The organism is Robertmurraya massiliosenegalensis JC6 (assembly GCF_000311725.1).
Taxonomy (GTDB): Bacteria; Bacillota; Bacilli; order Bacillales; family Cytobacillaceae; genus Robertmurraya; species Robertmurraya massiliosenegalensis.
This window is the reverse complement of sequence record NZ_HE978511.1, coordinates 1123856-1181526: the sequence shown is the minus strand read 5'-3', so window position 1 is coordinate 1181526 and position 57671 is coordinate 1123856. Positions and strand designations below refer to the sequence as shown.

The window sequence follows — 57671 nt, the reverse complement described above, 5'->3', positions numbered from 1 at the left end:
TTTTATTTTTTAATACAACTTGTGAATATTTTCACAAGTTAATATAACGAAGGAGGAGTCTGGTATGTTAAAACATTTATTTTCTTCAGGAAGAATTGGAACGATGGAAACGAGAAATAGGATAGTGATGACTGCGATGGGGAATTATTTAGCAAATCCCGATGGTAGTGTGTCTGATAAGGATATCGCTTTTTATGGGGCGAGGGCTAAAGGTGGAGTTGGCGTAGTGATAACGGAATGTGCATTTGTAGATGGTGAAAGAGGGAGAGGGAATTCTCATCAAATATCTGTTGCAGATGACCGTTTTATTCCAGGACTTAGACAGCTTGCGGACGAAGTCCATCACTATAACGGTAAGATTGTTGTGCAAATCTATCATCCTGGTAGACAAGGAATCAGTGTTTTAAATGGAAATTTGCCCATGATGGCACCTAGTGATATTGAATGCCCAACCGTTCATCAGCCTACTACCGCGATGACAAAAGATGAAATTTCAGAGCTAGTAGAGAAGTTCATTAAAGCGGCTGTAAGATTGAAAAATGCTGGTATTGATGGGGTTGAGGTCCATGGTGCTCATGGCTATTTAATTCATGAATTCTTAAGTCCTCGTGCAAATAAAAGGACAGATGAATACGGTGGAAGCTTAGAAAATAGAATGCGTTTTTTAGAAGAAATCGTGACAGGAATCAGAAATGAATGTGGAAAAGAATTTCCAATGCTCGTTCGTTTATCGGTTGAGGAGTTTGCAGATACTGTTGGATTTCCTGATGATGGCCTGCAACTTCCAGAAGGAGTGAAAATTGCCAAGCGCCTTGAGCAATTAGGAGTCGATGCGATCGATGTGAGTTCAGGAACTTACGAAACGATGAATACAGCGTGGGAACCTACTTCTTTCGAGCAAGGCTGGAAAATTCATTTATCAGAAGCTGTGAAAAAAGAAGTTAGCATTCCAGTTATAGGGGTAGCTGTTATTAGGGACCCTGAGTATGCGGATCAAATTATTGCCGAAGGAAAACTTGATTTCGTTGGGTCCGCAAGACAGCATTTTGCTGATGCTGAATGGTCTAACAAGGCAAAAGAGGGACGGATACATGAAATAAGAAAATGTATTTCATGTCTTCATTGTATGGAAACGTTAATGGGAGCAGATCAAACGCCAATTCCTTGTCAATGTGGAATTAATATTGAAGCTGGAAGGGAGCTTGAGTTTGGCGATTTCCGAGAAGATGGTAAAGGAAGAGTCGTGGCGGTAATAGGAGCAGGTCCAGCAGGGCTAGAGGCAGCAAGAATCTTGGCAGAACGAAAATTTAAACCTATTGTCTTTGAAAAAACTAATCGACTTGGTGGACAGTTAGAGTATGCTAGTAAGCCGCCAAACAAAGAAAAAATCAATTGGCTCATCGATTATTTAAAAGCTCAGGTAGAAAAATTTGATATCGATGTCAGACTTAATACGGCACCCACATTGGAGGAGCTTAAAGCATTGAACCCATATGCGGTATTTATTGCTCAAGGTTCAGCACCCGTCATTCCACATTTCATTCCAGGTTTTGATGGAGAAACAATATTGACACCAATTGATATATTAAGTGGAAAAGTATCGCTGCAGAATAAAAAAGTCGGAGTGATTGGTTCAGGAATGACGGGGATTGAAGTGGCTCACTTATTAGCGGAAGAAGGAAATAAGGTTAGCCTCTTTGAAATGGCCGATCAAATTGGCCCAGGATTATATTTCCAGAGTCTGATTGATGTCATGACCCATCTTGGACCATTGGGTGTTCCGATGTATCCAAAGCATAAATTATTAGCACTTGATCATGGGAAGGCAAGTTTTGAGGAGCTTGATACAGGAGAGACGAAGGAATTTATGTTTGATTATATTATTCTCTCACTTGGAACAAAGCCAAATACTGAATTAGTAGAAGAGATCCAATCGAACTTTGACAATGTTAGAATACTAGGAGATGCAGCAAAGCCAGGTAGAATTAGAGATGCAATGGAAACAGGTTATCTGAATGCATATGCATTATAGGATTAGTGGAAAAGTAGTATAATGTTGCTTAATGTTCATTAGTTAAGTCGCCGTGACAGTTTAAGAGCTTGTATACTATGGGTACAAGTTCTTTTCTTGTTTGAGGTGACGCCTAATGGATATTGCTGAATTAAAGTGTTTTCTAAAAGTATGTGAAACGAAGAATTTAACAAAGGCCGCTAAAGAGCTTTTTATTACACAGCAAGCTCTTAGTCGGACAATAAATAATATCGAAAAGCAGATGGGAATGAAACTATTTTATCGAAATTCGCGCGGGGTGACTCTTACGGATTTTGGAGAATTTCTATATTCAAAGGCGGATGAACTAATTAAGCAATTTGATCAGTTTCATGAAGAGATTCATCGTAAAGTAGAGAGTGAACAGAAAAGGTTAAAAGTAGGCTTTTCTCCCGGAATATTAAGAATCATAAAAGGAAAAGATGTATTAGAGCTTGGGAAGGATGAAATGGGAGTCGATATCGACATATTTGAATACAGCGATAAAGTGTGTGAAGTAAAGGTGTCAGAAGGTACCCTCGATCTAGCTCTGACAGCTAATCCAAGAAATGATATCCATTTTTCTTATTATCCATTAATGAAGCATTCACTTGTCGCAGTCGTTAACAATGAGCACCCTTTATCTAAAAAAGAAAACATTACTTTTTCGGATCTTAATAATGAAAAGCTGATATTGATTGATGATACCTTTCGTTTACCTGAGGTCGTCATGGAACATTTTAAGAAGGAAAACATTATACCTCAAATTTACAGTAAACTAAGCCATGATTTAAATCTAGCCTATGAATTTGTCACTCTCAATAAAGGGATATTCATCTTTATTGGAAGTTTAACAGATATAAATTCATACCGTGAAATTACTTGTATTCCTATAAATGTGCCCACTGCCGTTTGGGAAGTAGGTTTTATCGTTAATAAGAATTCGAAAATGAATCGAATGATGGAATTATTTATAGATTTGATGGTAGAGCGTTTTGGCTAACCATATCGTACAAAAAAGATAGGTCCTCAAAAAACCTGTCTTTTTCTGATCCCCCAAAAACACCCAAACCATCACGATGTAACCGCACACACCTGCGTCCACCTAACTTTTCCCACTCTTATTCCCAATCATATTCCCAACCCAAGCACATACAATGTCATATGCAAACGTACATGATCTCCTAAATGCTGATTTAGACATCAATGCTTTCACATAAAAAGTAGGGGGGATTTTTTGATTCGTCTTCCGATTGATGAGCCTGTGATTATTTTTGCCTTGGCGATGGTGATTTTCTTTTTAACGCCAATTTTGATGAAAAAAATGAAGATTCCAGGAATTATTGGTCCGATTATCGCAGGGGTCATGATTGGTCCTCATGGATTTCATTTGTTAGAAAGGGATCAAACGATTGTCTTGTTAGGGACGATCGGATTGCTGTTCATTATTTTCATTGCTGGCTTGGAATTAGACATTGATGGATTTAAAAAATATCGCAGGAGAAGCATTCTTTTTGGCTCGCTTTCCTTTACAATTCCACTCCTTTTAGGAACAGCTGTAGGTCTTCTATTTGACTATCGTTTAACGGCGTCCATCCTCCTTGGTTCTATTCTTGGTTCTCATACATTGCTGGCTTATCCAATTGCCAGTCGTTTGGGGATTGCGAAAAATAAGGCAGTTACAACAGCGGTAGGAGGGACGCTTCTTACAGATACATTCGCTTTGTTGGTGTTAGCTATCATCACAGGTGTTACCGCAGGTCAACTATCCGTCTATTTTTGGGTGAAAATGATTCTATCGTTAATGGTGTTCGTTGCCATCATTCTATGGGGAACTCCGAAATTATCTAGATGGTTTTTCCGAAATGCAGAAAATGAAGGGGTAGCCAATTTTTCGTATGTGATGGTGATACTTTTTGTTTCAGGATTTTTGGCAATTGTCGCAGGGATGCAACCGATTATCGGAGCTTTTTTGGCAGGGTTAGCCTTAAATCGTTTTGTTCTTGAACATGGAACATTGATGAATCGTATTCGCTTTTTAGGAAATGCCTTATTTATTCCATTCTTTTTATTATCAGTAGGAATGTTAATGGATTTAAGTGTCCTTTTCAACAATCCAAAGGCGTGGATTGTTACAGCTGCGATTGTTTTTTCCGTATTTATTGGGAAAGCTTCTGCACCATTTATGATTAGTAAAATTTATCGATATTCAAGGCAAGAGCGAAATGTCATAGTTGGATTAACGATTCCGCAAGCTGCTGCTACCCTGGCTTCTACATTAGTTGGGTTTGAAGTGGGACTGCTCGATCAAGCAACTGTAAATGCGGTCATCATCATGATTTTACTAACCTGTATGGTTGGACCCTATTTAGTTGAAAAGTTTGGCAGGAAATTAGCACTGCAAGAGGATCAGCAACCGAACGAATATCATGAAGGACCAGAACGAATTTTGATCCCGTTAGCAAATCCACAGACAATGGAGTCATTGATCGATTTAGCGAATTTAATCAAAGGCTCTCATACGGATGACCAGCCCTTATATACGTTAACCGTTGTGCAGAAAGACATTAGAAAAGTCCAAGAAGAGGTCGCACATGCAGAAAAAATGCTTGGTCATTCGGTCATGTATGCCTCCGGTGCTGAGATTCCTGTTCGTCCGATCACTCGTGTAGATCGGAATGTCGCAAATGGAATCATCAGGGCGATTACAGAAGAAAGGATTAGTATGGTTGTGATTAGCTGGGATGCTGAAAGGAAGACGAACAGGTTATTTGGCAGTATTATTGATCGCTTTGTCGATCAAACGAATCAAGCTGTTTTAGTCTCAAAATTAGGGCATCCTGTACAACCAACAAGGAGAATTATTTTAATCATTCCCTACGGATCAGACCATAAACCAGGATTTATTGAAGCATTCCAGAGGATCAAAGTATTGACCAGTCGACTAAGTGCTTCTCTGTTCATTCTCGTACTTAATGATTCTATCGAAACGTATGAAATGCACATAAAGAAAACAACGCCAGATCCACCTTTTGAGTTAAGGCGAGTGAATAGTTGGCTCAACTTACAAACAGAGTATGTGCCTAAGTTTCATGGAGATGATTTGGTGATCATATTGAGTGCGAGAAGAGGAACGATTGCGTGGCATCCAGAGCTTGAGGTGTTGCCAAAACGATTGGCCAAAATCAATCAGCATAATTTCATTGTGTATTATCCAGCCGAAAAAAAGGAAGTCGACATACGGGGATCGAGAGGGTTTCAAATCCCAAAAGAGGTATTATTTAAAAAGGATTATGAGGACTATGATTGATAATTTCACCATTCGCATGAATAATGCATTAAAAAACTGTGTCGAGGATTTTCACTCACACAGTTTTTTGTTTGGAAAAGTTTATTTATCTTTCTTCGAATGAACAATCGGTTTAAATCCACCCAACTCAACCCATTCTGTACTTCCATCTTCTAATGTGACTTTAAAGAAATATTCCTGATCGGTTTCCTCAATGTCTGCGACCTTCACATTTTGGGTTTGATAGAATTCAGTGATTTCTTGGAAGATGTGGTCGGTAATGATTGATTTAACTGACGGTGATTTAGCCAATTTTACTTCATGTTTTTCATCTGTTGGTGGTTTTTCGTTTTGATTGTAGATCCCTTGCAATAGTTTGATAACTTCTGAGAAGCCTAGGAAGACAAGTCCACAAATAATTCCTGAAATAAAAATGGACCAGCCTAACATACTTTGTAGTTGTCCAAGAAAGTAGTAGTCAAGACTTGTGCCATAAAGTAGACCTGATACAGCACTACAAGCAATGATAAAAATCCCTACGAAAAATAGTGCTGTGGCAATCGGATTATTCCTTTCTAGCATATAATTTCCTCCATTATCCATTTAAGGGGATTATATCATATGTATATAATGAAACTTAACGAATTTTACAAATAATATTACTGAAGAACTGACAATATATAAGAACTAAAGCATATGCCAAAGGTCATTTTAATAAAAAATATCTGCCAAGAAGGAATTTAGGACTGGGAGTTTAATCTCATTAAAGAACAAAAAATAAATAGTATAATTAGCAGAAGAATGTTGAAAATTCGATAAAATAAGTAAAAATTTTTAACGTCCTGTTTCTAATTGGTTAAATTTTCGTTAAAAAGAACGAAAAGGCTAGAAGTCGTGGTAAGTTGGTAGTAAAGATCTCAAGCTTCCTACCATAATAGGGAAAGGAGGAATAGGTTTAAAATGGTAGAGGGAAGTGAAGGGGCTATAAAAGAGGTTAGAGGAGGAAAACACTTGAAAAGGCTTAGAAAAAAATTAGTTGCTTTATCGACCATTTTCGTCATGTTGCTAAGTATGGTTCTCCCATATCGAACACAGGCAGCTGAGACAATCACGGTGGCAGAAGCTATCGAGAATAATTCTGGAACAGCAACAGTGGTAGGCTACATAGTAGGTTATACAACTAGTGGAGGTGGTGGCAAAGCTACATATGATTTTGAGGCACCTTTTTCAGCAGATACAAACTTTGCCATTGCCGATAGTCCGACCGAAAGAGATGCAACGAAAATCTTACCCGTTCAGCTTCCTAGTAGTTTTCGATCTACTTTTGGATTAGCAACAAATCCAACGATTATTGGGGAAAAGGTATATATATCTGGTTCTCTTGAAGCTTATTTCTCAGTACCTGGCCTTAAATCGCCAACGGCCATTTCCTTTGATGGAGCGTCTGAACCGCCAGAAGAAGGACCGATTGAGGGTGTGACAGGGCTTAAAATTCATGATATTCAAGGTCAATCCCATACTTCGCCTTATCAAGATCAAAATGTTGTTGATGTACCTGGGATTGTTACCTATGTAGTAGACAGTAGCAATTTCTATATGCAAGATCCAAATCCAGACGACAATCCAAATACAGCAGAAGGTTTACTTGTCTATAAGCCGTCACATGGTGTTGAAGTTGGTGATCGGGTGGATGTTTCAGGTCTCGTTAAAGAATGGGTATTAGACGGCTATGATGAAAAGCTTCAAACCGATTTAGCGATGACAGAGATTAATGCGCAAAATGGACGGATTACGAAAGCATCAAGTGGAAATGAACTTCCTGAACCTATCGTAATTGGGCGTGATGTGATTCCGCCGACTTCTGTAATTGATAATGATCAATTTGCTGAATTTGATCCTTCTGAAGATGGCATTGATTTTTACGAAAGTCTTGAAGGAATGCTTGTTTCCATTGAAAATCCAACTGTTACTGGACCGCAAAAATATGGAGAAGTTCCGATTATTACCGGACAAGTTGAGGGCAAAGCTTATACGAAAGAAGGAATTCCTCTTCTAACAGAAGAAAATCAGAATCCTGAGAAAATGCTTCTTCAACTAGATGACCGTAGCTATGTGACAAAAGCAGGTGATTCCTTTGATGGAACCGTGACTGGCGTTGTGAGCTACACGTTTAGCAACTATAAAATTTTAACAAAAGCAGCTGATTTACCTGAGCTTGTTGAGCGTGAAAGAACGAATGAAGTGACAACAATCGAAAAAGAAGAGGATAAGCTTACAGTCGCTAGTTACAATATTGAAAACTTTGTCGCAACTGATACAGCTAAGCGCGATAAGTTAGCTAAATCGATGGTCGAAAATTTAGGCTCACCAGACATTATTGGGTTAGTGGAAGTGCTAGATGAAAGTGGAGAAACAGATAATGGTGTCGTTAAAGCAGACGCCAACTATAAGGCGTTAAGTGATGCGATTGCAGGTTTTGGTGGAGCGACGTATGCCTGGACCGAAATTGCTCCAGCGGATAAACAAGACGGTGGTGTCCCAGGTGGAAATATCCGCGTCGGGTACTTGTATAATCCTGAGCGTGTAACGTTAAATGAAGCTCCAAAAGGAGATGCAACAACCGCAGTTGCCTATGAAAATGGCTCACTTACATTGAACCCAGGTCGTATTGACCCAACGAATGCAGCATTCAATAACAGCCGTAAGCCATTAGCAGCAGAGTTTACCTTCCAAGGGGAAGAAGTCATTGTCATTAACAATCATTTTAATTCAAAGACAGGGGACCAACCGTTATTCGGAAGAAATCAACCACCTTTCCTTGGAAGTGAAGCGCAACGTATTGAAATAGCGACGATTGTGAACCACTTTGTTTCTGATATAAAAGAACAAAACGCAGATGCCAATGTCGTCGTACTTGGCGATTTAAACGATTTTGAGTTTTCGGCACCACTTCAAGCTTTAAAAGGGGATGTACTAACAAACTTAGTTGAAACTCTACCAGAAACAGAGCGTTACACATATAACTATCAAGGAAATGCGCAAGTGTTGGATCATATTTTAGTATCCAATCGATTAGCTGCAGGGGCAGAACTTGATATCGTTAACTTTAACTCTCCTTATATGGCAGAGCATGGACGTGCGAGTGACCACGATGCACTAGTTGCCCAGCTTGATTTGGCGGTAGAAGAAGGTCCGTTTACATTATCCCTTCTCCATACAAATGATACACATGCTTACGTAGAACAATTCCCAAGACTGTTTACAGCGGTAGATGAATTACGTGCGGAAAAGGAAAATAGTCTCTTGTTGAATGCAGGAGATGTATTCTCAGGAACGTTGTACTTCAGACAGTATTTAGGTTTAGCTGACCTGTATTTTATGAATCAATTAGACTTTGATGCGATGACCCTTGGAAATCACGAGTTCGATAAGGATTCTGCGACATTAGCGAACTTTATTTCTCAAGCTCAATTCCCAATCGTCTCGTCTAATATTGACATGACCAATGACCCTGAGTTAGGACCTTTATTCAATGATAGAATTGGTGGGAATAATGAACAAGGAGAAATCTTCCCAGCGATTATTAAAGAAGTCGACGGAGAAGAGGTAGGGATTTTTGGATTAACGACAGAGGATACAACATTCCTAGCGAACCCTGGAGAACATGTCGTGTTTGAGGATTCATTCGAAAAGGCGAATGAGACTGTTGCCCTTTTAGAAGCACAAGGGATTGATAAAATTATCGCCTTGTCTCACTTAGGTTATCAACCGGATGTCAATTTAGCTGAACAAGTGGATGGGATTGACGTCATTGTTGGTGGCCACTCCCATACGACACTGGAAGAACCGGTTGTCGTGGAAAAGGAAGAGCCTACGTTAATTGTACAGGCAAATGAGTATTTAAATTACCTGGGAGTCCTGGATGTCACTTTTGATGAAAATGGCGTCATTGCCGATTTTGCTGGTGAATTGAAGGCCTTAAGTGAGTATGCAGAAGACCCAGATGCATTAGAAAAAGTTGAGGAATTTAAAGAGCCATTAACAGAACTTCAAAAGCAAGTTGTCGGAAGTACGACAGTTCCATTAAATGGGGAACGTGATGATGTTCGTAGTAAGGAAACGAATTTAGGGAACTTAATTGCCGATGGTATGGCTGCTAAAGCAAATGAGTCGATCCCGACGTATATTGCGATGCAAAATGGTGGTGGAATCCGCGCTTCAATTGATGAAGGTGATATTACCTTAGGTGAAGTCTTAACCGTTTTACCATTTGGGAACAATCTCGTCACACTTGACTTAACAGGGGAAGAAATTCTCGCTGCTCTCGAACATAGTGTAAGTGCTCCAGGTGCTGGTGGCTTTATGCAAGTGTCAGGGTTGAAGTTTAAATATGATCCAGAAAAACCAGTTGGCGAACGCGTTTGGTATGTGGAAGCTTTAACTGAAGATGGTTATGAAAAACTTCAATTGGATAGCATCTATCGTGTGGCAACCAATGCCTTTACAGCTGATGGTGGGGACGGCTACTCGATGTTCAAAACAGCGAAGGATGAAGGACGTATAACTGAGCTTTACATCGTTGATTTTGAAGTGTTCACTTCTTATCTTGAAGCGCATAATCCGGTTTCTCCGACGGTTGAAGATCGAATTGTGACAGAAACGGAAATAGAAGAAAGCCCCGTCCCAGAAGCACCAAACGTAAATGAAGTAACAGACCAATCAACAAAAGTAACAGGAACATCAGTAGCAGGCGCTACGATTAACGTATCTGTTAATGGAAAGGTGATTGGCTCTGGAATTGTATCTGAAAACGGAAGCTTCTCCATTAAGATTGCAAAGCAAGCAGCTGGTACGGAAATAGAAGTGACGGCAACAAATGCTGCTGGTAAAGTCAGCGAACCAACCGTTGTAACAGTGGTTGATGTAACTCCACCTGCTGCGCCAATCGTGAATCCTGTGACTCATAACGATATCTTGATCATGGGAAAAACGGAAGCAGGTGCAACGGTTAAAGTTATGATGGGCAATCTAAAGATTGGCACAGCGGTAGCAGATTATAGAGGTACTTTCAAAGTTCGTGTACCAAAACAAAAACATAAAAACTTCTTAATCTTCACAGCTACAGATGCTGCTGGAAATGAGAGTAAACCAACAATTGTAGATGTATCAAAGAAAAACGGTAAGTAAAACGAAGGGCAGGGTAGCCGCTATGGCTCACCTGCCTTTTCTATGTCTTTTTTTAATCAGAAAATTCATAAATAATTTATATTTCCTGGTCCCTTCTTGTGCTATAGTGAAAATGGAAGATGGATGATTTTGTTCCTTTTTTAGGAAAAAAGGATGGTTTTCGATGAAGAAAATAATTGAAGTTTCTGGTCTTAAGAAATCATATGGAAGTATTGAAGCGGTCAAAGGAATTGATTTTTATGTGGAAGAAGGGTCTCTGTTCGCTTTTTTAGGACCGAATGGAGCTGGGAAATCAACGACAATTGATATTCTTAGTACGTTATTACAACCAGATGGTGGTCGTGTGGCAATTAATGGTTATCAGCTTGGAAAAGATGATAACGGGATCCGTTCTGAATTGGGAATTGTTTTTCAAGCAAGTCTATTAGATGACCTCCTAACTGTTAAAGAAAACCTTATGTGTCGTGGTGGCCTATATGGACTAAAGGGACGCGAGCTGCAGAAAAGAATGGAATATGCGATCGAACATACGGAAGTGTTAAGCTTTTTAGATCAGCCTTATGGAAAATTGTCTGGTGGTCAAAAGAGAAGAGCAGATATTGCAAGAGCACTTATTAATAAGCCCAAAATACTTATTTTAGATGAGCCAACGACCGGACTTGATCCGCAAACAAGACAGCGGGTGTGGGAAACGATTAGGCAGATTCAGCGAGAGACGGGGATGACCGTTTTCCTAACGACTCATTATATGGAGGAGGCAGCAAAAACAGATTATGTTGTCGTCATTGATAATGGTGAAGTTGTCGCAAAGGGAACACCAGCAGACTTGAAAGAAAAATATACTTCAGATTATCTAGAAATCCATGGGGCAAATCTAGAGAAAGTAGAAGACATGTTGATAACAGAAGGTTACGAATATGCACTGAAAGTAGATACGTTAACGATTAAATTAGGTTCAACGATGGAGGCATTACCCATTTTAGAACGATGTAAGGAAGACATCATTGGGTTTCAGGTTGTGAAGGGGACGATGGATGATGCGTTTATTACGATTACAGGAAAAGAGTTAAGAGAATGAGACATTTGGTGAAAAGAAATCTGTTGGTGTTTTTTCGGGATAAGGCTGGAGTATTTTTCTCTCTTCTTAGTGTCCTTATTGTAATCGGTTTATATTTATTGTTTTTGGGAGATGTGATGAAAAGTAATTTTGAGGGAATAGAAGAGGCTGGAACGTTAATTGATTCTTGGCTGATGGCAGGAGTGATCGCGATTGCTCCCATTACAACCGGGATAAGTGCGTTGAGCAGCATGGTAGAAGATCGGAAACTGAAAATCGATAAAGACTTCTATGCCTCACCAATTAAAAGAAGTAGTTTAGCAGGGAGCTATATTTTAAGCTGTTTTGTTATCAGTTTGTTGTTGACCTTGATAACTCTCATTTTTGCGGAAGTATATATCGTCCTTAATGGAGGAGAATTGCTCAGTTGGTCTGCATTAGTAAAAGTATTGGGCATTATCTTTTTATATGATTTTTTCTCTGTCTTTGTTCTATATTATTTTGTCTCATTTTTCAAAAGTTCCAATGCTTTTTCGGCGGCTGCAACAATTATTGGAACCTTGATCGGCTTCTTAACAGGAATTTATATTCCGATTGGGAGTTTGCCTGAAGTTGTCCAAATGATTGTCAAAATTTTTCCACCTTCCCATGCGGCAATGATGCTTCGTGAGATCATGATGGGACCGTCTGAACAAGTCGTATTTGATGGTGCTCCAGCATCAGCGATCGAGGAGTTCCGCTTATCGATGGGCTCTTTGTTTGAAATTGGAGACTTTGTCGTCATGTGGTGGCATAGTTTATTATATTTATTGATGATCGGGATGATTTTCTTTCTATTAACGTTATGGAAAATGTCTAAGAAACGTGGTGGCTGATTGCTTTTTGCATTCAGCCTCATTTCTTTATGAAGCAATTTTTTGATAAAATGATCGCAGATAGGTAAATAAAAGGTTTAGATCCGCTAATTGATTACCTTCGAAAAAGGAGAAAAAGATGACAATCATGGATAAATTGAATCTGCAAAAGTATCAAAATCTAGCAGTATTGAATCAACCGAATGATTATGACTTGTTTGCTGGCTATAAGAATCAATTAACTGGAGAGCATGATGCGATTTTCATTTTTGTGGAAACGCTTGAGGAAATGGTGGAATATACGGGTAAAATCATTCGAGAACAGCAATTGCTTGAAAAAGGGTACTTATTTTTTGCCTATCCGAAAAAGGGCAATAAACGATATGAAACGTATGTCCATCGAGATGATATTTTTCCAGCGATGAAGGTTGGGGACGACGGCTATGTGGACAACAGTGATGTGAAATTTGCTCGGATGGTTAGTATGGATGATGTCTTCACAGTAGTTGGATTGAAGCGAGAGAAAAAGAAGGTTCAAAAATCTGCACCGGCTAGTCAGTGTGTCGCAGATTATGAGGACAATGTTCAAGATATCGAAAAGCTATTATCGGAACATTCAACTGAATTACATTTCTATCAAGCATTAACTCCAGGCTACAAAAAAGATTGGGCAAGGTATGTCTTTTCAGCCAAACAAGCAAAAACGAGAGAAAAGCGTCAAGAGCAAATGGTCGAAGTGTTATCGCAAGGATACAAAACGATGGATTTATATCGTCAGAAGAAGAAATAGAGTGTTTAGTCGAACAATCCTTATTTCTCACCTCTTTATAACGAATATAACTAAATTCTTGTTACGTTAATGAGTATCGAAGAAGTTTTGGAATTAAAAATCTCCTTCAAGTTTGTCATTTTGTTTTACTCCATGTTTATTGGGTTTATCCGATCTGTTTTTTTCCGATACTAAAAGGAGTACAAACATGATTAGGAGAATACATAAGGTATCAATCTATTAGGAGGGAAATGATGGGACGATTAATTCATTTTGAAATTCATGTGAATGACATGGAGAGGGCGAAGAATTTTTATGGAGAAGTATTTAGGTGGACCTTTCAAGACTGGAGCGATTATGCAGGAGTCCCATATTTTGGCGCTGTGACAGGACCAGACAGTGAGCTAGGGATCAATGGAGCCCTCATGAAACGTCAAGGACCTCCACCAGAACCAGGTAAAGCGATGAATGGTTTTGCATGCACAATGGAAGTGGAAGATTATGATTCTACTGAAGCAAAAATTCTTGAACTTGGTGGTAAGGTAGCGTTGCCAAAGCACGCTCTACCAGGAATGGCCTGGCAAGGATATTATGTGGACACAGAAGGAAATACTTTTGGGATTCACCAAACAGATGAAAACGCAAAATAAGAGAGGAGACCTTTTCCATTATGGAGAGGGTCTTTTATTATGACATATGTTAGATTATCCTAAAAATAAAATTGACCACAATGGTCATTCGTGTTAAATTTGACTCAAGTGGTCAATTATTAGAAAGGAGTTAAGAATGAATCATTTAAAATTTCACAGTTTGCCAAGTGAAAAACAAGTTCGAATTATAAATGCAGCGATGAAACAATTTGTCCAAAGTGGATATGAAAAGGCATCTACGAATGAAATCGTTAAGGATGCACAAATTTCAAAAGGTTCACTATTCAATTATTTTAATAACAAAAAAGACTTATATTTGTATTTGATCGAAAACGCTTTAAAAATTGTCGATGTGATTTTTGCAGAAGTAGACATCGGCGAAAGGGATCTGTTTAGACGCCTTAGTCAAATTGGCTTTATTAAGCTGAAAATTCAACAGAAATATCCACTTGTGTTTGATTTTCTTAAATCGACACAACTTGAGGATGCTGCTGAGGTTAAGAATGAAATTTCCCCTATCATGGGGAGTATTCTTGATAGTTCCTTAAATAGGATCTACGAAAATATCGATTTCTCGAAGTTTCGTCCAGATGTGAGTCCGGAAAAAGCCCTGCAAATTCTTAATTGGACGATGATGGGTTTTGCTGAAACTCAAATGGAGAAAATAAAGACTTTCGAAAATATAGGCATGGAGCTAATGGATGAATGGAATGGTTATATGGAAATTCTCAAGCGATCTTTCTACAAAGATGGGGAGGAATAGGTGATGAGCTTATTAAAAGTAAGCAATTTAACAAAGAAGTTTGGAAAGTTTACAGCTTTAGATGGAGTAAATCTTGAAGTCAATAGTGGTGAAATTGTTGGCTTTATCGGTCCGAATGGGGCGGGAAAATCAACGACGATCCGCGTTATACTTGGAATTTTAAAGGCAACAAGTGGAGAGGTGAAAATATTCGATAAGGACGCTTGGAATGATGCGGTTGATATTCATAAGCGAGTGGCCTATGTGCCAGGAGACGTGAATCTATGGCCGAATTTAACTGGTGGAGAGGTCATTGATTTATTTGTGAAATTAAATGGCACTGATCATGGTTCAAAGCGGGAGGAACTTATTCAGAAATTTGATTTGGATCCTACGAAAAAATGTAGAACCTATTCAAAAGGAAATCGGCAAAAGGTTGCTTTAGTCGCAGCTTTTTCATCCGATGCGGACCTTTATATTCTCGATGAACCAACATCAGGACTCGATCCATTAATGGAAAAAGTTTTTCAAGAATGCGTGATGGAAGTAAAAAGACTAGGGAAAAGTGTTCTCCTTTCCAGTCATATTCTATCCGAGGTGGAAAAGCTTTGTGACCGAGTAAGCATTATTCGTCAAGGGAAGATTATTGAGTCTGGTACATTGGCAGAATTGCGCCATTTAACACGCACGCAAATATTAGTAGAAACGAAGGATCCGATTACAGGACTTGCTGATCTTGAAGGGGTTCATGAAGTGGAAGATACCGAACTTGGAGTCTCATTCCAAGTCGATAGTGACAAAATGGACTTAGTCATCAAGCATATTAGCCCATTTGGAATTGTGAAGTTAGAAAGTGCTCCACCTACATTAGAGGATTTATTTATGCGCCATTATGAAGGAGTTGGAGGTAAGAGATAATGTCCAACAATTTACTTGCTAAAACGGCATCACTTTCTCACTTTATTTTTCGGCTAGATCGAGTTCGTATTTTTATTTGGGTGATGGCTCTAACCTTTTTTACCATCATTGTTCCGCCTTCACTTGCTGAATTATATGGTTCTGAACAGGAGAGAGCGGGGATGGCCCAAACGATGGCCAATCCAGCGATGACGGCGATGACAGGTCCAGCGAATTTAGAGAACTATACAGTTGGTGTCATGACCGCTCATCAAATGCTCCTTATGACAGCGGCCGTTGTCGGTTTAATGAGTATTTTGCTTGTCACCCGTCACACAAGGGCGGATGAAGAGGATGGGCGCTTGGAAATCCTTCGTTCTCTTGCGATCGGTCGCCTTTCTTATTTGAATGCGACATTGATTATTATTTCACTTACTTGTATTGCTTTAGCTTTAATCAATGGATTTGGTCTCTATGCGCTCGGAGTGGAGAGTATGGATTTAGAAGGTTCTCTTTTATATGGAACAGCACTTGGAGCAACTGGGTTATTTTTCGCAGGTGTAACGGCGGTTTTTTCCCAGCTATCTGATAGCTCACGCGGTACGATTGGATACTCGATCACTTTCCTTTTACTATCCTACCTTTTCCGAGCGGTTACAGATGTGACAAATGAGACGCTATCTTGGATTTCCCCTTTAGCATGGGTCTCAAAGGCTGCTGTGTATGATGCGAATAATTGGGGACCGATGATTCTAATGGTTGTCGCTTCATTGGTGTTGTTTGCCGTAGCCTATTATTTGAACGCAATTCGTGACCTAGGTCAGGGCTTCTTGCCTTCTAAGCCAGGAAAAAAATATGCTTCTCGCTTTTTGCAAAGTCCTATCGGTTTAGCCTTGAGATTACAGCGTACGGGCATTATATCCTGGGCAATTGGGATGTTTGTATTAGGGGCTTCTTATGGTTCAGTGTTAGGAGACCTCGATTCATTCTTTGGAGAAAATGCAGCGATGGTAGAATTACTACAATTAGAAGAAGGAGAATCGATGCTTGAAAGATTCCTTCCGATGCTTATGATCGTCATTGCATTGTTTGCGACGATTCCTCCAGTAATGGCGATGAATAAACTACGCGGGGAAGAGAAAAAGGAACGAATGGTTCATCTCATTAGTCGTGCTGTTTCACGCACCACTCTTTTAGGAAGTTATTTACTGATTGCGGTCGTCAATGGCTTTGTGATGATTTTTCTTGCGGCACTTGGACTATGGTCAGCAGGAACAGCAGTGGTCGAAGGTGGACTGTCAGCTGAATTAATTTTCGGGAATGCCTTTTCTTATTATCCTGCGATGCTTGTGATGATGGGTCTAGCTGTTTTGCTCACAGGAATTCTCCCGAAGTTCACAAGTCTGATTTGGGCGTATCTCTTCTATTCTTTTGTTGTTTTATATTTAGGAGATATCTTCCAATTTTCAGATTGGGTCGGCGACCTTTCACCATTTGGCCATATCCCTCAAACCCCAATGGAGGAATTTTCAATCTTACCATTGTTCGTATTAACCGTGATTGCAGCAGTGCTTACGGTTATTGGGTTCATTGGATTTAGACGTAGGGATATTGAGGGTTGAAATAATGATTTTTCGTACGATACCTACAATGCAAAATCTTGTCATTGTAGGTATCGTTTACAATTTAGTGTCAGGAGTATGATGCTAGAGGTAGAGGTTTCCCTAAATAATACCCTTGAGCAATAGGAACCCCAATGCTTTTTGCCATCTTTAAATCTTCGTTCGTTTCAATTCCTTCTAATACGATTGTTGCATCCTGATCAATAAATTGAATGAGTAGACTGATCAATTTTTGTTTCTTAATAGAATTTGCTAAATCAATCGAGAAATATTTATCAATTTTTACAATGTCAGGTTCGATTTCAAGGAGAGCCATTACCGTTGAATCTCCTTTGCCAACATCATCGAGTGCAATGATGAATCCGTGCTTTTTATACAGACATATCACTTCTTTTAATGCAGAAATATTGCTTCCATTTGCTGATTCATTAATTTCTAAGACGATGGAACTTGTCTTAATAGTTGTTTTCGAGAGGATGTTTAATAATCCTTGGAGAAAACTATTCTCCATTAATGTTGCAGGGAAAATATTGAGAAACAACAACTTATTTTCAAAAAATGTATAATGAGAATTTATCGTTTCAATCGCTTTAAAAATGGATTTCATATCTAGTTCAAGTAATTGATTTGGATGTGAAACGGTTTGGAATAATAATTCCGGGTTTTTAATCGTTTCTGAACGAAGCAAGAATTCGTATCCGATAACATGATTCGTTGTTAAATTGGTAATCGGTTGGATATAATGATTGATTTTTATACTCTGTAAAGAAAAGTCGCTAGTATGTTTCATTTTTTTCACCTCATCATAATAAATTCCGTGAAAAAAATTACCCTAATAAAACCATCTGTGTCTAAAAGCCTTTATGACAGCGTTTGTTCGATCTTTTACCCCAAGTTTTTTAAAAATAGAATTCACATGGTTTCTAACAGTTTTGATAGATAAGGATAATTTTTGTGCAATTTCTTCATTTTTATACCCTTGAGTTAAAAGCTCAAGGATTTCCCATTCCCGAGAAGTTAGTAGTTTAGCAGGTTTCTTAAATTGAACATTGACTAAGTGATAGTAATCATTCAAAAGAATGAACGCCAATTGAGGATGAACGTATTTTTCATCCTTTAAAACCATTTCGATAGCATCAATTAATTCTTCTTTTTCCATTTTGTGATATAAGTAGGCATCCAAGTTTAATCTAAAAAAATCGATTAATTTATAGTTATAGATATTGCCAGTCCAAATCATAACTTTTCGATTTAGGTTTTTATAGTGTTGGATAAGAAAGGTGATATCCGTTTCGATATCAACATCAATGAGAATGATATCTGTAATATTTTCATTTTTTATTAGTATCTCTAGAAAATGGGGGTCATATATTTTCAAAATAAAGTCTGGAAAGTGATCCTGTATGATGTAGATTAATATATCTGTGATGAGAGAAGGTTTTTTAACTATTGTTACGGTCATGACCACACACTCCTAAATTATCTTTTGGAGATTAAGGAAAAAAATTCATATTTACACTTCCTCTATTATTCATTTATTTTGTATAAATTCCAAGTTCTAGTTATCTATCGTACGAAAGAAAGGGTAGTAAAGAGCACTATTTCTTTACTACCCTTCATTCATTTACGTTCGAAATCTTCTTATTAATGCATTGAGTTCTTCTGATAATTTTGCTAGTTCATTAGAGCTTGAGGCAACTTCTTCCATTGAACTGCTTGTTTGCTGAGCAGAAGCTGAAGTTTGTTCAACACTTGCTGCCGATTCCTGAGAAATAGAAGCAATTTCTTCAATCGAGGTATTCATCTCAGCGCTTGTAGATTTGATCATTGTTAAATTATCACGAACGGTTTGAGCATTTGTAACCATTGCATTAACAGCATCATTAATTTTTTCAAAGGTTTCCCCAGTTGTTGTAATTTGTTTCGTGCCTTTTTCGACTTCCGAATATCCACTTTGTAATGAATGGACCACTTCAGATGTATCATTTTGAATGTTTTCAACAATTTCTGTAATTTCTTTAACAGAATTTGCAGCCTGTTCAGCAAGTTTTCTCACTTCATCTGCTACCACAGCAAATCCTTTTCCATGTTCTCCGGCTCGAGCTGCTTCGATCGCTGCGTTAAGTGCTAACAAATTGGTTTGTTCAGCTACATTGTGAATGACTGTAACTAAGTTTGATATTTCATTCGATTGAGTGGCTAATTTTTTGACTTTTGTAACTGAGTCCTGTACGAGTTGATCAATATTGCTCATTTGTTTAACGGATTGTGTCATCAATTGGGATCCATCTTCGGTCAGTTGCAAAACATCATTCGAAGATTGATAAATTCTATCTCCATTTGTATTCGCCGTATCAATACTTTCTACATAGGTCCCCATTGAATTGGAAAGGGAACTAGCATGATGGGCCTGTGATTCTGTTCCAGCAGCAATTTCCTCCATTGCTTTTGCAATTTGGTCTGTTCCTACTTGAACTTCATTTGCGGATTGCGTTAGTTCTTCACTATGACCTGAGAGCGATTGCGAGGCAATAGAAATATTTTTTATAATATCTTTCAGTTTGCGCTGTAACTCGTTTATGCCATTAGCTAGCAATCCTGTTTCGTCATTTGTTGCGATCTGTAATTGCTCAAGTGTTAAATCCCCATCTCCAATATGTACCATATGGTCAGTTACTTGTTTGATAGGAGCAGTTAATTTATTGGCAAAAAGCCAAATGAGCAAGGTACCAATAATAATGGTTGCAGAAATGGTGATGATATTCAGTGTTAAGATTTCCATTGCCGACTTATTAAAATCAGACATATAAGTGCTTGCGACTACAATCCAATCCCAATCTGCATAAGCTTCTGAATATGTAACCTTTTCATCGATTTCATTTTCATTTTGAGGAAGTGGGTATTCATAATAAGTAAATCCACCGCCATTTAACCCTTGTTCAATGTATTCTTGGGCATATTTTGTTCCATTTGAGTCTTCACTTTCCCAAGAATTCGTTCCTTCTACAGATGGATGGGCTACGATATTGCCTTTGCTATCAGCAATAAATATATAACCATTGTCACCCAAATGGAAATTTTCATTTATAGGTCTTGTACCGTCCTCTTGCATTTCTCCGAGAATCGAAACTTTTGCTCGTTCCTGGGCATCCTCAAGTGAAAGATTTCCACTTTTCACTTGGCTGTTTAGTACATCCATGATTTCAAGGGTATGTTCGACACTATTTTTTAAGTTTGTTTTTCCAAGTTCATCTAAACTACTACTACTTTTTTCATAGCTAAGAAAACCTAATATGATTAAAGGAATAACCAATAAAGGAATGGATACGCTTATTAACTTTCTTTTAATCGTTTTCGTGAAGAAGTCCTTAACAATATTCATTTACATCACTTTCCTTTTTTTCTAGGTATATAGGTCTATTGAGCTTCCGACAATATTCAATCTAGTTCAACATGATATAGGATGTTTCGACAATTTCCAATGCTTTATGGCAATATTAAATATGAATTTTTTGTAGGTTTAGACACCTAGAAATAATGAAGTTTTCGTCCATTTTAGTAGGTGGAAAGACTTAATAGTTAGGCGGATAGCGTACACGTCATATTAATAGATATATGGATATTAGTTCTATATACCTATTAAGTGTGAATAGGGAACAAGTCGATAATGAAGGTTTAAACGAATCATCAAGGAGTGAGATTTAAGGTAAATGCTCAGTACAATAAATGGAGGGGTTTCATGGATAAAGAAAATCCTAGTATTCTATTCTTCACCTGTTTTATACTTAAAGAGAATGATTGAACCAAACGAAGGTGGCGTTAACCATGCAAGATTTTATTGCGTTTGATTTTGAAACAGCTAATCGAAATAGACATAGTATATGCTCAGTAGGAATGATCTTTGTGGAAAATGGTAAAATGACGGACTCCATCTACCAATTGATCGACCCTGAAGAGCATTTTGATCGAATGAATATAGCTATCCACGGTATTCGTCCAGATGAGGTCATGGGGGCTCCAACCTTTGATGATTTCTATGATTCTATAAGAGATAGAATTGAAAATAAAATGATGGTTGCACATAACCTGTCGTTCGATGGATATGCTCTCCGTGACAGCCTTTCGAGGTACAAGGTCAAGCCTAGCTATCATCAATTTCTTTGTACGTATCAACTTTCAAGAAGAATCATGCCAGGCTTACCGACGTATAAACTAAATGCGTTATGTAAGTATTTAGGAATTGATTCTTTCAATCATCACCATGCATTAGATGATGCTAGAGCCTGTGCTTCTATTATGTTAAAGCTGACGAATGATTTCCAATTAACAAATTTAGATGACCTATATATGAAAACGAAAATTAGGCCTGGCGAGATTACGCAGACTAATTATCGGTCTTCGTTGGTAGCAAGATAGGTTATGAATTTCCCTTTCGAAAAAGAGCAGCCCATAAGGAAGATACTCCAAAATGATGATGTGGCTGCTCTATTTCTTTCATTTTACGTATTTCTACCATCTCAAAATCTTTAAATATTTGTCGCAACTTTTCTTCACTAAAACCTAGCCCACCTTGTAAACTACGTAATCGGTACACATCCCAATCAGTTATAGCAGCACCACCAAGTTCACCACCTTCAATAAAACAGGTTAGAGCAAAATAGCCATTAGGTTTTAAAGCCATATGAAGCAGTTGAAGATAATTCATTCTTCGATGTGGAGCAATATGATGAAAGCAGCCTGAATCATAGATTAGATCATAAGATTCCTTAGCATAATTGAAATCAAAAATATTCTTTTGGATAAAGTTGACCTGTACGTTCCTTTCAGAAGCTCTTTCTTGTCCCCAAGAGATTGCCTTTTGTGAAGAATCGATCGCATCGACGGTAAAGCTTTGCTCAGCAAAATAAATTGCGTTTCGACCAGGTCCGCAACCAAGCTCAAGTACGTGACCAGAATCGAAAAATCCCTTTTCCAAATAGCTCACGAGGTTTTCATCAGGAGATGAAACGAAGAAGGGAATTTTCTTTTTGCGATCCGAATAAAAATCATTCCAATGAAATTGTGTATTTTCCTGTAATAAAACATCCAACATTTGTAATAGATCCTCGTAATTTTGAATGGATTCTTTCATGAATGTGCCCACCTTTCTATAAGATAATCGTACTAAAGATGGAAGCCTTTTACGTTACAGATGGATTAAATTAAGATGAACTTTAGTTTGAATGATTTGTTCTAGGTTAGCTTTGTAATCACTTTAGAGATACATATGAGGATGATAATCGATGGAAAGAACAGTTTTAGTAGGATAGGATAAGTAGGAGCTTTAAAAGTCTAGAGAGCGAAGAACGAAGAATGAGCAATGGGGAAAAATTTGAATTCCACTTTTAATGTTACAAAAATTACAAAACTGTTACATTCAAAAGGTGAAGGATTTTAATTCCAGTGCATTAACAGGACAATTCACCATCAATAACGAATACTAATGGCCGAAAAAGAGTGGCTGGAACTACCGCCGGTGATGATTTTCCGTTTTAGAAAAGTATAGTTCTGTGTTGTTACACGCTCAGCCAAAATTTTTGAGCGTGTTTTTCATAGCCAGCCCGAAAATCCATTCTTAATTAGCTTATTAATGACTTCGGCTAGTTCCTTCGGTGTTTTATCCATTCCGTTATTTGACCATTTTCGAATCACATCGATGCTCCCACTTATGATAAAGGTGCTTATGTAATCAGAAAGCTCTGGATCAAGTGTGTGTGCTGCTTTCCAGTTCTTTATGAAGGCTTGATGAGCAAAGGTGCTCACTTTTTTTTGGAAAGTGGTGTCCGTATTTTCATTTAGAAGTATTTGACAAACTTCGTGCTTAGAAGTGAAGTACTCTAACAATCTTTCAATCAATTGGAGATCGTCCTCATCATTTTCATGGGCGCATTGATTTAGGTAACCTGCCATATCTTGAATGATCTCTTCCTCAATTTTATCAAGGAGGTCGAAATGATCGAGGTAATGGGCGTAAAAAGTAGAGCGATTGATATCAGCAAGCTCACAAATTTCTTTTACCGTAATAGAAGAAATTGGTTTTTCTTTTAATAATTTGATCAAACTATCCTTTAAAGCCATGCGAGTATATTTTTTGCGTCGATCTAATTTGGAATTCATGAGTGAGATCTCCTTGAATTTTTGATTTAAACAACAAATTTGATGAATTTGTTGGAAAAAATACAGATGTTGTTAAACTGATTGTTGAATAGGCAACATCATGTTTCTATAATGATATGGTGAATATAAAAATATGGCAAGAGAGGTGAGGGATGATAAATATTGCAGCACGAATTATCAAACATAAAAAATCCGTTGCGATTACATTTATGATCCTGACCATAATATCTACCTTTGCACTCTTTACTGTGTCGGTTAATTACGATATGAAAGATTATTTGCCAGAGGATGCTGGCTCAACAATCGCATTGGACATTATGGAACAGGAATTTGAGGGTGGTGTTCCATCCAATCGTGTCATGGTTAAAGACGTAACGCTCCAAGAAGCGCTTACCTTTAAAGAACAGCTGTCTGCAATTGATGGCGTGTCTGATGTGACGTGGTTAGATGATGCGGTTGATATAAAATCACCGCTCGAAATGGCGGAGCCGGATACGGTGGAAACCTACTATAAAAATGACACAGCGTTATATTTATTTAGTATCCGTCCAGGTGATGAAGTCCAAGTGACACAGGCCATTTATGACCTTATCGGGGAAGAAAATGCTCTTGCCGGTGAATCGGTCAATACAGCAACGCAACAAACGATGGCTGGGAAAGAGTCAATGTTTGCAGCCATGTTATTAGTTCCAATTATCATTATCATTTTGGTCGTATCGACTACTTCATGGGTTGAGCCACTGTTTTTCTTAACGGCTATCGGTGTATCAGTCTTAATTAATATGGGAACGAATTATTTTCTTGGGGAAGTTTCTTTCGTTACCCAGTCAGTGGCACCTATTCTACAATTAGCTGTTTCACTGGATTATGCGATTTTCCTACTTCATAGCTTTTCAGATTATCGGAAAAAAGTTGCCGATCCACATGAAGCGATGGAGCTTGCAATGAAAAAGTCATTTTCAGCGATAGCAGCTAGTGCATCAACGACCTTTTTTGGGTTTATCGCACTGTCCTTTATGGAATTTGAAATTGGTTCAGACTTAGGGATTAACTTAGTCAAAGGTATTCTATTAAGCTTCATAAGTGTCATGGTATTTTTACCAGCACTTACGCTTCTTTTCTTTAAATGGATTGATAAAACACAGCACAAACCTTTACTTCCTAGCTTTAAAAAAATGGGGAATGGGGTTGTCAAAATTAGGCTGTTCAGTTTTATTTTTGTTCTTCTATTGATTGTCCCAGCCTTCTTGGCACAAAGTAAAACAGATTTTACCTATGGCATTGGGGAGCAACCGGAGTCAACTAGGACGGGGGCAGATATTGTTAAAATTAAAGAAGAGTTTGGTGAGAGTACACCAATTGTAGTACTCGTTCCAAAAGGGGACATTGCCAAAGAAGAGGAGCTTGTGCATGATTTTGAGGAACTCAAACATGTGACGAGTGCGCTTGCTTATGTCAATACTGTCAGTGCAGCGATTCCTCCTGAGTACTTAGATCCATCTATTACGGAACAATTTTATTCTGAGAATTATAGCCGAATCATCTTGCAGACCGAAACAAAAAATGAAGGAAAAGAAGCGTTTCAACTAATCGAAAAAGTACAAGAGGCAGCTAATGAGCATTATGATGAAGATGTCTATCTTGTTGGGGAAAGCGTGACCTTGTATGACATCAAAACGACAGTGGAAAAGGATAATAAGTTAGTTAACCTTTTAACGATTGGAACTGTTGCTTTGGTTCTAATTGTCACATTCCGTTCGATTTCGATTCCAATCATATTGCTTCTCACCATTCAGACTTCTGTATGGATTAATTTATCGGTTCCGTATTTTACAGATTCACCACTTCAGTATGTGGGATATTTATTGATCAGCATTATTCAGCTCGCAGCGACAGTCGATTATGCGATCTTGCTGACAGATGCATATAAAGAGTACAGGAAAGAAATGTCGGTTATTCAAGCCGTTCGGAAAACGATTGATGATAAAATATTCTCGATTGGAATTTCCGCTTCGATTTTATCGAGTGTCGGCTTCATTTTATGGATCACGTCGACCAATCCAATTGTTGCCTCTATTGGGCTATTGTTAGGTCGAGGAGCATTGCTTGCGTTTATTTTAGTCGTATTTTTCTTACCGGCGATGCTGGTGATTTTTGATAAATTGATTATGAAGACTACTTTGAAAGCAAATTTTTATAAGGAGCAATGATGATGAGGAGAATAAAGAAAATTTTATTTGTCTTTGTAGCGATTCTTTTATTGCTTCCTTCCTTTCTTGTGACGGCTGCTACAAATACAAGTAAGTCGGAAGATGATGTTTCTTCTCAGGAAGGAACTGTCTCTTCAAAGGATGAAGTTGTCTATGCAAAGCTAAGCGCTACGGGGGAAAGACAAGAGATCTATGTCGTCAACATTTTGGACGTAGAAAAAGAGGGGACAGTCATTGATTTCGGGCGTTATTCTAATTTGAAAAATTTAACGGATTTAGCCGAACTCAATCAGCAAAATGATGCAGTTGAATTTACCGCTCCTAAGGGAAAATTTTACTATCAAGGAAATATTGATGAACAACCGTTACCATGGGATGTTTCCGTATCGTATCTGTTAGATGGAAAAGAGATGACCCCAGAAGAGCTTGCGGGAAAAGACGGGCATGTACAAATCAGAATTAAGACTTCTGCTAATGAGGAAGTAGACCCTGTCTTTTTCCAAAATTATTTATTGCAGGTTTCACTTTCTTTAGATTTAGAGATCTATCGTAATATTGTGGCACCAGATGGGATGCTTGCGAATGCGGGTAAAAACAAGCAAATAACTTTTACAGTCATGCCTGAAAAAGAAGAAGACTTACTTGTTGAAGCGGATGTTCAAGGTTTTGAACTTGAAGGCATTGATATATCAGCAGTTCCGTCATCAATGGCGATAGATTCCCCAGATATCGATGAAATGGTCGGAGATATGGAATCTTTAACAGATGCGATAGAAGAGGTCCATAATGGGGTTGGGGAACTTGAATCAGGTGTCTCAGAATTAAATTCAGGAGTGAAAGAGCTCCGCACGGGTTCTGCAGAATATCAAGAAGGAATGAAGATAGTTTCTGCTTCATCTTCTGAATTAATTGGTGCCTCTAAGCAAATTGATGAAGCTCTTGTGTCGTTGAATCAAGCGTTAAGTGGTAATTCAGAAGAGATGAATCTTGGGGGGTTAAATGAGCTTCAAGATGGACTTCTCCAAATAGCGGGAAGATTAAAAGAAACGTCAACAGGACTTTCGACGTTAAAGAAAAACTACGCTACTTCATATCAAGCCTTAGACGGTGCGATGAATGCCATTCCAGCTCCTGAGATTTCTGAAACACAAATTCAAGAGCTATATGGTAGCAATGCTGACCCTAATGTGTTAAACCAATTAATTGATACTTATTCTGCTGCACTTCAAGCAAAAGGGACTTATTCAGCTGTAAAAGCTGCTTTTGATGCGGTGAATTCAACATTGGAACAGGTAAGCGGCGGTCTTCTAGAGATAGCTACCCATCTTGAAACGATGGCAGAGGGTATTTCGTCTTCTCTAGAAAATAACGAAATGACAGATTCATTTGCACTTTTACAAAAAGGAATTAGCGATCTTTCCACAAATTATAAAGAATTCCACTCTGGATTAGTCGGTTATGCAGGTGGTGTAAGTCAGTTATCTAGCTCTTACGATATGCTCGATAGCGGTATTGCTGATTTATCAACGGGAACTGGCGAATTAGAAAATGGTGTCAGTGAGCTTCACGACGGTACAGGGGAACTGAAAGATGCGACAAGCGATATTCCTGAGCAAATGAAAGAAGAAGTCGATCAAATGATGGCAGAGTACGACAAGTCTGACTTTGAACCAGTATCATTCGTGTCAGCAGAAAACGAAAACATCAATTCTGTCCAATTTGTTCTAAAAACGGAAAGCATTAAATACGAGGAACCAGAAGAGGTAGAAGAAATAGAAGAAGAACCACAAGGATTCTGGGCTCGTTTGCTGGAACTTTTTAAGTGATACAAAAAAGGGTGCTAGCTCATACAAGCTAGCACTTTTCTTCATGTTATAGGAGATAAATAACGAAATATTTTGCGAAAAATCATTGACAAATAACAAATGACAGATTATTCTTTTTATTAAGAAGTGCTAAAACGTTTTAGCTAAAAGTTGGAGAGAATATAATATATGGCAACTATTCGTGAAATTGCTGAAAAAGCAGGGGTATCCGTCGGAACAGTTTCTTTTATTCTAAATGGAAAAGGGGATAAAATGAGAATTTCCGTGGCAACCCAAGAAAGAGTTTTGGAAGCAGCAAGAGAGTTAGGTTATTTACCAAGTATATCAGCAAGAAGATTACGAAATTCTGACGAGAAGAAAATCCCTGTTATTACCATATTGTGGACTCTCGATGCAAGGGCATCGTTAATCAGCCGATTTTTACAAGGAATTCAAGAGAAATCTTTATTCAAGGATGGGATGTTTGAGTTACTTATTCAGCCATATGAAAATGGGAAAATCCATGAGGTAGAAAGTTTGCACACTGGTACGAGGTTTAATGGTGCCATTATTGCAAACGCATCCAAGGAAGACCTTGAGTATTTAGAAAGAACAAATTTAAATGTCCCTATCGTCCTGTATCAACGATATTCTGAAAAATACTGTACAGTGAATGTTGATAGCAGATTGACCGGGATAGAGGTTGCAGAATATTTTGCGAGCAAGGGTCATAAAAGTGTCGGAATCGTAGTCCCTGAAATATCTTCACAAGCAGTCGATTTAAGACAAGAAGGTTTTTTAGAGGCTGTGAAAAATTCTGGGATGATTAACTCTCAAATATTAAGAGGAGATTTCTCAGAAGAAGGCGGATATTCAGTTATTCAATCTTTAGTGAAAAGATCTAAGGATTTACCGACTGCTTTGTTTTTCTTAAGCGATCCCATGGCTGTAGGTGCAATACTTGCTTGTCATGAACATGGAATAAGAATTCCAGAAGATTTGGAGATTATCGGTCATGATAATGATGAACAAACAGCCTATACTTATCCGCCATTAACTACGGTTCACCTTCCAGTAGAAGAAATGGCAGTAGCATGCGTCAATCAGTTAATGGAACTTATTAATCATAAAGTGGAGACAACGGGATCTTTAGAATTCAAGACAGAACTTGTTAAAAGAAAAAGTAGTAAATCATGATTTAAGGTTGATGAAAATATTGGCCAGTAAAAAGCTGGCTAAATATTTTTGGTTTTGCTAAAACGTTATAGCATTTGTTTTAAGATTGAAATTTAAAAGAGGTTTCTCGAGTAAGCGGTTGCAACAATATGAAAGCCCTCTCACAATTAGTCAGCGTTGCCCTTTTGAGTAAACAAAATAATAAGAAGAGAAGGCAACTTTCTATCTTTGAGGGGGTGAGTAGTTTTCAGAATAGAATTATAATAAGAAATATCAAAATAGTTAGAATGAAGGAGTTAATAATGAAAAAATTATATGGAGTTACTACAGCAATGGTCACGCCCTTTAACGAGGATGGAAGCGTAAATCTAGAACAGGTGGCAAAGTTAACAGAATTTCTTATTTCAAAAGGTGTGCATTGTCTTTATCCTCTTGGTACTACAGGAGAAATGTTGAAATTATCGGTTTCGGAACGTAAAGCAATTGCAGAAACAGTTGTCAATACAGCGAGGGGAAGAGTAACGGTTTACATACATGTTGGAGATATCCAAGTCGAACATGTATTGGAACTCGCACAACATGCACTTCACATCGGAGCAGATGGCATTGGTGTAGTTACCCCAATTTATTTTGGAGCAAATGAACGTGAGTTGGAAAACTACTATAAATTAATTTCTAATAGTTTACCAGATAATTTTCCAATCTATCTATATAGCATTCCACAATGTGCAGCTAATGAACTTTCAGTAGAAGTGGTTGAAAAACTGGCTAAAGAATGCAAAAACATTGTAGGTATTAAATATAGCTACCCAGATTTTACTTTAACAAGTAAGTATTTAAATGTAATTGAAGGAAATTTTGATGTCGTCTTTGGTCCAGATCATTTATTTTTACCAGCTCTTGCACTTGGTTGTTCTGGTACTGTTTCAGGAATATCTGGTGTTTATCCAGAGCCGTTTGTAGCTCTCTATCAAGCTTTTCAAGAAGGGAATATAGGAAAAGCACGCGAACTTCAGAAACTGGCAACGAAATATTGTGATGTCTTACGAAATGGAAGCAATATGTCATATTTTAAAGAAGCGTTAAAAATGCGTGGTATTGATGCAGGTTATATGAAAGGGCCACAGCTAGATATTACGAATGAAGAAATTGAAAAGTTAAGAAAGAATTTGGTTGAGATAGACCAAGAACTTAGTGTAATCGGGTAAATCATAAAAATAAGGGGTGTCAATGATGAAAAAAGTGTTACTAAGTATTTTATCTTTAGCAATTGTAGTGTTTGTTTCAGCTTGTGGTAGTGATAATGCATCAAATTCAAGCAATGAACAAGATCAATATACAATTCGGATTGCGGGTGGAGCTGTTGGACCAGAGCATTCACTTACAAAAACATTTAACTATTTAAAAGATAAATTAGAGGAAGAATCGGATGGGAAATTTAAGGTCGACTTAAATGTCGCAGGAGAATTGGGAGAAGATAGGGAAATCATTGAAGCGATGCAAATGGGTGAAGTTCAGTTAGCCTCACCGTCACCAGCTGCTTTAGGTGGTTTTAATAAATCTGTTGCCATTTTAGATATGCCTTTCTTATTTCCTGATCGTGAAACAGCTTATAGGGTATTAGATGGGGAGCCAGGTCAGATGATCCTCACGAATTTAGAAGATTCTGGTTTCAAAGGTTTAGGTTATTTTGAAAACGGATTCCGAAATGTTTCCAACAATGTAAAACCAATTAAAACAATTGAAGACATTAAAGGTCTTTCTATAAGGACGATGCAAAATCAAACTCACATTGAAGCATGGAAGCTTTTAGGGGCGAACCCAACGCCGATGGCATTTGGGGAATTATATACTGCTTTACAACAAGGGACCGTTGATGGTCAAGAGAATCCATTTGGTTTAATTGTTGCGAATAAATTTTATGAGGTACAAAAGTATTTAACAGTTACGAATCACGTATATGCTCCAAACGTTATCATCACCAATAAAAACTTCTTCGATGGTTTACCAGAAGATTTACAAGAAGTATTCACGAGTGTGGTGAAAGAAGCGATTGAATATAACCGTCAGTTAGCTCAAGAAGAGGAAAAAACAGCAAGAGAAGCATTAGAAGCAGAGGGAATGGAAGTTTATGAGTTTTCAACAGACGATTTGAAGCAGATGCAACAAATTGTTGAGCCTGTATATGACCAATTTAAAGATGATATCGGTGCAGAGGTAGTCGATACATTCTTAGAAGCGTCTAAACAATAATGGTATCGAGAAAATGATGTCAGGGGAAGACGATTGTCTTCCTTCTACATATTTCATGATAATAAAACCTCTAGGAGGTAAGTATATGAGCATTTTGAAGAAAATTGACAAACATATTGAAGAATGGATATTAGTCACTTTACTGACTGTCTCACTCACGTCGATTACGTTACAGATTTGTATGAGGTTTATATTTGGAAACTCTTTATCATGGTCAGAAGAATTAGCAAGATATTGTTTCATTTGGTTAATTTATATCGGTATTGCATACGGTGTAAAAAGAGCAAGGCATATTACATTAGATATTGCTTTTGATTTAGTTCCTGACACATTCAAAAAAATCCTATTAGTCGTTTCCAACGTACTAGTTGGCATTTTTGCACTTGCTGTTATTTACTATAGTGTATTTTTAATCGAGCAGTTGGCAACATTTGGCCAAACGAGTGCCGCAATGAGGCTAAACATGGTCTGGGTTTATCTTTCTGTCCCGATCGGGATGCTACTGACAATCATAAGGCTTGTTCAGAATACAAGTTACATTATTAAAAACTGGGATTCCGTTCTCACTGATGAGAAGGTAATTGGGGGAGAATAAATTGATTGCAACGATTTTATTTGTATCATTTCTATTTTTTATGCTAATTCGAGTTCCCATTGGATTTTCACTAGGGCTTGCAAGTCTTGTAACTATTTTTTATAGTGGTTCGGTTTCACCGCAATATTTGGTGCAAGGCCTTGTGACGTCTGCAGATTCATTTCCGTTAATGGCAATCCCTTTTTATATACTTGCTGGGGAAGTTATGGGGCAAGGGGGAATCTCCAAAAGACTGTTTGGATTTGCCAAAATTTTTGTAGGCAATATTACAGGTGGATTAGCAATTGCAACAGTCGTGACATGTATCTTTTTTGCAGCTATTTCTGGATCTGGCCCAGCAACAGTGGCGGCAATTGGTGGAATGGTTATTCCATTGATGGTTCAACAAGGATATGATAAAAAATTTGCAACGGCAATCATTGTAGCTGCTGGTACGATAGGGGTAATTATTCCACCGAGTATTCCAATGGTCATTTATGGTGTCTCAGCATCTGCGTCGATAGGTGATTTATTCCTTTCGGGGATTATACCAGGTTTGCTTGTCGGTGCTCTATTAATCTTTTATAGCTATTTTCACGCAAAAGTTCATAAATATCCAAAGGAAAATCAAAAACTTTCTTTCAAGCGAATAATTAGAGAATTTGTGGAAGCTTCATGGTCTTTGGCAATGCCGGTTATTATTCTCGGTGGGATTTATGGAGGTATCTTTACTCCGACAGAAGCTGCGGTGGTAGCAACAGTTTATGGCTTAATAGTCGGTGTTTTCGTATACAAAGAATTAAAGATTAAAGATTTATTCCGAGTATTTAGCAATGCTTCGTTAACAACAGCTATTATTCTCATCATAACGGGTACAGCAACCTTCTTTGGAAGAATCCTCTCCATTGAAAACATTCCAGAGGCAGTTGCCACCTCCATTACAAGTATTTCTGATAACCCAATCGTATTATTGTTACTTATTAATCTATTTCTTCTATTCGTTGGAACGTTTATGGATGTAATCGCATCTATCATTATTTTAACACCTATTTTGATACCAGTTGCGGGAGCAATTGGTGTAGATCCTGTTCATTTTGGAATTATTATGGTAGTCAATCTTGCTATTGCCCTTATCACTCCGCCAATTGGCGGTACATTATTCGTTGGTGTAGGAATATCGAGGCTGTCTATTTGGGAAGTTAGCAAAGCAGTAGTTCCGATGTTTTTCTTGATGGTTTTAGCATTAATGATTGTTACTTATTTGCCTCAAATTAATGTATTTTTACCTTAATCACATTCTTGGAGGATTTGAAAATGACACAGTTAAAAAAGGTTTTAGTAACGGCAACAAATTATTCGGAGTTGTGTAGAGAAGCAAAAATCTTCTTAGAAGAGAATGGCTGCGAAGTAATCGAAAATCCCCATAACCGTCCGATGGCTTTTGATGAATTAAAAGAGGTGATTTCGGATATTGATGCTGTAGTAGCAGGTGTTGATACATGGGATGAAGAGATATTTAAGATCGCTCCTAAATTAAAAATTATTTCTAGATTTGGAGTTGGAGTCGACAATATCGATTTAGAAAAAGCGAATGAATATGGAATTAAAGTGACTAATGCTCCAAGGCTCAATTCAAATGCAGTTGCTGAATTGACAGTTAACCTGATTTTAAATTCATTAAGGAACACACCTAATCTCCATGCTTCAACACAAGAAGGAAAATGGGAGAGATTTGTAGGATTTGAACTAAAAGGGAAACAAGTGGGGTTACTCGGATTTGGCAATATTGCTCAGAGTGTAGCAAAAAAATTACAAGGCTTTGATGTATCTGTCACTGCTTATGATAAATATCCGAATATAGAAATAGCAGATAAGTATAATGTGAAATTTACTTCTTATGAGGAGATACTAGAAAACTCACATATTGTAAGTATGCATTTGCCATATATGAAAGAAACCCATCATTTTATGAATGAAGAGAAGTTCAAGAAGATGAGGAAAGGGTCTTATTTTATCAATACTTCTAGAGGTGGACTAGTGGATGAAAAAGCTCTATATGATGCGCTTAGTACAGGAAATCTAAGTGCGGCTGCAATTGATGTGTATGAGAAGGAACCAGTCAATCCGTCAAATTCCTTATTTGAGTTAAAGAATATTATCACTACTCCTCATACTGCAGCAGAAACATATGAAACATACTATTCTGTCGGATTATTGACAGCAGAGGCGATCATCGCACTCTTACAAGGGAGAAGACCTGAAAATATATTGAATGAATTGGCAAAACAGCAATAATGACAAAAAACGATTACTTGTTGTTATAGAAATTGGGAGTACCAAATCAAATATGGGAATCAAAATTTCTATTAAATAGAGAGAATAGTAGGAGGAATAAACATGGAGCGTTCTGATAGATGGATAGGAGATTTTCCAAAAATAGGTATTCGACCAGTCATTGATGGACGTCAAGGGGGGATTCGAGAATCCTTGGAAGAAGTCACAATGAATATGGCAAAATCAGTTTCGTTTTTTTAAGTGAGCACGTTCACTATCCCAATGGTTCTCCTATTGAATGTGTTATTTCTGATACAACGATAGGTGGAGTGGCAGAGGCGGCAAAGGCTGCGACGAAATTTAGAAAAGAAGGAGTAGATATTACGATTACGGTAACTCCTTCATGGTGCTATCCAACAGAAACAATGGATCAGGATAGACAAACAATAAAAGCAATTTGGGGATTTAATGGTACAGAGAGGCCAGGAGCAGTGTATTTAGCTGCGGCTGCATCTGCTCACAATCAAAAGGGTCTACCAGTTTTTAATATATATGGTCGAGATGTTCAAGAAATGAACGATACTGAAATACCAGAAGATGTACAGGAGAAATTATTGCAATTCACAAAAGCAGCTTTAGCCGTTACGATCATTCGAGGGAAATCATATTTATCGATGGGTTCTGTATCAATGGGGATTGCAGGGTGTATCGTTGATGAATCTTTTTTCCAAAATTATCTTGGGATGAGAAATGAATATATCGATATGAGCGAATTTATTCGAAGAATGGAATTAAATATATATGATGAAGTTGAATTTGAACAAGCATTGAATTGGGTTAAAGGAAATTTAAAAGAAGGCCAAAATGTAAATCCCCCTGAGTTACAGAGAACAAAAGAACAGAAAGAGGAAGATTGGAAAACGGTTGTGAAAATGACGTTAATTGCTAGAGATCTTATGGTCGGCAATTCTAAGCTAGCGAAAAAAGGCTTTCCTGAAGAATCACTCGGACACAACGCCATTGCTGCAGGGTTTCAAGGGCAAAGGGCATGGACTGATTTTATGCCAACTGGCGATGTGATGGAAGCTATTCTGTCTTCTTCGTTTGATTGGAACGGAATCAGAGAACCTTATATCGTAGCTACAGAAAATGACACCCTTAACGGTGCAACAATGTTATTGGGACATCTAATAACAAATGCCGCACAAATTTTTGCGGATGTAAGAACGTATTGGAGTCCTGAATCAGTAAAACGTGTAACTGGTAAGGAACTACTTGGCAGAGCAGCAAATGGAATTATTCATTTGATTAACTCAGGACCGGCAGCGTTGGATGGCACAGGTCAGCAAGAAAAAAACGGTTTACCAGCAATGAAGCCATTTTGGGAAATAACAGATGAAGAAGTGAAAAAATGCTTAGATGCGACTGAATGGTGTCAAGCCGTTGATTACTTCCGTGATGGTGGTTTTTCTACTGATTTTACAACTCGCGGGGAAATGCCTGTAACCATGGCAAGAATTAATATTGTTCATGGATTAGGTCCTGTCCTACAACTGGCAGAAGGATATACAGTGGAACTGCAAGATGAAGTGCATGATGTGTTAGATAAAAGAACGGATCCTACTTGGCCAACAACATGGTTTGTTCCCAATTTGACTGAAAAAGGCGCATTTAAGGATGTTTATTCTGTTATGTACAATTGGGGTTCCAATCATGGTGCCATTAGTTATGGACATATTGGTGGTGAGCTAATAACACTTGCATCCATGCTACGAATCCCTGTTTCTATGCATAATGTGGATGACGAGCGAATTTTTCGACCAAGTGCATGGAGTGCTTTTGGAACAGATGATCTAACCAGTGCAGATTACCGAGCATGTCAAACATTTGGACCATTATATAAATAATGGACTGAATGAGGAAGGAGAATATTCTCGTGACTGAATCTTATGTAATAGGAGTGGACTTTGGAACAGAGTCTGGAAGGGCTTTGCTTGTGAATGTCAACACGGGTGAAGAAGTTGCAACCCATGTTACTTCTTATAATAATGGTGTAATGACTGAATTTCTTCCAGATGGAACACGTTTAGAAGCAGACTGGGCTTTACAAGATCCGAATGACTATCTAGAGGTGTTGTATCGCTCTGTTCCTGAAGTAATACGATTGTCTAATGTTGAACCGGAGAAAATAATTGGAATTGGAATCGATTTTACCTCATCAACGATTCTCCCATTAAATAAGGTGGGAAAACCATTATGTTATGAATCCAAATGGAAGAAACATCCACATAGCTGGGTCAAGCTTTGGAAGCATCATGCTGCCCAAGAAGAAGCAGACAATTTTACACTTGTTGCTACTGAAAGAAATGAGAAATTTTTAAGTAGGTACGGTGGGAAAATATCATCAGAATGGATGTTTCCTAAAGTTTTGCAAATTTTAAGAGAAGCTCCAGAAGTATACGAAGCGGCAGATCTCTTTATTGAAGCTGCTGATTGGATAACATACCAATTAACGAATAATTTAGTTAGAAGTAGCAATACATGTGGCTATAAGGCATTTTGGAGTAAAGCAGAAGGCTACCCAGATGAGTCCTACTTGAAAGCAGTGGATAATCGGTTAGAAGATATTTTCGTAACAAAAATGCGAGGAACTGTTCAATCTATTGGAGAAAGGGCAGGATTTCTTCATGATAAAATGGCTCAGCGTTTAGGGCTGAATCCTGGTATTTCAGTAGCTATAGGTGTTATTGATGCCCATGCTAGTGTACCTGCGGTTGGGGCTGTTAACCCTGGACAGATGGTGATGGCATTAGGGACTTCTACTTGCCATATGTTAATTACTGAGCGAGAAGAAGCGATTGAAGGCGTGTGTGGAATCGTAGAAGATGGAATTATTCCAGGCTATTTTAGCTATGAAACTGGCCAAGTGGCTGTCGGGGATGCGTTTGCTTGGTATGTTGATCATGGAGTGCCAGATTACATTATCCAAGAGGCAAAAAAAGAAGGACTTAGTACGCATGAATTATTAGAGAAAAAGGCGTTAGCTTATCGTCCAGGACAATCAGGGTTAATTGCACTTGATTGGTGGAATGGAAATCGTTCTGTGCTGGTGGATGCAAATTTATCTGGAATGATCGTGGGTCTCACGCTGTCAACGAAACCGGAAGAAATTTATCGTGCTTTGTTGGAATCAACGGCTTTTGGTACGAGGAAGATCATTGAAACTTTCACAAAAGAGGGTGTTGAGGTCAATGAACTTTTTGCTACAGGGGGATTGCCCCAACGAAACCACTTGCTAATGCAAATTTATGCAGATGTGACAAACAGGGAAATTAAGATCGCTGATTCAAAGCAAACGACTGCGTTAGGTTCTGCGATGTATGCAGCGGTTGCTGCAGGAAAGAGAAATGGCGGATACGATACTATTTTAGAAGCAGCAGAACATATGGCAAAAGTCAAAGAAACAACTTTTGTACCGATTCCAGAGAATGTGAAACGCTATAATGTGCTTTATAAACTGTATGTTGAACTGCACGACTATTTTGGACGGAAAGAAATGCCCATCATGCATCATTTGAAAAGTATGAAAAATGGCTAATTAATAAGGAAAATGCAGAGGTATAACACTTCTGCATTTTCCTTTAAGTGCCTAATTAAATTTCGTATAAAGATTTCCCATTTCAATGGCTCCGACTGCTGCTTCATAGCCTTTGTTGCCAGCTTTTGTGCCGGCTCTTTCAATCGCTTGTTCAATCGTATCTGTAGTAAGAACACCAAAGATGATCGGAGTACCACTCTGCATTCCAGTAGCGGCGACACCTTTTGCGACTTCGCTGCTGACATATTCGAAGTGAGGTGTTGCGCCTCTAATGACTGTTCCAAGGGTGATAATCGCATCAAAGAAACCTTGGTCAGCTAATTTTTTTGCAGCAAGGGGAATTTCAAAAGCTCCGGGTACCCATATGATGGTAATGTCTTCATCCTTAACACCATGTCTTATTAATCCATCCTCGGCTCCGGCTAGTAGTTTACTCGTAATAAATTCGTTGAAACGAGAAACTACGATTCCAATTTTTAATCCAGTACCCACTAAATTGCCTTCAATTATTTTTGCCATGATCGATTCACTCCTATAAAAATTTTAATGGTGTTCAAGTTAATCCATGGATAGTAAATGTCCTAGTTTTTCTTGCTTCGTTTTTAAGTAGTGTATATTTTCTTTTTTTGCTGGTATTTGCAGGGGAACACGTTCCACAACTTTTAACCCATAACCTGCTAACCCAGCCATTTTACGTGGATTATTCGTTAATAAACGTAGCTTCCGAACACCGAGATTTCTCAAGATTTGAGCTCCGATTCCATAATCTCGTAGATCAGCCTGAAATCCTAATCTCTCATTTGCTTCAACCGTGTCATAGCCTTGCTCTTGTAGTTTGTAAGCTTTCAATTTATTTATTAGCCCAATGCCTCTTCCTTCTTGTCTCAGATAAAGAAGGATTCCACGTCCTTCCTTCTCAATTTGGGAAAGCGCAGCATGTAGTTGAGGGCCACAATCACAGCGATTTGATCCGAATACATCTCCTGTTAAACATTCTGAGTGAACTCTTAATAGAATGGGCTCGTCTTCGCAAATGTCACCTTTTACAAGTGCAATATGTTCCAAGTTATCTCGTTTACTTGTAAATCCAATCGCTTCAAATTCCCCAAATTCCGTTGGAAGCTGAATGGCAACTTCCCGTTCAATTAATGAATCATGCTCAAGTCGATAGGCGATTAAATCCTTGATCGTAATCATTTTTAAATCATATTTCTCAGCCATTTTTTTTAGTTCATCTACGCGAGCCATCGTTCCGTCATCTTTCATGATTTCGCAGATCACACCGGCTTCTTTAGAACCTGTAAGTCGTGCTAAGTCTATTGCTGCTTCTGTGTGTCCGGCTCGGCGTAAAACGCCACCTTCTTTGGCGATGAGGGGAAAGATATGGCCAGGTCTTCTAAAATCATTTGCGTTAGATTGTTGATCAAGTATTTTTTGCACAGTCAATGCTCGTTCAAAAGCACTGATCCCAGTTGTTGTTTCCACATGATCAATGCTGACAGTAAAGGCCGTTTCGTGATTATCTGTATTTTTATCGACCATTGGATGAAGTTCAAGTTTCTCTGCGATTGGTACGGAGATAGGGACACATATGAGACCACGCCCTTTTTTTGCCATGAAATTAATCATTTCTGGCGTCACAAATTCAGCTAAGCCAAGTAAATCTCCTTCATTTTCTCGATCTTCATCATCACAGACGATAACCATTTTTCCTTTTTTTAAATCCTGTAATGCTTCGTCAATTGGATGGAACATCTATTAACCTCCTATCTAGATAAACCCGTTTTCCTTTAAAAAATCCATTGAAATAGACGTATCATTTTTTGATTGGATAAAAGAGAATAAATATTTTCCAATCAGATCGAATTCGATATTGACCTCTTCTCCGACTCGTTTTAAACCAAGGACGCTTTCCTTTGCCGTATGGGGAATGAGCGATACTGTTACTCTAGTTTTGTCGCTCCCAAATATCGTTAACGATGTGCCATCAACGGCAATCGAGCCTTTGGATAAAACAAGGTGATGGAATTCCTTTGGAAAAGTGATGTCGATATAAATGGCGTTCTCCTTTTGCACACGTTTGCTGATTTTTCCGACTGCATCTACATGGCCGGTTACGAAATGACCGCCGAAACGTCCATTTGCAAGAAGGGCACGTTCAAGGTTCACAAGTGAGCCTTGTTTAAGCTTTGATAAAGATGTATCTTTAAATGTTTCAGGCATGATATCAACATGGAAGAAGGTGTCGTTAAAATAAGTTACAGTTAAACAAACACCGTTAACCGCAATGCTATCACCAAGTTTTAAACCTTCTAGCACTTTATGACTTTGTATCGTAAGAATGAGTGTTTTTCCTTTAGGTTGAATGTTTTGGAGCGTTCCTAACTCTTCTACGATTCCGGTGAACATTATTCGTTCTCCTCCTTGTTAAGAGGTTTTGCGGTAATTTTTAGATCTCGCCCAAGCTGTTCTACTGCTGTGAACTGAAGGTTTTTTCCATCCTTTATAAATTCAGGACCAAGTCCACCAACAAAAGGGAGCGCCTTTTTGCCTCCAATTATTTTTGGAGCGATGTAGGCAATGATCTGTTGAAAAGCATTGTCTGCGATAAATGAAGCGTGTATTTCTGATCCACCCTCTACTAAAACAGACATAAGTTTTCGTGCACCTAGCTTCTTCAAAACCTCTGTCACTTCAATATAAGGCTTGTCTAGAATAATGATGGTGATCCCTAGATCCTCAAGCTCTTTTTTGCGTTCAATATTGAAGTGATTTCCTGTAAAAATGATCGTCTCTGTTGAGCGATCTTGGATTACATTTGCCGACGTCGGTATTTTTAATTCCGAGTCTAAAACAATTCGAATGGGATTTTTTCCACCTTGGGGTCGTCTGGTGGTTAAAAGAGGGTTATCTTGTAGGATCGTGTTTATTCCTACTAAAATTCCGTCATGTTCGTGACGTAGATTATGGACATCTTGACGTGATTCAAGAGAAGTAATCCATTTACTATCACCAGTTTTTGCTGCTGTTTTGCCATCAAATGAAATAGCTGCTTTAATCGTTACAAATGGAGTGTTTGTTTGGATATAGTGAAAAAATTTCTCGTTTAATTGTAGTGCTTCTTTTTTACATAGACCTACTTCGGCTTCAATTCCAGCATGAACAAGCTTTTCTAACCCTTTGCCTGCAACAAGAGGATTAGGGTCAAGCGTTGCGATGAATACTTTCTTAATCTCCGATTGGATCATCAACTCAGCACAAGGCGGGGTTTTTCCATAGTGGCTACAAGGTTCAAGGGTCACATACATGACCGCGCCTTTGGCATCATCACCTGCAGATTGAATTGCATGAACTTCTGCATGTGGCTTACCCGCTTTAAAATGTACACCTGTCCCTACTAATCTACCATCCTTCACTAACACAGCCCCAACACTCGGATTGGGACTTGTTTGCCCTAAAGTTGCACGCGCCAATGAAATAGCTATGTTCATATATTCACAATCTTTCATTGCAGATTATAAATGGCTCCTTTCTATTTTTAAATTCTCCATTAAAACGAAAAACTCCCTTACTAACAGTAGTAAGGGAGAAAAAAAGCAACACAAATAAGCGTCAAAAACAGCATTTTTTGAACAAATATCTATTCCTTCTCCCATCCAGACTTTTACTGTCGGCTTTGGAATTGCACCAAATCCACCGTTTTCAAATTAATGAACCCGGGTCACGGACTAAGAGGCTATACCTCATCACCGCCGGTTGGGAATTGCACCCGACCCCGAAGGAAATCCTATTCAATTAAAAAAAGCATAACAGACTGAAGATTGGACAACAAGTATTTTCACTTGTCATTTTTTTGAACATTTTCTAGAGCTTTTTATAAAAGACATAACTAACCTTATCATAATCCATCTTTTCTTCATAAAAGCGATGCGCGTCCAGTCGTTGTAACCCTGAGGAAAGGGAAACAACGTCGTATCCATTGTCTTTTGCCCATTGATGTACATGGTGGAGTAGGACTTCTCCGTATCCTTTGGAACGATGATGAATATCGGTTACTAAATCACATACCCAGATGAATTTCCCATTATAAAGGGTAATCATCGGCATAAACCCAGTAACTGCAACGATTGTTTCATTTTCGATAAGGGCGAACATCTTATAGTTTTCTTGTTCTTGCGCCTCTTTAACTAGTAGAAGATAGGCCTCTTCGTCTAAATGGGTTCGAAGTTGCTTCATTACAGGATAAGCATTTCTCCAATCTTGTATGGTTTTCATTTCTTTGATTGAAATCGTGTCCATTATTCTCATCTCCCTATTGCTTTTATTAAATCATAGACGGGAGTCAAGAACACAAAATATTCCCTTGTAATGAGCACGTAACATTTCCAATTTCTTTGTTCAAAGGTTCATGATATGATAAGGTATAGAATTTGTGTTCGTATTTTGAGGAGTTGTAATCAACATGGCAAAAGCAGTAAAAAGCATTGGACCTCAGCCTTTTTTGAAATGGGCTGGTGGGAAGCGCCAATTGCTTCCTGAGATTAGAGAATATATTCCAGAAGAAATGGGTACTTACTTTGAACCTTTTATCGGAGCAGGGGCCGTACTGTTAGATTTACAGCCGAAAAAGGCTATTTTTAATGATATAAATATTGAACTTGTGAACGTATATCAAGTTGTTATGAATGATGTAGATGCTTTGATCGAGGAATTGAAAAAGCATGAGAATGGAAATAATAGCGACTATTTCTATGAAATTCGTCATTTGGATAGAAATAAAGAAGAGTATGACAAGCTTTCCTCAGTGGAAAAAGCAGCTAGAATGATCTATTTAAATAAGACGTGCTTTAACGGGTTATATCGAGTGAATAGTAAAGGGCAATTTAATGTTCCTTTTGGGAAATATAAAAATCCACAAATTGTAAATGAACCGGTGCTTCGTGCTGTTCATCACTATTTAAGCATAAGTGAGATTACGATCTTAAATACTGACTTTGCAAAGGTGGTTGAGTCGGCAAAAGAGGGAGATCTTGTCTATTTCGATCCGCCTTATGATCCAGTATCAGACACTTCTTCTTTTACAAGCTATAGTTTAGATGGATTCAAGCGAGAAGACCAACTTAGGTTGAGGGATCTATGTGTGGAGCTTGACAAGAAAGGCTGCAAGTTTTTGTTAAGTAATTCAGCGACTGATTTTATTAAAGATATCTACAAGGATTTCCATATTGAAATTGTATCAGCAACGAGAAGCATCAACTCTGTCGCATCGAAACGGGGAAAAATTGATGAAGTGTTGGTGATGAATTATGAGCCAAACGAAAACAGATAAAGCTTGGGAGATCTTATTTGAACGGCACCAAATCCTTAATAAAGTTCACCAAAATGGCTTCTTTGAAATTCTGGCGAAAGAGATTAAAGAGGTCAGAGAACCGAGGTTGATGGCAAAGTTTGATCATTTTAGCCACTTGCCAAAATTGTTTAAAGAACATGGTTTATCTATTTTACCAATCTCTCGCTCTAGTTATGTAATTGGTGAGTTTAATGTCTATGAAAAAGTAAGTTATAATCCAAGATTAAAACCGGTTCAAGTTGATTTTCCGAGTATGATAACAACGATCGATCCTGCGAATCTATATTCAGAAAGTTCGGCTCTCCATTGTGCACATGTGACTGGGATGATGGAAATGGTCCTTGGTGAGTCATCCTATCAAACGATTTCAGGAAGAATGTCATCGAAGGAATTTGATTTTAACATTCAAACAAAACAGGGAATGGAACGCTTTATTCATATAAAAAACTCCCAGATCGAGATTGATGGTGGCTATGAAAGCGAAAATCAATTTATGATTGTGGAGGCGAAGAATGAAACGGTCGATGATTTCTTGGTAAGGCAACTTTATTATCCCTATCGTTTATGGCAGGAAAAAACTCATAAGAAAGTAATACCTGTGTTCTTTACCTATTCAAATGATATTTTTAGTTTTTTTGTCTACGAGTTTACCGATCCGAAACGGTACAATTCATTAAGGCTAGTGGAGCAGAAAGATTTTATTATCGCCCATGAAGGAATCGAACTGGACGACATTATCAAAGTGTTTCGTGCTGTCCAAACCATCCCTGAACCAGAGATTCCATTTCCGCAGGCAGATTCTTTTACGAGAGTCGTCGATTTGTTAGGCCTGTTAGTGGAAAATGATTTAAGTAAGGACCAGATTACCTGGAATTATGCTTTTGACGAAAGGCAAACGAGTTATTATACAAGGGCCGGCATGTATCTTGGTTTAATGGAAACCTACAAAGATGAGAATAAACAAGTGATGTTTCGTTTGACCCAAACGGGTAGAGATATTATGAGGCAGAAAACAAAGGATAAATTTTTGAGTCTGACGAATAAGATTCTTGCACATGAACCTTTTAAACAAGTATTAGCTGAGTATTTCGCCAAAGGTACATTACCTGAGAAATCTCGAGTGGTAGACATTATGGAAAACTGTCATTTGTATAATGTTCAAAAGGAAAGTACCTACTTCAGAAGAGCCTCCACGATTATGGGGTGGATGAATTGGATACTAGATTTACCTGAAACATATTAAGTTTAAATTTGAAGGATTAATAATATCAAAATAATCCATCTTTATGCGATAATAAAGAAGGGTTATTTTTTTTGAATTATTTGCTTGTTCGGAGTTTTAAAAAGAAAGGACTGATTTCTATTTGAGTGTTCTTATTTCCAAATTAAAAGAAGTATTATACGCAGTACTCCCAATTACCTCCATTGTTTTGATTCTAAATTTTACGTTAGCGCCCCTTGATAGCTCAACATTGCTGATACGATTTGTGATAGGAGCTATTTTAATTATTCTTGGATTATCGATCTTTCTATTTGGTGTCGACATTGGAATTACGCCGATTGGCCAATTAATGGGGAAATCAATTGCCAAAACAAATAAGTTTTGGATTGTGGTGATATCGGGTTTGCTACTCGGTTTCTTTATCTCCATTGCTGAACCAGATCTACATATTCTCGCAGGACAAGTGGACTTTGTAACATCAGGTCTTATTACAAAGATGAGTATCGTCATCATTGTCTCAATTGGAATTGGTGCACTCATTGCGACAGGTCTTGCACGTATTGTTTTTAACTTCCCCTTATATAAATTACTTACCATTTTATATGGAATCATCTTAGTTTTATCTTTTTTTACGACCCCGGAATTTTTAGCGATTTCCTTTGACGCATCTGGTGCGACAACTGGTGCATTAACAGTTCCTTTCATCTTAGCTCTTGCTCTTGGGGTATCAATGATGAAAAAGGATAGTAAGGCATCTGAAAAGGATAGCTTTGGACTTGTAGCCATTGCCTCAACAGGGGCAATCATTTCCGTTATGATCATGAATATTATTTCAAAATCGGATAAAATATCTGGTAGTTTGGAATTGCATGATGAGCAAAATGTTTCGATAATGGGTCCTTTTTTGCATGAATTCCCGATCATTGTTCAAGAGATTATTATCGCTCTGCTTCCGATGCTCATTCTCTTTCTCCTATTTCAGAAGTTCTCTTTTAAAATGTCCAAAAGAGAAGTTAGAAGAATTGTTACTGGATTAGTTTTTACCTTTATTGGTCTTGTGTTATTTTTAATAGGAGTGAATGCAGGTTTTATGGATGTAGGAAGAGCGATTGGTCAGTCTATTGCCTCTTTGGACCATAAAGCATATCTTATAGTTGTAGCCTTTGTTCTAGGGCTTGTGACGATTTTGGCGGAACCGGCTGTCCATGTATTAACACATCAAATAGAGGATGTTACGAGTGGATATGTGAGAAGAAACGTTGTACTATTCTCCCTTTGTATTGGAGTGGGAGTAGCCGTTGCGTTATCGATGTTACGAATTCTTATTCCTGAGCTTCAGTTATGGCATTATCTCCTGCCAGGATATATTTTGGCAATTGGGATGACGTATTTTGTTCCAAAACTATTTGTCGGGATAGCCTTTGATTCTGGAGGCGTGGCATCAGGCCCAATGACCGCCACTTTCATACTGGCATTTGTGCAAGGGGCTGCTGAAGCGATTGAAGGAGCTAATGTCCTTGTTGACGGATTTGGGATGATCGCAATGGTCGCATTAACGCCATTAATTACTTTACAAATCGTCGGATTCATTTTTAAATTAAAGTCAAAGAAGAGAGGAGTGGTGAAAAATGTCCAGTAGTTCTGATATCAATACCTTTGAACAAGTTTGCATAATTGTTGACTTCGGAAAAGGAAGTAAAGTCATGCAGACAGCAAAAAAACACGGTATTTCAGGTGGTACTGTTTTATTAGGAAAAGGGACGATCAAAAACCGCCTCTTGGAAATGTTAGCAATAAATGATATAAGAAAAGAAATTGTGATCTTGGTGTCTAACACAAATACTATAAATCAAGCGATTGAACAGCTGGCTCATAAATTTAAATTCACAAAGCCGAATCATGGGATAGCCTTTACAACTTCTGTCGGTCGTGTCATTGGTGCAAGTAGTTGTAAAAGTGAGAACTTAATTGAAGGTGGAGGTGTAGAAAACGCTATGTATCATGCAATTACGGTCATTGTGGAAAAAGGGAATGCTGGGGACGTGATTGATGCAGCAACAGAAGCAGGCTCTAAAGGTGGGACGATCATCAATGCAAGAGGTTCGGGTATCCATGAAACGAGTAAGCTGTTTTCAATGGATATTGAACCTGAAAAAGAAATGGTTTTGATTTTATCGAAAATAGATAGTACGGAGAAAATAGTTTCTTCGATTCGAAAGAAACTCAAAATAGATGAGCCTGGAAATGGAATTATTTTCATCCAGGATGTCAATCGAACATACGGTTTATATGAATAAGAGGAGGCGACTTTGCCTCCTCTTATTGTCTCGCCATTTATAACTTCCCTCGATTTTATGTTCTAGGAATATCGGTATGAAAAAATAACAGGAAAATTTCCGCTTAATAAGCAACCATCATGAAAAAGAGCCGACATAACAGGAAAAATTCCTGCTATTCCCTCAAAACATGCCAAAATAAACGATTTTGCTCTCCATAAGCGGAAAATCTTCCGTTATTTCCCCGAAAAGGGACTTCATTGAGGAGATAACAGGAAAAACTCCGCTTAAGGGTGAGAGATGGTTGGATCGAATAAGACAAACCAGAAGCTTCCTACATTTTGTAGATGCTTTTTTATTTTTTCGTACTTTTTGCTAAAGATTCTCGATCGATGGTTTCAGGAAGTTTCTCTAGCCATCCATGTTTAACCAAAATATTGTAGCAAAGGCCTCCTGCTTGCATGGCATGGTTAAATACTTTTCTGTAATTTAAAATAATGTCGGTTCTCAAACTCGCACCTAGTGATGCTCCATAATAGGAAAGAGCCGTATTGACCAGTAAAGCTGCGTGAAACATCATGAGCTTGTCTGAAAAAGGACTAACAGTAGATGAAGTGATATCTACATCCCATTTTTCCGGAATGGGTAAATGATCTTGCTCTAAAATATGATTAAAGCTGTCTGCATCTTTTCCAGCAAGCTTCACATTCTTTAACATGAATTCACGGACATCTTCTTGTTTTGCCACCTGACTGAAAGCAAGACTCAGTGATCGGATAAAACCAGTTTTCTTTGAATTAAAAAATAGATTGCTGATTTCAGAACTATTGAGTGGTCTTTTATCCCCAACCAAATTAGAGATGAAGCCTGTTGTTTCAGTAAACTCAGCTCCTTGAGGGGTAGGGATAGTGGGGACTGCCGAAAATTTCGGTTGTTGCTCAGCCAACCTAACTATTCATTGAAACAAATCTTTAGATGATTTAACGCATTCATAATAATAATTCTGGATGTCTTCTCGTTCACAATTGGTAATGGCGAGACTATACGCAGTTAATCCATGTAAGGTCATAATATAGGAATAGAAAAGGAGAAACTGATCTGAAAATAAACGTGGAGCTTTTAGATTTACATCATCATCAGTAAAACTCACTGGGATTTGAAAATTGGCCGTTTTTAGGAATTCTTTGATATTGGTAATATGCTTCTCAGCTAACGACAAGGATAGTTTTATAATGGATTTAATTTCATTATCTTCAACAATTTTAAGAAAATACTTATAAATGCAAATAGCCATGCTGTCGCCTAAATATTGAAGCCAAAGAGCGGATATTTCTGCAGCGGTTAAGGTTTGTTTATTCTTGGAATTTCCCAAAACGCTTACCTCCAATGATGTATGATTCATATCTTTTCTTGACTTATTTTATGGTAATGCCTTCGAAGTATACAAATTATTTGGTAAGCATAAAAAATAGTACTTAGCATGAGCTAAGTACCGAGTTAATTTAATTGATTATATGTGATTTAATTCCATTAAAGAGCACATCAACGGAATCAATAATAGACGTTTCAAGCATATCTAATTGATTATTATGGTAGAAATGTTTATTGAGGACATGGAAATAAGTGCTTACAATAAGGTCGGCTACTAATGCAGTATTCAAATCACTTTTTTCTTTCTTGCCCGCTTTTAGAATACTTTCATAAATACTAGCTAGATCACTTCTATTTTTCGACTCTAACTGATAGACCTTTTCTCCGCCTTCGGAAATCCCTTTTAAGGCGGCTTTTGCGCTGAAGGCAGACTCCTTGACTCCTCGTATATCTTCGATTAGAACGGCAATGATTTTTTCCTTTGTGTTCATAGATGCTGGTAGCTGTTCTGCAAATTCTCTTAATACTTTTATTTGATTTTGACCAAATTTCGCAACGATATCTTCTTTAGAAGAAAAATAATTAAAAATGGTTCCTTTCGAAACACCTGCTAATTCACAAATTTCTTGAAGTGTTGTATTTTCTACTCCTTTTTCCTGAAAAAGAGTCATGCCTGCATCGTAAATTCTTTCTTCCATTTGTAGTTTTTTGTTAGCAGATCGTCCAATTTTCAAATTTACCACCACTTTTTCTATTAAAGTACAAATGAGTATTTCTACAAAAACACTCTACTTTTACTATATACTTTTTTGAAAATTTTTCTAGTGGTTACATGAATCTAGCGAATGGTTCGTCTAGAATTGCCTTCTTCGTTCATCCACATTTTTATATGGGTGAGGATCGTGAAGAGAAAGAAGAAGTTCATAATCCATACATTAAAGAATGGTTGTATCCCTCCGAAATCGATAGAGTGGTACCCTTTTATTAACAAGACAATATATGCTTCAACGAATATAAGAACAAATCCACCAGCAAAGGAAAATGCAATTCTAATCATGTTTTGAGCTCCTCTTTTTATAAAATATGTACTGAGTATAAATTGTATATACAATTTATACTCAGTACATATTTTATAACCTATTGTTAGAAAAATCAATACGTTTTTCATTATTCACGGTTCTGTCATAATGGGAGATGAAGAAGTGAATGAACTAAGGAGAGAGTGAGAGTAAGTATGATGGCATTTATAATATTTTTATTAGCTGGAGTTGCAGAAATAGGCGGTGGTTATTTAATTTGGTTATGGCTACGTGAGGGGAAATCCTTTTATTTAGGTATTATTGGTGGGTTGACACTTGCACTCTATGGGGTAATCGCAACGTTTCAGTCTTTTCCGACCTTCGGAAGGGTGTATGCCGCTTACGGTGGAGTGTTTATCGTTCTATCCATTTTATGGGGGTGGGGAATTGATCGGAAAACACCAGATTTATACGATTGGTTAGGCGGAGTGATTTGTCTTATCGGCGTTTCAGTCATGTTATTTGCACCTAGAAATTAACTCATCCTATGAATAAAAGGCAACGAGGTTCGTGCTCTCGCTGCCTTTTCGTGCTTGTTCAATTATGCGATACTTGGAAAGCTAAGTGTAATAGAAGTTCCAACCAATTCTTCACTGCTCACCTTTACGCTACCACCCATACCTTCAACAATTCGATAGACGACCATCATGCCAAGTCCAGTTCCTTTTTGCTCTTTTAAGGAAAAATAAGGCTCACCTAAGCGGGCAAGATGTTCAGGACTCATCCCTTGACCAGTATCGGTAATATGGATGAATGTTTTATTAAACTTGGTAGCGGTGACAATAGAAAGGGTTCCGCCGTTAGGCATGGCTTCGATCGAGTTTTTGCAAATATTCAGTAGAACTTGACGAAATTTATGTGGATCTCCTTGGATTCTTTTTGTATGAAAAAAGACGATATTCATTTCTACCGTGTGTCTTAAGCAAAGCGGTGTAATGATTTCTCTACATTTTAAGATTTCATTTTCAATATCAAGAACATGAAGCACTTCAGGATGCGGTTTTGCAAAGGTAAGATAGTCATTAATGATGTCTGCTGCACGGCTTGTCTCATCTAAAGCGAGTGAGGCGTATGTTTTACAACTATCTGGAATCCCTTTATGCTCAAGAATAAGCTGAAGAAATCCTTTTACCGATGTTAATGGATTTCGAACTTCATGACTGATGCTCGCAGCTAGATGGCTCACAATTTCCATTTTTTCGTTCTTTATAGCTTCTAGTTGTAATATATATGTGGTGCGTAGCAATTCAGACAGGTACGTGACAAAGAAGGTTGAAGAGGTAAGCACAAAAGAGTATATGAAAAAAGTAAGTATCTCTTGAAATCCATAGTAAAAAGAAGGAATTAAGAAAGCAAAAATGGAATACAGGAACGCAAAATTAGTTGTAAAGTACAATCTCCATTTCGTTGATTTCTTCTCAAATAATTGAGAGAGACCGAGGATCACGGCGGTGGAGAAGATTACAAGAATGATTGTTAACCATATTCCATCACCACCGATAGGAATCCGTACTAAAATGAGCAATGTTCCTAACCAAAGTGTTACTTTTTTTCCGCCATATAGGCTTCCTAATAGAAATGGAACAAATCTTAGGTCATAAACAAAATTCTCCTCAATAGGGATTGATAATAATAGGCTTAGAATAATCAATAAGGATGAGATGAGTGCAAGAGTCCCTCTTTGATAATTAAGTGAGAGCATCTTCTGCTTATTCACTATTATCATATTGAAAAATAAAACAATCAGTAAAATAAAAAGGAGATTTAGGAGCAAACCTTTTAGTAGTATCATGTGGATATCCTCCGTTAGACCTATGTAATTGTATCCACTTCTTATTTTAGAGTATTGTCAAAATATTTTCAATAATCGCAGGAATAACTACAAAACCTCTTATTTTTCGACAGACTCCCATTATGAACCCTTGACGGTCAAAAAAAATAGTGATATATTGTTCTATGTTCTAACTTTTGCTAATAGAATAAACTAAATCCTTCTAATTAGTGCGGGTGTAGTTTAATGGTAAAACCACAGCCACGAGCAAAGCATCCGAGAATATCCTGCGAGTTGCCTCGACGACAAGGCATCCTCGAATTAGCTATAAGAGTTAGAGGCATGTAAGGCCAGAGTAAGGAAACTAAAAAAATACAATTTATAATATAATGCGGGTGTAGTTTAATGGTAAAACCACAGCCACGAGGAAAGCATCTGTGAATTCCCTACGAGTTGCCTCGACGACAAGGCATCCTCGAATTAGCTATAAGAGTTAGAGGCATGTAAGGCCAAAATAAGGGAATAAAATTAAATATTATCTCAATAAAAATGCGGGTGTAGTTTAATGGTAAAACCACAGCCTTCCAAGCTGTTGTCGTGGGTTCGATTCCCATCACCCGCTCCAATACATATATAACGCAGTATTTCGTATCGAAAAGAACGAAGTATTGCGTTTTTTATTTTGTGACGAAATAAAAAAAGTTGAAACTTTTTATCCACTCATTCGTCTATTAAGGTGAGAACATAATAACCAGATTTACCCCTTTTTCTATAAAAATGGAGCCAATAGCAAATGCTATTGGCTCCGATTTTTTATAAGGAAGATTCGTGTAAGATCTGCATGTTTGCTTCACCACCATGGATTTGAAGGAACATGTTGCGTAACGATTCTACCATCAGTTTTGCTTCGGATAATTCCATGGATGGTCTCAAATAGATGATTTGGACCGCAGCTTTTGTCTTTTCAGAGACAGAAGTTCTAGTAGAATCAACATAAGGACTACCGAAAGGACCGTTGTTATCTACTGTGACGATCAATTGATGTAAGTGATTCACTCTTCCGTTAAGCCCTTCATAGTGTTCTCCCTCTTCTGCGATACGTACGTTAATCGATCCATTAACTGCCCCTAAATCATAAATCCCTAATGGAATTTTATATTGTAAGGAAAAGAAATTCGTTAAATCGATTGCACTATTAACTGAAGGAAGAAATTGTTGCTTTTGGACTCTAAGATAAAGTGCTTCTGCTGAATGGTGAAATTGATTCGGATCTTGTCCTGTCTCTTTAAATATGCTGCGCCATTCACTAATTTCTTCTATTTCCTCTACTTTTTTATCTTCCAAATCAAAGAAAATCGATTCTTGAAATAGCTGTAATCTTCCTTTTAACATTTGAGGAGAGGTACCGACTTCAATATTGTGATAATGAATGACTCCGATTTTAAAATTTGGAATAAGCGTGTATAACTGGGGTGATAGAGTAATTTCCAAGCATTCCACCTCCAAAAACTCATGAAAATAGTTTATCATAGTGGATATGGTTTTTCACAAATAAGAAACTCATTTAAATATAAATCCCTTTAAGAAAGGAGGGATATGAATGAATTACGATCAATTAAAAAATGAAATTATTGAATATAGCAAAACAATTGGCATTGATAAAATCGGATTTACGACTGCAAACACCTTTGATGGACTGAAAAATCGCTTACTCAGGCAGCAGGAATTAGGCTATCAATCTGGATTTGAAGAGCCCGACATTGAAAAAAGAGTGAATCCCTCATTATTAATGGAGCAACCACGGTCTATTATTTCGATTGCATTAGCATATCCATCAAAAATGAGTGAACGGGTCACTAGTAAAAAAGGCGAACGTCGTGGTCTTTTTTGTCGAGCTTCCTGGGGCTTAGATTACCACCTTATTTTAAAAGAACGGTTGAAAAAGTTAGAAGACTTTATTATGGAAAAAGTTCCTGCGGCAAGATGTAAATCAATGGTTGATACAGGAGAATTAGTAGACCGAGCTGTTGCAGAGCGAGCAGGTATTGGATGGAGTGGGAAGAACTGTGCGATTATCACTCCGGAATTCGGCTCCTACGTCTATTTAGGTGAGATGATAACCAATCTCCCTTTTGAACCAGATGAACCAATGGAGGAGCGCTGTGGTGATTGTAACAAATGTATTGATGCATGTCCTACGGGAGCGTTAGTTCAAGGTGGTCAAATTAATGCTCAACGCTGCATTGCCTTTTTGACACAGACAAAGGATTTTATTCCAGATGAATTTCGCGATAAAATTGGTAATCGTCTCTATGGTTGTGATTCTTGTCAAACAGCTTGTCCTGAAAATAAAGGGAAAAATTATCAATTTCATGATGAAATGAAAGCTGAGCCAGAGGTCGTTAAACCGCTATTAAAGCCAATCTTGTATTTGAGCAACCGTAGTTTTAAAGCAAGATTTGGTCAACTTTCTGGTTCGTGGCGAGGGAAGAAGCCGATCCAACGCAATGCGGTCATTGCCCTTGCCCATTTTAAGGATGAAACTGCGGTAGATGATTTAACGATTATGTTAAAGGAAGATTCAAGGCCGGTGTTGAGAGGGACTGCCGCATGGGCACTTGGGAAAATCGGTGGAGAGAAAGCAGAGCAGGAGTTGCTTCAAGCGAAGGAAAAAGAAACGGACACTGATGTGGTAAATGAGATTGAAAAAGGGCTTCGATTAATTAAACATTAATTTTACTTTAACTAAAAACATGACTCACGAGATTTTTATGAGTCATGTTTTTTAATTGATCATGAGTTGCCAAATTCACGAATGTTTTCGATTTATACTGAATTTTGGAAAAAAGTAGTATATTATGTCATTAAATATCGGAATTTTTAGAATTTTAAACATTGATTCTGGAAGATTGATAGTGTTACGATTCATTTGTAAGTGTTAACGCTTACAGGATTACCCATTTTACTACTAGTGCTACATAAAATACTAATTAAAGAGGAGGAATTTTATGAGTCAACTTGCAGTAGGGTTAAAAGAAAAAGTAGAAAAATTTTTGAGTGGTAAGAAGAAGCTTTATATTAATGGAGAATTTGTTGAGAGTAAGTCTCAAAAAACGTTTGATTCTTACAATCCAGCAACAGGTGAGGTGCTAGCTGCCGTTTTCGAAGCAGAGGCAGAAGATATTGATCTTGCGGTAAAAGCTGCTCGTCAAGCTTTTGATGAAGGGCCTTGGTCAAAGATGAGTGCCGCTGAACGCAGCCGTCTTATGTATAAGCTTGCTGATTTAATGGAAGAGCATCGTGAAGAACTTGCTCAGTTAGAAACGTTAGATAATGGAAAACCAATTCGTGAAACGACGAACGCAGATATCCCGTTAGCCATTGAACATATGCGCTATTATGCTGGCTGGTCAACAAAGATTGTTGGACAGACCATTCCTGTTAGCGGACCTTATTTCAATTATACTCGTCACGAAGCAGTAGGGGTGGTCGGACAAATTATTCCATGGAATTTTCCACTTCTAATGGCCATGTGGAAACTTGGTGCAGCTCTAGCAACTGGTTGTACGGTCGTTCTTAAACCGGCAGAGCAAACACCACTATCGGCGCTCTACTTAGCCGAATTAATTGATGAAGTTGGATTCCCAAAAGGGGTTGTCAACGTTGTTCCTGGCTTTGGTGAAACTGCTGGTCAACCATTAGTCGATCATCCATTAGTCGACAAAATTGCGTTCACTGGATCAACTGAAGTAGGGAAGTTGATTATGTCAAATGCTTCAAAAACATTGAAAAGAGTTACCTTGGAATTAGGAGGGAAATCACCAAATATTATTCTTCCTGATGCTGATTTAACAAAAGCAATCCCAGGTGCATTAAATGGAGTCATGTTTAATCAAGGACAAGTTTGCTGTGCCGGTTCTAGAGTGTTTATTCAGAAAAAAGACTTCGATAACGTGGTAGCGGATATGGCTTCCCATGCAGAAAAGATAAAACAAGGCGCAGGAATTCATGCCGATACAGAAATCGGGCCTCTTGTGTCAAGTGAGCAGCAAAATCGCGTGCTTAACTATATTGAAAAAGGTCTTAGTGAAGGCGCTCAACTTGTAACTGGCGGGAACAAACCACAGGATCAAGGTTATTTTGTTTCGCCAACTATTTTTGCTGATGTTAGAGATGAAATGACGATCGCTAAAGAAGAGATTTTTGGACCAGTAATTGCGGCTATGCCATATGATGATATAGACGAGTTAATTAATCGTGCAAATAATAGTGAATATGGTTTAGCTGCAGGTGTGTGGACACGAGATGTTGCCAAAGCACATTACATCTCTAATAATCTTCGCGCAGGAACTGTTTGGGTGAACTGCTACAACGCATTTGATGCAGCTTCTCCGTTTGGCGGATATAAGCAATCGGGAATCGGACGTGAAATGGGATCCTACGCACTTAATAACTATACAGAAGTAAAAAGTGTTTGGATTGCTATGCAATAATGAAATGATTTAGTTAGAAGGAGCTCATTCGGTTGAGTTCCTTTTTTTAATTTCTCTTTTCACATCTTTATTCATATATATGTTGTGAGAGGAGGGAGCAACATGAAGGAACAACTGCAAGAACATCTCATGAAACGTGTGAATCAATGTGTTACGAACTCAAGGAATATCATATGCGAAAAAATGGAGAAGAAGAAAGAGAGTGTTTCGAAAAGAAAAGGAGAGATCGTCAAGGTCCATGCGACCGGAAAAATCGATCGTATATCAGAAGAAGCAGAGACTCCTAAAGCTTTTTACCGTGCTCATTTTCAATATGTAATTAATCATAAAGGCAATATATATGTCGAGGAAGAAGTGGAGGAACGGGTGGCTGAATTTTATAAGGGGATTCTGATTGAGGATCAGGAATTAAATGTTGAACAACCTGATCATCGCGCTGCTTTCACACTTGGTGAGGTGACCGATGGAGATGAACGTGTGTATTTTAAATATGATCGACTGAAGGCTGTTAAATATGCGGAGCGATGGTGGAATGAGTTTAATCCTGCCTATCAAAAGTTTGATGTTAATTGCACGAATTATATTTCACAATGTCTTCATGCTGGCGAAGCTCCAATGGTCGGCTATCCTAATCGAAGTAATGGCTGGTGGATGCAAAATCGAAATTGGAGCTATACGTGGACGGTGGCTCATTCTTTCAGGTGGTACTTACCGAATGCCAAAAGAGGCTTGCGTGCTGAAGAAGTATCAGAACCCGGGCAATTGGAGTACGGGGATGTTATTTGTTATGATTTTCAAGGGGATGGCAGATTTGATCATACCACCATTGTTACGGCTAAGGACGGAGATGGCATGCCCCTCGTTAATGCCAATACGGCAAATAGTCGAATGAGGTACTGGGCTTATGAGGATTCGACAGCGTATACACCCAATATTAAATATAAATTTCTTCATATAAAAGATGACCAAAATTGAAATTTCTTCAAGTGTAAAAAAGTGATATAATAGCTCATAGAATAAATAGGCTCTTTTCACATACGTCTTTTTTTTAGAAAACTTATGTTTTTACAAAAAGCAAAAATGGACGAACGAATTGAGTAAATTGTATGAGGAAGTGAATTTTGGTGGCAGTGCATGTCGTTTTATATCAACCAGAGATACCAGCAAATACAGGGAATATTGCCCGCACTTGTGCAGCAACAGATACAACTCTCCATTTAATCCGCCCATTAGGATTTTCAACAGATGATAAAATGTTAAAGCGTGCAGGATTAGATTATTGGGAATTTGTCAATATTGTCTATTACGATTCTTTAGATGAATTTTTTGAAAAGAATGCTGGAGGGGAATTTTTCTATTTAACTAAGTTTGGAACTCAGCCGCATTCAAATTTTGATTATAGTCAACAGGAACAAGATTATTATTTTCTATTTGGAAAAGAAACGACAGGTCTTCCAAAGGATTTAATTGAGGCAAACCTAGAACGATGTCTGAGAATCCCAATGAACGAAAATGTACGTTCGTTAAACCTTTCGAACACGGCTGCTATTTTGATTTATGAAGCATTAAGACAACAGAATTATTTGCACTTGAAATAAAGTGGTCATTCGTATTAAAAAGCGGTCAGAGAAAATATCTCTGATCGCTTTTTAAACATCTACACCTTTTTTAAGGAACTCTGCTTTTGGTTTGCTAGCTTTGTACCATTGAAAACAGAAGATGATAATCAAGATTATATCGACTGCATCTCCTCCATAATACATAAGCATCGCCCCTTTTTCTGCCTGGGCTTTTGGTACACCTGCTGGTGGATGAGTGTATAGGTATTTTGCTAGAATTGCGTGGCTTGCTGAGGAAAGAATCAAAATAATCGTGCGATAGATATAACTTGTTCTATGTGGAGTTGGGTCAAAATAAACGATAGATGCTGTAAAAAGATAGCCTGCAAGAAATACATGAATGTGGACGAACAAAAATAGAAATATATGATGATGCATAGCTGAATAAAGATCTGTTGCATAGAGAAGCCACAACCCACCCATATTAAGGACCGAAGCAATAAGGGGATCATGAACTAATCGTACTGGAGTCGATTTAAGCAAGTATGATAGTTGACGAGCTCGTTTTACATGAAGACAGCGTAAAAGAAGAGTCATTGGCGCCGATAGTACAATGAGCAGCGGAGCAATCATTCCAAGAAGTAAGTGTCCTAGCATATGGGCTGTAAAATTTGTGTGAGCAAGTTCTGCTAAAGGGCCAATAAATACTGCAGTGATACAAAGCATCCCTAAAATCCAAGAACTAGTACGGTATAATGTCCAGCGTTTAGTGTACTGGTTGGAACGTAGGACAGCAAATATATAACCCACTATTAACAATATAAATGGTAGAACAAGGAGAAGAACATTTTCATTGTGCATTTTCTATTTCACCTCTTAATGACTTCTTTGTTTTTATAATAAGGAAGATACCAATGAAGACCATGATAACCGCAATGATATTCCAAGTGAAGTCGTAGAAGATGACATTGTCTACATAACGGATTTGATGAATTCTCATTAATTTGTGCTGGATCGTCCCATCGTATAATTGGAACCCACCGGCCCCAAGAAATACACCCCCTACCCATCTTTTTAACACAAAAGCATTTCTACGCCTTAAATCCGCAAGTAGAAAAAGACCACCAATGGTCGCAAACCAACTGAATGCGTGGAAGAGACCGTCAGAAACGAAGCCAATTGAAAGTGAACTTTTGTCATAAAAATGATGCCAGTGTAGGATTTGGTGAAAAACAGCTTCATCCAAAAAAGCTATCAATCCGAGACCAAAAAGAATTCCTGACCACAAATTTCGAACTGTAAAATTTGATTCCATAAATAATCCCTTCTTCTCCATTAGCATTGCAAAAATATCCACAAGGGTATATAGAAGTTACTTTATATGGGTTTTAAGTATAATTTTTCCACC

General features: G+C 37.9%; 49 protein-coding genes, 1 tRNA gene, 1 pseudogene and 1 riboswitch. Of the genes and pseudogenes, 32 read left to right on the top strand and 19 right to left on the bottom strand.

The window, feature by feature from the left end; all coding sequences use genetic code 11:
* Positions 1-64: 64 nt before the first annotated feature.
* From BMSHG_RS05865 to BMSHG_RS05855, 3 genes are all read left to right on the top strand, one after another.
* Positions 65-2032 (top strand): oxidoreductase, encoded by a 1968-nt coding sequence (locus BMSHG_RS05865; protein ID WP_019153509.1) that lies wholly within the window; start codon positions 65-67, stop codon positions 2030-2032.
* Between the two features lie 115 nt (positions 2033-2147).
* Positions 2148-3032 (top strand): LysR family transcriptional regulator, encoded by an 885-nt coding sequence (locus BMSHG_RS05860; RefSeq protein ID WP_019153508.1) that lies wholly within the window; start codon positions 2148-2150, stop codon positions 3030-3032.
* A gap of 234 nt (positions 3033-3266) precedes the next feature.
* The gene (locus BMSHG_RS05855) at positions 3267-5339 is read left to right on the top strand and encodes a cation:proton antiporter (protein ID WP_019153507.1); all 2073 of its coding nucleotides are present in this window, start codon (positions 3267-3269) and stop codon (positions 5337-5339) included.
* Positions 5340-5420: 81 nt separating this feature from the next.
* On the opposite strand, the gene BMSHG_RS05850 is transcribed toward BMSHG_RS05855, so the two are convergent.
* Positions 5421-5900: a hypothetical protein gene (locus tag BMSHG_RS05850; RefSeq protein ID WP_019153506.1), complete on the bottom strand. Its 480-nt coding sequence runs from the start codon at positions 5898-5900 to the stop codon at positions 5421-5423.
* Between the two features lie 429 nt (positions 5901-6329).
* Here BMSHG_RS05850 and BMSHG_RS27025 point away from each other — a divergent pair, with 429 nt between their 5' ends.
* From BMSHG_RS27025 to BMSHG_RS05810, 8 genes are all read left to right on the top strand, one after another.
* Positions 6330-10505, top strand: a complete 4176-nt coding sequence (locus tag BMSHG_RS27025; protein WP_148346797.1) for a 5'-nucleotidase C-terminal domain-containing protein — start codon at positions 6330-6332, stop codon at positions 10503-10505.
* A 163-nt stretch (positions 10506-10668) separates the two neighbouring features.
* Entirely contained in the window at positions 10669-11583 is a 915-nt protein-coding gene (locus tag BMSHG_RS05840) for an ABC transporter ATP-binding protein (protein WP_019153504.1), read from the top strand.
* Positions 11580-12437, top strand: a complete 858-nt coding sequence (locus tag BMSHG_RS05835; protein ID WP_019153503.1) for an ABC transporter permease — start codon at positions 11580-11582, stop codon at positions 12435-12437. Before BMSHG_RS05840 ends, BMSHG_RS05835 begins: the two co-directional genes overlap by 4 nt.
* Before the next feature lie 118 nt (positions 12438-12555).
* Complete coding sequence (locus BMSHG_RS05830; RefSeq protein ID WP_019153502.1) at positions 12556-13206, top strand: YdeI/OmpD-associated family protein; 651 nt, start codon at positions 12556-12558, stop codon at positions 13204-13206.
* A gap of 233 nt (positions 13207-13439) precedes the next feature.
* Positions 13440-13835, top strand: coding sequence for a VOC family protein (locus tag BMSHG_RS05825; RefSeq protein WP_019153501.1), 396 nt, complete (start codon positions 13440-13442; stop codon positions 13833-13835).
* Positions 13836-13971: 136 nt separating this feature from the next.
* A complete protein-coding gene (locus tag BMSHG_RS05820) occupies positions 13972-14598 on the top strand; it encodes a TetR/AcrR family transcriptional regulator (protein WP_019153500.1) in 627 nt (208 codons plus the stop codon).
* A gap of 3 nt (positions 14599-14601) precedes the next feature.
* Entirely contained in the window at positions 14602-15495 is an 894-nt protein-coding gene (locus BMSHG_RS05815) for an ABC transporter ATP-binding protein (RefSeq protein WP_019153499.1), read from the top strand.
* Complete coding sequence (locus BMSHG_RS05810; RefSeq protein ID WP_019153498.1) at positions 15495-17096, top strand: ABC transporter permease; 1602 nt, start codon at positions 15495-15497, stop codon at positions 17094-17096. The genes BMSHG_RS05815 and BMSHG_RS05810 overlap by 1 nt, the downstream gene beginning before the upstream one ends.
* A gap of 70 nt (positions 17097-17166) precedes the next feature.
* Here BMSHG_RS05810 and BMSHG_RS05805 read toward each other — a convergent pair whose 3' ends face one another.
* From BMSHG_RS05805 to BMSHG_RS05795, 3 genes are all read right to left on the bottom strand, one after another.
* Positions 17167-17886 (bottom strand): EAL domain-containing protein, encoded by a 720-nt coding sequence (locus BMSHG_RS05805; RefSeq protein ID WP_019153497.1) that lies wholly within the window; start codon positions 17884-17886, stop codon positions 17167-17169.
* A 42-nt stretch (positions 17887-17928) separates the two neighbouring features.
* Positions 17929-18558, bottom strand: a complete 630-nt coding sequence (locus BMSHG_RS29010; RefSeq protein WP_019153496.1) for a response regulator transcription factor — start codon at positions 18556-18558, stop codon at positions 17929-17931.
* A 162-nt stretch (positions 18559-18720) separates the two neighbouring features.
* A complete protein-coding gene (locus tag BMSHG_RS05795) occupies positions 18721-20478 on the bottom strand; it encodes a methyl-accepting chemotaxis protein (RefSeq protein WP_019153495.1) in 1758 nt (585 codons plus the stop codon).
* Between the two features lie 443 nt (positions 20479-20921).
* Between BMSHG_RS05795 and BMSHG_RS25775 the strand changes: the two genes are divergently transcribed.
* Entirely contained in the window at positions 20922-21512 is a 591-nt protein-coding gene (locus BMSHG_RS25775) for a 3'-5' exonuclease (protein WP_019153494.1), read from the top strand.
* Position 21513: 1 nt separating this feature from the next.
* On the opposite strand, the gene BMSHG_RS05785 is transcribed toward BMSHG_RS25775, so the two are convergent.
* Entirely contained in the window at positions 21514-22227 is a 714-nt protein-coding gene (locus BMSHG_RS05785; RefSeq protein ID WP_019153493.1) for a class I SAM-dependent methyltransferase, read from the bottom strand.
* A gap of 458 nt (positions 22228-22685) precedes the next feature.
* Positions 22686-23252, bottom strand: coding sequence for a TetR/AcrR family transcriptional regulator (locus BMSHG_RS05780; RefSeq protein WP_019153492.1), 567 nt, complete (start codon positions 23250-23252; stop codon positions 22686-22688).
* Positions 23253-23404: 152 nt separating this feature from the next.
* Here BMSHG_RS05780 and BMSHG_RS05775 point away from each other — a divergent pair, with 152 nt between their 5' ends.
* From BMSHG_RS05775 to BMSHG_RS05730, 10 genes and pseudogenes are all read left to right on the top strand, one after another.
* The gene (locus BMSHG_RS05775) at positions 23405-25462 is read left to right on the top strand and encodes an efflux RND transporter permease subunit (protein WP_019153491.1); all 2058 of its coding nucleotides are present in this window, start codon (positions 23405-23407) and stop codon (positions 25460-25462) included.
* 2 nt (positions 25463-25464) lie between these two features.
* Positions 25465-27288: a hypothetical protein gene (locus BMSHG_RS05770; protein ID WP_019153490.1), complete on the top strand. Its 1824-nt coding sequence runs from the start codon at positions 25465-25467 to the stop codon at positions 27286-27288.
* Positions 27289-27456: 168 nt separating this feature from the next.
* A complete protein-coding gene (locus tag BMSHG_RS05765) occupies positions 27457-28464 on the top strand; it encodes a LacI family DNA-binding transcriptional regulator (protein ID WP_019153489.1) in 1008 nt (335 codons plus the stop codon).
* Between the two features lie 281 nt (positions 28465-28745).
* Entirely contained in the window at positions 28746-29651 is a 906-nt protein-coding gene (locus tag BMSHG_RS05760; protein ID WP_019153488.1) for a dihydrodipicolinate synthase family protein, read from the top strand.
* A gap of 22 nt (positions 29652-29673) precedes the next feature.
* The gene (locus tag BMSHG_RS05755) at positions 29674-30696 is read left to right on the top strand and encodes a TRAP transporter substrate-binding protein (protein WP_235776310.1); all 1023 of its coding nucleotides are present in this window, start codon (positions 29674-29676) and stop codon (positions 30694-30696) included.
* Between the two features lie 85 nt (positions 30697-30781).
* Positions 30782-31291 (top strand): TRAP transporter small permease, encoded by a 510-nt coding sequence (locus BMSHG_RS05750; protein WP_019153486.1) that lies wholly within the window; start codon positions 30782-30784, stop codon positions 31289-31291.
* 1 nt (position 31292) lies between these two features.
* A complete protein-coding gene (locus BMSHG_RS05745) occupies positions 31293-32561 on the top strand; it encodes a TRAP transporter large permease (protein ID WP_019153485.1) in 1269 nt (422 codons plus the stop codon).
* Between the two features lie 23 nt (positions 32562-32584).
* Positions 32585-33565, top strand: coding sequence for a phosphoglycerate dehydrogenase (locus BMSHG_RS05740; RefSeq protein ID WP_019153484.1), 981 nt, complete (start codon positions 32585-32587; stop codon positions 33563-33565).
* A 102-nt stretch (positions 33566-33667) separates the two neighbouring features.
* Positions 33668-35451, top strand: a pseudogene (locus BMSHG_RS25770) (L-fucose isomerase).
* Between the two features lie 29 nt (positions 35452-35480).
* Positions 35481-37142 (top strand): ribulokinase, encoded by a 1662-nt coding sequence (locus BMSHG_RS05730; protein ID WP_019153481.1) that lies wholly within the window; start codon positions 35481-35483, stop codon positions 37140-37142.
* Between the two features lie 51 nt (positions 37143-37193).
* On the opposite strand, the gene ribH is transcribed toward BMSHG_RS05730, so the two are convergent.
* The 5 genes from ribH to BMSHG_RS05705 all read right to left on the bottom strand — a co-directional run bounded on the left by ribH (position 37194) and on the right by BMSHG_RS05705 (position 41441).
* Positions 37194-37661, bottom strand: coding sequence for a 6,7-dimethyl-8-ribityllumazine synthase (ribH, locus tag BMSHG_RS05725; protein WP_019153480.1), 468 nt, complete (start codon positions 37659-37661; stop codon positions 37194-37196).
* A gap of 39 nt (positions 37662-37700) precedes the next feature.
* Complete coding sequence (locus BMSHG_RS05720; RefSeq protein ID WP_019153479.1) at positions 37701-38897, bottom strand: bifunctional 3,4-dihydroxy-2-butanone-4-phosphate synthase/GTP cyclohydrolase II; 1197 nt, start codon at positions 38895-38897, stop codon at positions 37701-37703.
* A gap of 15 nt (positions 38898-38912) precedes the next feature.
* Positions 38913-39551 (bottom strand): riboflavin synthase, encoded by a 639-nt coding sequence (gene ribE / locus BMSHG_RS05715; protein WP_019153478.1) that lies wholly within the window; start codon positions 39549-39551, stop codon positions 38913-38915.
* A complete protein-coding gene (gene ribD, locus BMSHG_RS05710) occupies positions 39551-40651 on the bottom strand; it encodes a bifunctional diaminohydroxyphosphoribosylaminopyrimidine deaminase/5-amino-6-(5-phosphoribosylamino)uracil reductase RibD (protein WP_019153477.1) in 1101 nt (366 codons plus the stop codon). Before ribD ends, ribE begins: the two co-directional genes overlap by 1 nt.
* A gap of 131 nt (positions 40652-40782) precedes the next feature.
* A riboswitch (FMN riboswitch) is annotated at positions 40783-40929 on the bottom strand.
* Between the two features lie 77 nt (positions 40930-41006).
* On the bottom strand, positions 41007-41441 hold the full coding sequence (locus tag BMSHG_RS05705) for a GNAT family N-acetyltransferase (protein ID WP_019153476.1): 435 nt from the start codon (positions 41439-41441) through the stop codon (positions 41007-41009).
* A gap of 163 nt (positions 41442-41604) precedes the next feature.
* Here BMSHG_RS05705 and BMSHG_RS05700 point away from each other — a divergent pair, with 163 nt between their 5' ends.
* The 4 genes from BMSHG_RS05700 (at position 41605) to BMSHG_RS05685 (ending at position 46011) form a co-directional block, all read left to right on the top strand.
* Positions 41605-42471, top strand: coding sequence for a DNA adenine methylase (locus tag BMSHG_RS05700; RefSeq protein WP_019153475.1), 867 nt, complete (start codon positions 41605-41607; stop codon positions 42469-42471).
* Positions 42449-43735: a type II restriction enzyme gene (locus BMSHG_RS05695; RefSeq protein WP_019153474.1), complete on the top strand. Its 1287-nt coding sequence runs from the start codon at positions 42449-42451 to the stop codon at positions 43733-43735. Before BMSHG_RS05700 ends, BMSHG_RS05695 begins: the two co-directional genes overlap by 23 nt.
* 121 nt (positions 43736-43856) lie before the next feature.
* On the top strand, positions 43857-45353 hold the full coding sequence (locus BMSHG_RS05690; RefSeq protein ID WP_019153473.1) for a DUF1538 domain-containing protein: 1497 nt from the start codon (positions 43857-43859) through the stop codon (positions 45351-45353).
* A complete protein-coding gene (locus BMSHG_RS05685) occupies positions 45343-46011 on the top strand; it encodes a P-II family nitrogen regulator (protein WP_019153472.1) in 669 nt (222 codons plus the stop codon). Before BMSHG_RS05690 ends, BMSHG_RS05685 begins: the two co-directional genes overlap by 11 nt.
* 334 nt (positions 46012-46345) lie before the next feature.
* On the opposite strand, the gene BMSHG_RS29005 is transcribed toward BMSHG_RS05685, so the two are convergent.
* The 4 genes from BMSHG_RS29005 to BMSHG_RS05670 all read right to left on the bottom strand — a co-directional run bounded on the left by BMSHG_RS29005 (position 46346) and on the right by BMSHG_RS05670 (position 48418).
* Positions 46346-46936, bottom strand: a complete 591-nt coding sequence (locus tag BMSHG_RS29005) for a DUF3231 family protein (protein WP_019153471.1) — start codon at positions 46934-46936, stop codon at positions 46346-46348.
* 9 nt (positions 46937-46945) lie between these two features.
* Positions 46946-47362 (bottom strand): DUF3231 family protein, encoded by a 417-nt coding sequence (locus BMSHG_RS29000; RefSeq protein ID WP_019153470.1) that lies wholly within the window; start codon positions 47360-47362, stop codon positions 46946-46948.
* Positions 47363-47492: 130 nt separating this feature from the next.
* The gene (locus BMSHG_RS05675) at positions 47493-48095 is read right to left on the bottom strand and encodes a TetR/AcrR family transcriptional regulator (protein WP_019153469.1); all 603 of its coding nucleotides are present in this window, start codon (positions 48093-48095) and stop codon (positions 47493-47495) included.
* Positions 48096-48199: 104 nt separating this feature from the next.
* Positions 48200-48418, bottom strand: a complete 219-nt coding sequence (locus BMSHG_RS05670) for a hypothetical protein (RefSeq protein ID WP_019153468.1) — start codon at positions 48416-48418, stop codon at positions 48200-48202.
* A gap of 177 nt (positions 48419-48595) precedes the next feature.
* On the opposite strand from BMSHG_RS05670, the gene BMSHG_RS05665 reads away from it, so the two are divergent.
* Entirely contained in the window at positions 48596-48919 is a 324-nt protein-coding gene (locus BMSHG_RS05665; RefSeq protein WP_019153467.1) for a YnfA family protein, read from the top strand.
* Positions 48920-48981: 62 nt separating this feature from the next.
* Here the strand turns inward: BMSHG_RS05665 and BMSHG_RS25760 are convergent, their stop codons facing one another.
* Positions 48982-50232, bottom strand: a complete 1251-nt coding sequence (locus BMSHG_RS25760) for a sensor histidine kinase (protein WP_019153466.1) — start codon at positions 50230-50232, stop codon at positions 48982-48984.
* Positions 50233-50762: 530 nt separating this feature from the next.
* On the opposite strand from BMSHG_RS25760, the gene BMSHG_RS05655 reads away from it, so the two are divergent.
* A tRNA-Gly gene (locus tag BMSHG_RS05655) sits at positions 50763-50836 on the top strand.
* A 188-nt stretch (positions 50837-51024) separates the two neighbouring features.
* Here BMSHG_RS05655 and BMSHG_RS05650 read toward each other — a convergent pair.
* Positions 51025-51702: a B3/B4 domain-containing protein gene (locus tag BMSHG_RS05650; RefSeq protein WP_019153465.1), complete on the bottom strand. Its 678-nt coding sequence runs from the start codon at positions 51700-51702 to the stop codon at positions 51025-51027.
* Between the two features lie 109 nt (positions 51703-51811).
* Between BMSHG_RS05650 and queG the strand changes: the two genes are divergently transcribed.
* From queG to trmL, 4 genes are all read left to right on the top strand, one after another.
* The gene (gene queG, locus BMSHG_RS05645) at positions 51812-52945 is read left to right on the top strand and encodes a tRNA epoxyqueuosine(34) reductase QueG (protein WP_019153464.1); all 1134 of its coding nucleotides are present in this window, start codon (positions 51812-51814) and stop codon (positions 52943-52945) included.
* Between the two features lie 274 nt (positions 52946-53219).
* Positions 53220-54704: an aldehyde dehydrogenase family protein gene (locus BMSHG_RS05640; RefSeq protein ID WP_019153463.1), complete on the top strand. Its 1485-nt coding sequence runs from the start codon at positions 53220-53222 to the stop codon at positions 54702-54704.
* Positions 54705-54806: 102 nt separating this feature from the next.
* Positions 54807-55679 (top strand): amidase domain-containing protein, encoded by an 873-nt coding sequence (locus BMSHG_RS05635; RefSeq protein ID WP_019153462.1) that lies wholly within the window; start codon positions 54807-54809, stop codon positions 55677-55679.
* Positions 55680-55828: 149 nt separating this feature from the next.
* A complete protein-coding gene (trmL, locus tag BMSHG_RS05630) occupies positions 55829-56302 on the top strand; it encodes a tRNA (uridine(34)/cytosine(34)/5-carboxymethylaminomethyluridine(34)-2'-O)-methyltransferase TrmL (protein ID WP_026073341.1) in 474 nt (157 codons plus the stop codon).
* A 51-nt stretch (positions 56303-56353) separates the two neighbouring features.
* Here the strand turns inward: trmL and BMSHG_RS05625 are convergent, their stop codons facing one another.
* Together BMSHG_RS05625 and BMSHG_RS05620 are read right to left on the bottom strand one after the other, a co-directional pair.
* On the bottom strand, positions 56354-57124 hold the full coding sequence (locus tag BMSHG_RS05625) for a cytochrome c oxidase assembly protein (RefSeq protein ID WP_019153460.1): 771 nt from the start codon (positions 57122-57124) through the stop codon (positions 56354-56356).
* Positions 57114-57578, bottom strand: coding sequence for a DUF2243 domain-containing protein (locus BMSHG_RS05620; RefSeq protein WP_019153459.1), 465 nt, complete (start codon positions 57576-57578; stop codon positions 57114-57116). Before BMSHG_RS05620 ends, BMSHG_RS05625 begins: the two co-directional genes overlap by 11 nt.
* Positions 57579-57671 lie beyond the last annotated feature (93 nt).

Excerpts from the sequence above, each read along its gene's own strand:
- BMSHG_RS05635 (WP_019153462.1), top strand. The coding sequence starts at position 54,807 with ATGAAGGAACAACTGCAAGAACATCTCATGAAACGTGTGAATCAATGT.
- BMSHG_RS05685 (WP_019153472.1), top strand. The coding sequence starts at position 45,343 with ATGTCCAGTAGTTCTGATATCAATACCTTTGAACAAGTTTGCATAATT.
- BMSHG_RS05775 (WP_019153491.1), top strand. The coding sequence starts at position 23,405 with ATGATAAATATTGCAGCACGAATTATCAAACATAAAAAATCCGTTGCG.
- BMSHG_RS05740 (WP_019153484.1), top strand. The coding sequence starts at position 32,585 with ATGACACAGTTAAAAAAGGTTTTAGTAACGGCAACAAATTATTCGGAG.
- ribE (WP_019153478.1), bottom strand. The coding sequence starts at position 39,551 with ATGTTCACCGGAATCGTAGAAGAGTTAGGAACGCTCCAAAACATTCAA.
- BMSHG_RS25760 (WP_019153466.1), bottom strand. The coding sequence starts at position 50,232 with ATGATACTACTAAAAGGTTTGCTCCTAAATCTCCTTTTTATTTTACTG.
- BMSHG_RS05825 (WP_019153501.1), top strand. The coding sequence starts at position 13,440 with ATGGGACGATTAATTCATTTTGAAATTCATGTGAATGACATGGAGAGG.
- BMSHG_RS05780 (WP_019153492.1), bottom strand. The coding sequence starts at position 23,252 with ATGAATTCCAAATTAGATCGACGCAAAAAATATACTCGCATGGCTTTA.
- ribD (WP_019153477.1), bottom strand. The coding sequence starts at position 40,651 with ATGAAAGATTGTGAATATATGAACATAGCTATTTCATTGGCGCGTGCA.
- BMSHG_RS05750 (WP_019153486.1), top strand. The coding sequence starts at position 30,782 with ATGAGCATTTTGAAGAAAATTGACAAACATATTGAAGAATGGATATTA.
- BMSHG_RS05815 (WP_019153499.1), top strand. The coding sequence starts at position 14,602 with ATGAGCTTATTAAAAGTAAGCAATTTAACAAAGAAGTTTGGAAAGTTT.
- BMSHG_RS05785 (WP_019153493.1), bottom strand. The coding sequence starts at position 22,227 with ATGAAAGAATCCATTCAAAATTACGAGGATCTATTACAAATGTTGGAT.
- BMSHG_RS05835 (WP_019153503.1), top strand. The coding sequence starts at position 11,580 with ATGAGACATTTGGTGAAAAGAAATCTGTTGGTGTTTTTTCGGGATAAG.
- BMSHG_RS05705 (WP_019153476.1), bottom strand. The coding sequence starts at position 41,441 with ATGGACACGATTTCAATCAAAGAAATGAAAACCATACAAGATTGGAGA.
- BMSHG_RS05770 (WP_019153490.1), top strand. The coding sequence starts at position 25,465 with ATGAGGAGAATAAAGAAAATTTTATTTGTCTTTGTAGCGATTCTTTTA.
- BMSHG_RS05670 (WP_019153468.1), bottom strand. The coding sequence starts at position 48,418 with ATGATTAGAATTGCATTTTCCTTTGCTGGTGGATTTGTTCTTATATTC.
- BMSHG_RS05755 (WP_235776310.1), top strand. The coding sequence starts at position 29,674 with ATGATGAAAAAAGTGTTACTAAGTATTTTATCTTTAGCAATTGTAGTG.
- BMSHG_RS05820 (WP_019153500.1), top strand. The coding sequence starts at position 13,972 with ATGAATCATTTAAAATTTCACAGTTTGCCAAGTGAAAAACAAGTTCGA.
- BMSHG_RS05720 (WP_019153479.1), bottom strand. The coding sequence starts at position 38,897 with ATGTTCCATCCAATTGACGAAGCATTACAGGATTTAAAAAAAGGAAAA.
- BMSHG_RS05840 (WP_019153504.1), top strand. The coding sequence starts at position 10,669 with ATGAAGAAAATAATTGAAGTTTCTGGTCTTAAGAAATCATATGGAAGT.
- BMSHG_RS05865 (WP_019153509.1), top strand. The coding sequence starts at position 65 with ATGTTAAAACATTTATTTTCTTCAGGAAGAATTGGAACGATGGAAACG.
- BMSHG_RS05805 (WP_019153497.1), bottom strand. The coding sequence starts at position 17,886 with ATGAAACATACTAGCGACTTTTCTTTACAGAGTATAAAAATCAATCAT.
- BMSHG_RS05760 (WP_019153488.1), top strand. The coding sequence starts at position 28,746 with ATGAAAAAATTATATGGAGTTACTACAGCAATGGTCACGCCCTTTAAC.
- BMSHG_RS05830 (WP_019153502.1), top strand. The coding sequence starts at position 12,556 with ATGACAATCATGGATAAATTGAATCTGCAAAAGTATCAAAATCTAGCA.
- BMSHG_RS05700 (WP_019153475.1), top strand. The coding sequence starts at position 41,605 with ATGGCAAAAGCAGTAAAAAGCATTGGACCTCAGCCTTTTTTGAAATGG.
- BMSHG_RS05695 (WP_019153474.1), top strand. The coding sequence starts at position 42,449 with ATGAGCCAAACGAAAACAGATAAAGCTTGGGAGATCTTATTTGAACGG.
- BMSHG_RS05625 (WP_019153460.1), bottom strand. The coding sequence starts at position 57,124 with ATGCACAATGAAAATGTTCTTCTCCTTGTTCTACCATTTATATTGTTA.
- BMSHG_RS05795 (WP_019153495.1), bottom strand. The coding sequence starts at position 20,478 with ATGAATATTGTTAAGGACTTCTTCACGAAAACGATTAAAAGAAAGTTA.
- BMSHG_RS05810 (WP_019153498.1), top strand. The coding sequence starts at position 15,495 with ATGTCCAACAATTTACTTGCTAAAACGGCATCACTTTCTCACTTTATT.
- BMSHG_RS05665 (WP_019153467.1), top strand. The coding sequence starts at position 48,596 with ATGATGGCATTTATAATATTTTTATTAGCTGGAGTTGCAGAAATAGGC.
- ribH (WP_019153480.1), bottom strand. The coding sequence starts at position 37,661 with ATGGCAAAAATAATTGAAGGCAATTTAGTGGGTACTGGATTAAAAATT.
- BMSHG_RS05640 (WP_019153463.1), top strand. The coding sequence starts at position 53,220 with ATGAGTCAACTTGCAGTAGGGTTAAAAGAAAAAGTAGAAAAATTTTTG.
- BMSHG_RS05620 (WP_019153459.1), bottom strand. The coding sequence starts at position 57,578 with ATGGAATCAAATTTTACAGTTCGAAATTTGTGGTCAGGAATTCTTTTT.
- BMSHG_RS05765 (WP_019153489.1), top strand. The coding sequence starts at position 27,457 with ATGGCAACTATTCGTGAAATTGCTGAAAAAGCAGGGGTATCCGTCGGA.
- BMSHG_RS05860 (WP_019153508.1), top strand. The coding sequence starts at position 2,148 with ATGGATATTGCTGAATTAAAGTGTTTTCTAAAAGTATGTGAAACGAAG.
- BMSHG_RS29010 (WP_019153496.1), bottom strand. The coding sequence starts at position 18,558 with ATGACCGTAACAATAGTTAAAAAACCTTCTCTCATCACAGATATATTA.
- BMSHG_RS25775 (WP_019153494.1), top strand. The coding sequence starts at position 20,922 with ATGCAAGATTTTATTGCGTTTGATTTTGAAACAGCTAATCGAAATAGA.
- queG (WP_019153464.1), top strand. The coding sequence starts at position 51,812 with ATGAATTACGATCAATTAAAAAATGAAATTATTGAATATAGCAAAACA.
- BMSHG_RS05850 (WP_019153506.1), bottom strand. The coding sequence starts at position 5,900 with ATGCTAGAAAGGAATAATCCGATTGCCACAGCACTATTTTTCGTAGGG.